This is a genomic window from Flavobacterium sp. C3NV, assembly GCF_046825355.2.
Classification (GTDB): Bacteria; Bacteroidota; Bacteroidia; order Flavobacteriales; family Flavobacteriaceae; genus Flavobacterium.
This window is the reverse complement of record NZ_JBKQBJ020000005.1, coordinates 1-57,671: the sequence shown is the minus strand read 5'-3', so window position 1 is coordinate 57,671 and position 57,671 is coordinate 1. Positions and strand designations below refer to the sequence as shown.

Here is a 57,671-nt window from a genome sequence, read left to right as displayed (position 1 = left end):
TGTTATTACAGTATTTATTGATGACATAATTTTTTCTTTTGCTAAATCATTAGCTTCGATTTTCAATTGAATTTCTGTAAGCTCTTTTCTATTAGCAGGATCCATCTTTTGAAGTTCTGCTTTTTTTGCCTCTAATTCTTTTTGAAGCTGCACGATATTCGATTCTAAATCGGTTATACTTTTAGAAAGGTTGTATTTGTCTTTTGCAATATTATTATCAAGCTCTTGCTTTTTTGCTTTCCCAACTACATTATACTTTTCATACACTTTCTCAATTTCTGCGATATAGAAATTTGCTTTTTGCAGCAGAAAATCTTTGGTTAAATCTGAGTTTATAGATTTACCCATTGTAAAAGCCATTTGATAACTCTGCGGATTTGTAACACCAACTACTAATACCGATTTATATAATTCAAAAAAATCAAAGCCGGGCTCATTTAATGATTCAAAGCCTTTGTCATACACTTCAAAAATTTCTTTTAAAAATGGATTTGCTGAGGAGTCTGTAGTATATGTCTGTTCAATTTGTTGAGGGAATTTATTTTCCGGATTTAATGAAACCGGTTCTTCTGTACGAATGACTGATGAAGTACTATGGCTATCATTATCGTTTACGAAAAGACTCTTCCAGTTAAAATTTTCTTTTGCCATTGTCTTTTGATTACTAGTTCATGTCATTCTTACAACTAAAAATGACATTATTATATGAAAGGCAAAAATATACTTTTAAATCAAATTATAAAGTTTTTCTTTCAAATAAAATAAATGTTTAACAATTTATACTACAAAAAAAGACTGTGAGAAATAAGTAGATAAGAAACAGCTCTAAACATCTTAATAGCTGCGGTTTACAATAAAGAAGAAAAATAATACAATAATAAAATAGAGGGCAAGTAAATAATTCTAGTTGCAATCCCTTAAAAAATAGGATTGCAAAATTAGAATTACTTTATTTAGGAAAATTAAAAGGAAAAATTAGTTGAAAATATTATACAAAAAAAGAGCCGACAATTACTTGTCGGCTCTTTTTTATATGTCTTGAATAAATTATCCGTTCAAAGCTTCTGCTCCACCAACGATCTCAAGGATTTCGTTTGTAATAGATGCCTGACGTGCTTTATTGTAAGTCAATTTCAATTGGTTTCTTAATTCAGTTGCGTTGTCAGTTGCTTTGTGCATTGCTGTCATACGCGCTCCGTGTTCTGAAGCAAATGAATCACGAATACCTTTGTACAATTGTGTTTTTAATGATTTAGGAATCAATGTTAACACAATTTCTTCTTTTGAAGGTTCAAAAATATAATCTCCTGTAGAAACCGGTACATCAGATTTAATTGGTGCCAACGGTAAAAATTGTTCTGTTTGAACGATTTGTGTTGCAGCATTTTTAAACTGATTGTAAATCAATTCGATTCTGTCGTATTCTCCAGATAAAAATTTCTGAGTTAAGTTATCAGCAATTCCGGCAACATTTTCAAAAGTTAAATGATCGAAAATTGCATTATGGTGACCGTGAACTTTATGAGATTTACTTAATACATCATTTCCTTTTTTACCAATAGGAAAAACATCAACTTGTTTTCCGGCATAAAAAGCAGAACGATTTTTAACCTCTTTAATAATATTTGAATTGAATGCACCACATAAACCTCTATTTGAAGTTATAGCTACAAGCAATACTTTTTTTACTTCACGTTGTGTTGTATAATCTCCTCCAACTTCACCATCAAGTGTAGCAGAAAGGTTTTGCAACAACTCCGTTAATTTCTCGGCATAAGGGCGCATTGCAGTGATTGCATCTTGTGCTTTCTTAAGCTTTGCAGCAGAAACCATTTTCATTGCCGATGTAATTTGCATCGTCGATGAAACGGAAGTAATTCTATTACGGATTTCCTTTAAATTTGCCATCTATTAATTAGAAAATGTGACAATTTGAAAATTAGATAATTAGAAGAATGTTGAAACACTTTCTAATTATCTAATTGACCAATTATCTTATTAGTTATATTTTGCTGAAATTTCTTTTGCTGCTTTTTCGATAACATCAGTAATGTTGTCATCTAATTTACCAGCTTTCAAAGCGTTAAGCGTATCTTTATGTTTACTGTTTAAGTAAGCTAAGAAATCAGCTTCAAACTCTTTTACTTTATTTACAGGAACGTTTCTTAATAAGTTTTTAGAACCTGCATAAATAATAGCTACTTGATTTTCTACAGTATAAGGATCATTTAAACCTTGTTTCAAGATCTCAACGTTTCTTTTACCTTTTTCAATTACGTTTAAAGTAACTGAATCCAAGTCAGAACCAAATTTAGCGAAAGCTTCTAATTCACGGAATTGAGCCTGGTCTAATTTTAAAGTTCCTGAAACTTTTTTCATTGATTTAATCTGAGCATTACCTCCAACACGAGATACAGAGATACCTACGTTGATAGCAGGACGAACTCCAGAGTTGAACAAATCTCCATCAAGGAAAATCTGACCATCTGTAATCGAAATTACGTTTGTTGGGATATATGCAGAAACGTCACCAGCCTGAGTTTCGATAATTGGTAAAGCAGTCAATGAACCACCACCTTTTACGATAGACTTGATAGAATCTGGTAAATCGTTCATGTTTTTAGCAATTCCGTCATCAGCAATTACTTTACAAGCACGCTCTAATAAACGAGAGTGTAAGTAGAAAACGTCTCCAGGATATGCCTCACGTCCCGGTGGTCTTCTTAATAAAAGAGAAACCTCACGGTAAGCAACAGCTTGTTTAGATAAATCATCATACACAATAAGTGCTGGACGACCTGAATCTCTAAAGTACTCTCCAATTGCAGCACCTGCGAAAGGAGCATAAACTTGCATTGGAGCTGGGTCAGAAGCATTAGCTGCAACAATAACTGTATAAGCCATTGCACCTTTTTCTTCTAACATTTTAGCGATTCCTGCTACAGTTGAAGCTTTTTGCCCAATTGCAACATATATACAGAATACAGGTTTTCCTGCATCGTAAAATTCTTTTTGATTTAAGATTGTATCGATACAAACAGTTGATTTACCTGTTTGACGGTCACCAATAACAAGCTCACGTTGTCCACGACCAACCGGGATCATAGCATCTACTGCTTTTACTCCTGTTTGTAATGGCTCAGTAACTGGCTGACGGAAGATAACTCCAGGAGCTTTTCTTTCTAGAGGCATTTCGTATAAGTCTCCACCAATTGGTCCTTTTCCATCAATTGGAAAACCAAGAGTGTTTACTACACGTCCTACCATTTGCTCACCTACTTTAAGAGAAGCGATACGTTGTGTTCTTTTTGCTGTTGATCCTTCTTTGATTCCAGTTGATGGTCCTAAAAGTACCACACCAACATTGTCTTCTTCAAGGTTCAATACAATAGCTTCAAGTCCGTTGTCAAATTCAACTAACTCACCATATTGTACATTCGATAGCCCGTAAATACGAGCAATACCGTCTCCAACTTGAAGTACTGTTCCTACTTCTTCTAGCGTAGCACCAGATTCAAAACCTTCTACTTGCTTTCTTAATATTGCTGAAATTTCAGCAGGTTTGATTTCCGCCATCTTAATTTATAATTTAGACACTTTTATGTGTAATAAAACTAATTACTTAACTCTCTTTTTAATACCTGCAATCTGTTTGCAACAGAAGCATTGTATTGTTGATCACCTATTCTTAAAATAAATCCTCCAATGATTGATGGATCTACTGTATTTTCTATTGTTATTTTCTTATCTGATAATGTAGCAACTTTTTCCAGAACTTTAGCTTCTAAAGCTGCATCCATAGGAACCGCTGTTGTAACTTTTGCTACTTCAACTCCATTACCTTCATCAAATAATTTTTTATATTCTAAAGCAATTGCTTCCAGAATTTCAAATCTTTTGTTTTCAAACAATAAATGAAACAAACCTTTGGTTACTTCATTTACATCTGCAAAAACTTCTAAAAGAGCACTTTCTTTAACTTCAACTTTTGTAGTTGGGTTTTGGATAAATGTACTCAATTCCAGATTTGTATCAATTGCTGTTGCAATCGACTTCATATCGTTATTGACAGCTTCGGCAACACCTTTAGAGTTTGCTAAGTCTAGAATTGCTTTTGCATAACGAATTGCTGCTCTTGTACTTGCCATAATCTTAGTTTAACTTTACGTCACCTAACATTTTCTCAACTAATTTAGTTTGAGATTCTTTGTTAGATAGTTCTTCTTTCAATATTTTTTCAGCAATGCTTAATGATAAAGTAGAAACTTGTAATTTCAATTCAGCCATAGCAGCATTTTTTTCACTTTCGATAGCCGCTTTCGCCTGAGCGATCATTTTTTGACCTGCTTCTTGTGCTTCGTTTTTAGAATCAGCAATCATTTTCTCTTTCATCTCACGAGCTTCTTTTAGCATCGCGTCACGTTCAGCACGAGCTTCATTCAAAATTCTTTGATTGTCAGCTTGCAAGTTTTCCATTTCTCTCTTTGCATTTTCAGCAGAAAGTAATGCATTTTTAATACCTTCTTCTCTTGCGGTAATAGATTCCATAATTGGTTTCCAGGCAAATTTTACTAAAAGTAAAATTAAAACCAACAAGATTAAAGCTTGCCAAAAGAATAAACCGAATGAAAAATCGTTAATTAACTTATCCATTTTATAACTATATTAAATATTTAATTTCTTTTTTTAAAAGTAACAACACCTTTAACCAACCGTTAAAGATGTTGCTAATTTTTTCTTTATTAGTTTTTTCCTAAGATTAAAGCAGCAAATGCTAAACCTTCTAATAAAGCCGCGATAATAATCATCGCAGTTTGAATTTTACCAGCAGCTTCTGGCTGACGAGCAATAGCGTCCATAGCAGATCCACCGATTTTACCTAAACCTAAACCTGCTCCGATTACTACTAATCCAGCACCTACTAAAGTTGGAATTGTTCCCATAACTATTTATATATATAAAATTAAACTTCTAAATTAAATGATTGCAGTTTCATCTTCGTGATGATGTGCGTGATCATGATCCTGAACAGCCATACCAATAAACAATGATGATAACATGGTGAAAATGAATGCCTGTAAAAATGCAACTAAAATTTCGATAACAGAAATAAATAATGTTAATCCCATAGAGATTGGCAAATCTGCAGCTAAATTTTTACCTACAAAGATCATTGCGATCAAACTCATAATTACTACGTGACCTGCAGTAATATTTGCATACAAACGAATTAATAATGCAAATGGTTTTGTTAATGTTCCTAACACCTCGATTGGTGCAAGAATAATTTTCATTGGTACAGGAACGCCCGGCATCCAGAAAATGTGTCCCCAATAATCTTTGTTTGCACTAAATTGGGTAATGATAAAAGTAAACATTGCCAAACAAACTGTGATTGCAATATTTCCTGTAACGTTAATTCCTAGTGGAGTCATACCTAATAAGTTTAACACCCACACAAAGAAAAATACGGTTAACAGGTAACCCATATATTTTCTGTATTTTTTCTCTCCGATATTAGGAATCGCAATTTCGTCTCTAATGAAAATGATAAGCGGTTCTAATACTCTGCCAAATCCAGTTGGGATTGGTCCTTTTTTATATGATTTTGCTAAACCAGTAAACATTATAAATAATAGTACTGCAACAAAAAGCATTGACACTACATTTTTTGTAATAGAAAAATCTAATGGCTTTTCGTTTTCAGGATGTCCGTGCTCATTAAAAGTAATGGTACCGGCAGCATCTGTTTTGTAGATTTTACCGTGAACTAGTTTGTAGAAGTTTCCATCAACTTCTGCAACTTCTTCACCGTGGTGTAATTTTGAAGAAGAGAAAATTTTCAATCCTCCGTCAATAAGAATAACTGGTAATGAGAAACCATAATGTTTATTTTCTTTTTCATCTGAAAAGAAAACAAAATCATGAGAATCTTGTAAGTGATGATCAATAAAAGCGTCTACTTTAGCTTTTGGATCCAGAGCTTCATGCTCACCTTCTACAGGAGCGTTATGCGAAATTACTTTCTCTTCATGAGCAGTTTCAGTCTGTACATGCGTTGAGTCATTCTCTGAATTTGCAAAACTCATTACTGGAGAACAAGCTACTAAAGCTGCAAGAATAAATTTGAGCGGTTTGTTTGAAATCACCATATCTGTTAAAAATCTTATTTTTTACGTTTCTAAAATTTGGTGCAAAGGTACATTTTTTATTAATATTCAAAAGGATATGAAAAATTATTTTTGAACCCTTTTTTACAGAATCCCCATTTTAACGCTTTTCATTTAATAATCGGGCAGTTAAAAGCGTCTCAAATAACAAAAACAAAATAAATGTTATAAAAAAACTGATTTTTTCAACCATAACCTCTGCACTATGGTTTTCTAAAATTGGTCTTAAAATTAAATATCCTATTAACATTTGAGTAAAAGTCCCGAACAGGAAAGCCATCCCGACAATCTCAAAATTCTTCTTTTTTACTATTAATAATATAAGGTATAATAATCCTGATAATCCGAAAAAAATCAAATACAAAAATTCTATACTATAATAAAAGGTTTGCGTATTTAAATCTAACATTAAAAAAGCTGCTCTATGCAAAACATAAGCCGCCAGAGCAAAAAAGAATAAATGTAAAATAGATTTGTAATTTTTTGAAAGCATTTGAAAAATAATTTTATGCAAAGATGCACTTTTTTATCAAATGCTTTCAATGACAAAAATCACTTTGTCTTATTAATGTCGTTAACCTGACGAATTACATTATATAAGGCAAGCCCAACACCTAGCATTACAAAGATTGTATTGTAGTACACTTTTGGACTTGGATGATTTTCATCTAACCATGTTCCGAAGTAAGAGAACACGAAAATAATAAGTCCCATTTGAACGGGAATATTAATAAGTGGCATCCATTTATTCCTTCTGTTTTTGTTCGGTTCCTTTTCCATCTTTTAGCGTTACTTCTTTTGGATTATTTGTTAGCATCGTACAAGTAGCCGTAAAATCTGCTCCTGGTTCGATAGACAGTTTTCCTACAGCAACTTCGCCATGAATTTGTGCAGATGCTTTTATATTAAGGACTTCTAAAACTTTGATTTTTCCCTGAAATTCACCTTCGATATCAGCATTATTGCAAACAATTTCTCCTCTTACAACGCCTGAAGCGCCTATAACTAATTTTCCTTGCGAAGTAAAGTTTCCTATCAATTCGCCGTCTAATCTAAAATCGGCTTTAGAAACAATATCACCTATTATAGAGGTGCCTTCTACAATTCTATTTGTTTTACCTAAGAGTTCTGTTCCGTTTTTTTTAACTTTATCAAACATGATTATGGGGATTATGGGGTTTTGGGGGCTAAGTAGGCTTCGAGATTTTTTTTAATTTGAATCAGCTTATAATTATCACTCGAGATAATAATGGGCTGATTTGGTATCAGATATTTTTTATCATCCCTAAAAACTCCCGAAACATCTTTGGCATAAGCCTCTGATTTTAAACCATGAACAACTATAAAACTTTCTGTTTTGTTGTATCTGTCGAAAGAAGTGGTTAATCTCTCATAATTTTCAACTAACAAAAATACTTTAATTGCTTCTTCGATTTTTTTACGGGTTTTTGAATCGTTATTAGGAACTAAATATAAAATTTTCCAGTTTTTATTATCAACTGTTGTAAAATCCATTTTTTCTAAACCAGGAATTTGCTTCTCTAAAATTTCTCTTGCATTTTTACCTTCATCACTATTTGGATAATTATCCGCAACGTTCTCTAAACCGCTTTTGTATGCTGCAAGACCATTTACCTTTCCTAAAGTATTTGCTTTTAATAATTCATATTTAGAAACAATTTCGTCACCAGAATATTGATTGATCAGATTGTCAATATTATCCAAAACGGTATCAAACTGTTCTTCCTGAAATAGTTTGTACCATTTTTGATACTCTTTATCTGCAGATGCTAAATCTTCTGAGTTGGTATTGTTTAAGATTTGTGCATATCTCGAATTTGGATATTTAGAACTAATATCCATTTTTATAGCTTCTGCTTTTGCCGGATTTGTAATTTGGTATATTTTATACAAATTATACATCGATGGCAAAATCAATTTTTCTTCCGGATTGTTTTTTAATAATTGCTCTAATTTGGCACTTGCCAAATTATATTCCTTAAATTTCTCTTTATATATAAGTCCTAATTGGTAATATGCGAAATTACGTTCCACACCAATACTATCTATTGCTAACTGTGTTTTTGGAAGCTGTTTTTCGTAAAAATCTGTTGTATATTTTTCAATAACAATAGAATCTTTTAGTTTATCTGCCGCTTCCTGAGCAATACTTAATGAATCGTTCATTGCAGCATTATTAGCCGATTTTATTCCAGCCAATCTCCAGTTTCCGCCCAAAGTCCTGTTACCCCACAATTTCTTGAATTGCAATTTTCCGTAGGCAACTGTTGTTGGATTATAAAAATAAAAAGTACTTGCAGTATTGTTTCCTGACGGAGGTATAATTCCTTCAGGATCAGAAGGTGGTTTCCCGATAGAGTTTGGATTTACCGCTGTTGGCTCATTACCCAAATTTGTATTACGGTCTATATTGGCCAATCTTTCCTTTTCTTTTTCTTCTAAAATACGTTTTGCTTCATCTTTCTTTTTAAGCTCTGCAATGTAATTTTCAAAATACAATTTTCTGTCGGGTGCCGGTAAACCGTATACCTTAATTATACTATCGTTACGTTTTGCAATTCCTTCGTACTTAATTACGTTATCCAGATTTTTTCTGTTTTTTTGGATGAACGCATATTCCCTGGTTTTAGGATCCAGTTTTACCAATGTACTGTCATAATATTTGGCAGCCATTGTATAATCTGTATTTTTAAAATACATGTTCCCAATATTTCGATAAGTCGAAGCTACTAAATACGGATCTTTAGATTTCCTGAACAATGATTTATTATAAAATATCAGCGCACTATCCTGTATTTTATAGTTATCATAAAAAACACCCATTTGATAAAAAAGAATATCATAATAAGGTCGGTTTTCACGGTCTGTAACTAGATTATTAAATGCCTTAAGAAACAGTTGCTTATTATCCTTATTGTAATCAAACATTTCGGCTTTTTTAGCATAAGCATGCATCATATATTTACGATCGGCTTTTCGATTCATATCGATTACGCCATCATAAAAATAATTTGCACTGTCTTTTTTTCCGGCTTCCTGATACATTTGGCCTAAAATAAAGCGGTAACGCGCTCTGTCTTCGTTTACTTTTGTAAATTCTTCGGCGATTCTAAGTTTGGCAACGGCGCTGTCTTTTTGTTCTAAATTTAAAAAAGCTTCCGATAATAAAGCATTTGCGTCTGAAAAAGTCTGTTTATCTAAATCTGTATTTTTTAATAAAAGTTTAATGTTCTTTAAAACAATAGCGTCATTTCCTAAACGCATATTTGTTTTTTCGCGCCAGATTTTTGCTGTATAAATATTACTGCTATTAGGATATTTATATAAGATATAATTGAATGCTTCCAGAGCCGGAATAAAGCGCTGATCATAATATCGCGCTTTTCCAAGCATTAAATAAGCTTCGTCGATTTGGGAATTTCGCTCTCTTCCTCCAATATTCATGGAGTGTTTCTGGATGGCTTTTGTTGCCTTGGTTTCTGCCCTTTCAAAATCAGGATTCTTAGCTTTTTCTTCTTCAGAAAAATTTTCATCAACCTGCATTTTTTCGATAGGCAAAGTCTTCCAGAAATTATCCTGATCATTGGCCTGTATGGATTTTAATCCTTTATCAAGGCCAATACCGCCGTTGTACAAAATATTATATTTTGTACTTAAGGCATGTGAGTTTCTGGCCAGAAAAGTGTTTTTCTTGGTAGAACAGGCTATCAAAAGAAACAAAAAGACCAGAAAAAAACTATATTTAAGAGTATTCTTTTTCAATAGAAAAGAGTTTAAATCAATTAACTTCTAAAATGTACTTTTAGTATATTGACTTGTAAAAATACGCTTCTTTTTGAAATATAGAATATTTAAACCGCAAAAAACGATTCCAGTTCTTGTAAGGTTTCTTTTGAAGTTTGAATATCCTTCACCACTTCGCCTTTATTGAGAGCCACAATTCTATCGCAAACCTCTACTGTATGCTGCAAATCATGACTGGAAACCAGCACTGTAACATTTGGATTATCGGCTAAATCTTTTATTATCTTTTTTAATCGGCTTACCGTTGTTGGATCTAAATTTGCAAAAGGTTCGTCTAAGATTACCACTTCAGGATTTCCTATAAGTGTGGCAATAATCCCCACTTTTTTCTGATTCCCTTTTGATAAATCTCTTAAATATTTTTTATTGTTCAGAATCTCTCCATTAAAAAATTCTTCATGTTGCTTTAATAAAGCATCAATATCGGCTTTATTTTGATGACGTAAATCTCCAATAAAATAAAAGTATTCCTCTGGTGTTAAGTAACCTATCAGGAAACTTTCATCAAGAAAAGATCCTGTAAAAGATTTCCAGTTTTCGCTCGTATTTACCTGAATAGAATTACTTGTAATATTTCCCGTCGAAGGCTGAATAAGATCTAATAACAAACTAAAGAAAGTTGTTTTTCCTGCACCGTTATTACCCACTAAGCCAAAGCTTTGTCCTTTTGGAATTTCAAGGTTGTTAATATTTAAAACTGTGGTTCCGTTATATTGTTTTGAAAGTTGATTAACTTGTATCATGGTGATTTTAGATTTTAGATGATTGATTTTAGATTAAAAAATCTCTTGCTTGTTGTTTAAGTTTGATGTCAATTGGATAAAATTTTCATTATCAAATTGGCACATTCTCTAATTAGTTCTTTTGTTTATAAGCACTTATGGTACTGTATTTTTCGATTTTATATCTTTTTTCGATTAATGAAAATACCTTGTCTTTTAAGATAAAACCTAAAACTCCGGCTCCTGCAACTAACACTAATCCGATGGTTTTATTTCCTAAATAAAGACCAATTGCATAAAGTCCTAATGGCAATAATAGTTTTGGTAAAGTCAATAACATCGCACTAACATTAAAGGCTTTTTTATCTCCAAAAGCACCACCCGCCGAACTTAAATCGATAGGCGTTTTTGTAAATGCTCCGCCTAAAAGTACTAAGTGCGAGTTTACGCCAATATTATAAATAGCTCCAATAACAATCGTTAAATAAATTTCCCAGCCGAAAAAAAGATAAAACGAAGCGATAATGGTTGAAATAATAGTACCAATAACAATCAGCCACCATTTTGAAGTAATATAACCGCGATACGGAATATTTTGTGTCATCATTAATTGATAATACGAGCTGTCCCAACTTGGTACAAACTGACCAAAGACAAATAAAAATCCTCCCGAAACAAAAATCCCCGCAAAAATGTGCATTACCTCAGGCTGATGTGTGTTTCCGAAAAAGATGAATCCGTAGAACAAAAAGAAAACACTCATAAATATTGTTGTTTTTGATCTTTTGTTCCTCTTAATCAGTTTGATATCATTTTTTAGAAAAGTTCCTAAAGTTCCAAACTGATTGAGCCAGGAAAGATTTTCGGTTGTTGCGATATCTTCTTTTTTAGAAAGTCCGGCATCTAAAAACAGATTGTTTTTGAAATACTTAACCGTAAATACATACAGTCCGGCTAATGCCAAAATTGGAATTATAAACAGTCCTTTTGTTGCATAGAATCCCTGAAAAACAGGCGTTGTAAAACTCGTAATATCAAATACTTTATAATATTGCGCTGCTCCCAAAGCCATAATTATTCCGATAAAAACAACGAACAATTTATCGATGTTACTTAAAATAATATTCAGGAAATTGTTGATATAGACTAAAGAAAATGCCGCTAAAAGCCAAAAAATAATTCCTGTAACATCATAACCTTCCATGGCTAGCACAATCGAAAAAGGAATGAAGAAAAGGGCATGAACCCAATTAAAAAAAGACAAAGCTGTTTTGCCTAAAGAGAAATGAACAATGGTTGGTTTTTTGAAAGGTAAAACCAATAATGGTTTTATATTCAATACCGGAATTGCCTGCATTAACAAGCGCACTACAAGATCAAACAGAAAATAATAAATTAAAAATTGATTGATAGTCGATAAGGGTTCGAGATTCATTTTTCGTAATACATAAAATGCTCCAACGCCCATCCCGATAAAAAGTACCGAGAAATAGACCATCAAAAAACCTATTAAAATTTTCATTGCCACATTTGCACCAAAGGATGCAGATCTGGTAAAGGCCTTCCATTCGAGATAAATAAACTTTTTAATCATGGTTATTTGGTTTTCAGTTTTGTAGTAAGAGATCAAATGTAGGGAAACGTTACAAAAAAAGTTAAAAATAATTATTTCGTGCCTGACATTTAATCTCCGTTTGCTACTTTTGCATAAAATATACAATCATGCCTTCATTCTTAAAACTTATAATTAAAGAGGTAAAACGCGAAACAAACGACGCGGTTTCTGTACTTTTTAATGTTCCCGAAGAACTAAAACCAGACTATAAATTTATAGCCGGGCAATACATAAATTTAAAATTAACTCTTGATAATCAAGAAATTCGTCGTGCATATTCTATTTGTTCTGCACCAGAAAGCGGCGAATTGCGAATTGCAGTAAAAGCAGTAAAAAACGGTTTGTTTTCTCAGTTTGCAAACACAAGGCTTAAAGCAGGCGATGTTCTTGAAGTTGGTCATCCTGAAGGAGTATTTACTTTTGAACCAGATGCTGAAAGACAAAAAAACTACGCAGCTTTTGTTGCCGGAAGCGGAATTACTCCTGTGCTTTCGATCATAAAATCGGTTTTGAAAAGTGAGCCAAAAAGTTCATTTGTATTGGTTTATGGAAATAAAACTCCTGAAGAAACTATTTTTTACCAGGAATTGCATGATTTGCAATTGCAATATGTAGGTCGTTTTTTCGTGCATTATGTTTTTAGTCAGGCTAAAGCCGAAAACGCTTTGTTTGGAAGAATCGAGAAATCTTCAGTAAATTTTGTGCTCAACAACAAACACAAAGAATTGCAATTTGATAAATTTTTCTTGTGCGGACCAGAAGAAATGATCAATACGGTTTCTGCTATTTTAAAGGAGAAAAACGTAAAAGAATCCGCTATTAAGTTTGAACTTTTTACTTCATCATCTCAGGAAAATGAAATAAAAGCTTCATTAGAAGGACATACAAAAATCACTGTTTTAGTAGATGATGACGAAGTTTCGTTCGAAATGTCTCAAAAACAAACCATATTAGATGCGGCTTTAAAACAAGGAATTGATGCTCCATATTCTTGCCAGGGCGGAATTTGCAGCAGCTGTCTTGCTCGTGTAACTTCTGGAAGTGCCGAAATGACTAAAAATTCCATTTTAACAGATAAAGAAATCGCTTCAGGTTTAATTTTAACTTGTCAGGCACACCCAACATCAGAATCTATTTATGTAGATTATGATGATGTTTAGTCGTTAAATTCCAAAAATATTCAAATTCCAAATTCCAAACTTACAATTGGGATTTGGAATTTTTTTTGTTTGATAATTAGTAGCAATCTTTGCAAAATTGGAATTGGACCCGAGCGCTAGCGAACAGGCGAAGCAATTTTTAAAATTGTAATTTATTTTTTATGAAATCAGTACGAGAAATTTTTAAAAGCAAAGAATATCTTTTAGACGAACCTGAAGTTGAGAAACTTGTAGAATATTGCGAAGAACTTCAGGATGAAATTGTTGAGTTTAAATATCAGAAAACCAACAATAAAGAACTCGCGATGCTGGACATGCTCAAAGAAGTTATAAAAGGTTGCAATGCCATCGAAAAAGAACAAATGGAGCACGAACGATTTGGTTTTGAAGCTCCTAATTATGAAGCTACGATTTCGAATCTTAAAAATTATATTTATAGCCGATGTCGTGATGAAAAGATATGGCTTTGATAAATTCCAATAAAAAATCCAAATCCTAATTGTAAGTTTGGAATTTGGATTTTTTTATATTGGAATTTTACGAAAATTATAGTTTTCAATTTAAAAAATACCGTTGAGTAATGCATAAATAAATACATAAGTTTTTGTCGATTTTTCAAAAAAAGTGCCTGAAATTTAGTATATTAGTACTTTACTAAAGCTGATCATTCTTCTTTTTCCTAAGGTAGATTTGTAAAGCTATATCTGATTGTCAACCTAAAATTTAAATATTATGGCAATGCATCATTATCTCCGCCTCTCTTTTATTCTGCTTTTTGTAATAACATCCTGCTTTTGTATCTATTTTATAATTAAAAAAAGAAGAAATAGAAAAGCTCCTAAATTACTTTCGGCAGAAAAATATCGTTCATCAATGACTGATGGAATGAAAGAAATATCATCTAATGACAGTTTTTTTAATATTTGGCCTTACGTGAGTGAATTAAAAGCGGCTAAAATTTTATCGAAAAAAATTAAAGAATCTGAATTAGTTCATAAAGTTTACAGAAACTCAACTGAAGATTTTGAACATATTTTACTCGCTACTGAAAAAGAAAATCATTTTGTTGAAATTGTAGTTGATAGAAACAAAAAGAAAGCAATGGGATATCTTTTTCTTGAGTTATGAAAAATTAAATTTCAATAAAAAAAATTCCAAATCCCAATTGTAAAAGTTGGGATTTGGAATTTTTTTTATTGAATTTAATGTTCGTAAAACTTACAGAAGACTCTTAATTTTATTTACAATTTCTTGTGGAAGTATCGTTCTCATCGCATCTTCGTAACCTTCTACAATTTTGTTTCCATAAACCGATGTTGGTAATTGCGGATATTGATTTCTGTCTGAAGTTAAGGCGTTTTCTAACGTTTGATTGAAAGGCAAAAATCCTGCGTAAGGATGTGTTGCACCCCAAAGTGTAACAACTTTCACTCCTAACATTGCTGCAATATGAGCGTTTCCGGAATCCATAGAAAGCATTACATCTAGATTACTTATTAGTTGTAATTCTTGCTGGAATTTTATTTTCCCAGCCATATTGATTACATTTTCAAATGGTTGAGAAAGCGAATCCAAAATTTCGATTTCTTTCTTTCCTCCTCCAAAAAGTAATATTTTATACGACTTATTCTCAGCTAATTTTGTAATTACTTCCTGCATTAAATCCTGCGGATAAACCTTAGAATCGTATTGTGCAAAAGGTGCAATACCTATCAGCTTTTGATTATTGTCGCCAATAATTTCTAGTATTTCTGAACTTAAAGTTGCCTTTTCAGGGAAACCAGAATTCGATAAATTTAAAGGAAAACCAAGTTCCCGGAACACTTTTGCGTGCCTTTCGAACATTGTTGGCAATTGCTTAAAAATCTTGTTTTCTGATCTTGTCAATTCTTTTTTGCCTTCACGCCCTTTGTCAACCGTGGCTCTTTTTTTTCCGCATAAAGCGAAAAGTAAACTCACGATTTTGGATCTTAAAACATTATGAAGATCTGCAAAAGCATCGATTTTAAGTTTTTTGACATCGCGGAATAATCTCAAAAGCCCTGAAAAACCTTTATGACGTTCTTTTTCATCAAAAGCAAAAAAATCAAGATTTGGGATTCCGTCAAAAAATGGCTTGAAAAACGGACGTGAAATGACGGTGATTTTTACCTCTGGATACTGTTTTACAAAGGCGCGTAAAACAGGAACCGTCATGGCGACATCTCCCATTGCAGAAAGTCTCATGACGGCTATATGTTTAATTTTATTGGGCAATTTTTGACTTTTAAAAATTAAATTCTGCTCTTTTCTGGTCTGTTTTTTAGCCCAGATTGAAATGAAAATCCCGGAGCAAAAAAAATAAAGTTTCTTGTTTAAAAAAAGCGACCAACGGAAGCTCTTTTTTGAACATTAGAAACTCTATTTTTTTGTGTCCCGATAGCTATCGGGATGAAATGGAAAGCTGGAAATAGCTCCAGAAATTATTTCTTATTTTGGTATAAAACAGGATTCAATTCATCGTCATTGTACATTTTCATTTGTTTGTACACTTTCATGAATTTATCTCCGTTTTCGATATCAGTAAGTAAATCATCAATTGCTGTTGATAAGTCGCTTCTTTGTTCTAAAAGGATGTTTAGTTTTTCCTGACATTTATCTCTGTGCTCTTGCGAAGCCTCTCCACGAGTAGCTTCTTCATGCATATGATAAATTTTTAGAGCCAGGATAGACAATCTGTCAAAAGCCCAGGCTGGACTCTCAGAGTTGATTTTTGCTCCGTCTTTTACTTTTACATCGCTGTATTTTTGCAAAAAGTAGCTATCGATATATTCTACCATATCAGTACGTTCCTGATTTGATGCATCGATTCTTCTTTTTAAGGTAAGAGCTGCTACCGGATCAATTTGCGGATCACGAATAATATCTTCAAAATGCCATTGAACAGTGTCAATCCAGTTTTTTAGATATAATAAATGTTCGAATTTATCTTTAGGATAAGGATTATTTATCGGTTGATCAACATTATCAAACTGGTGATAATCTTTGATGCTTTGTTCGAAAACAGAATATGCTAATTTTGAAAACATGTCTTTATTTGTTAGAGTTACAAAGATACTTTTTATACTTTTATCGTGCGAATAAAACGATGAAATTTTCGTTATCGTACTGTAACCCATTGATAATTCTAAATTTTTATTATGAAAATCCATTATATTTCTGAAAATAATAGCGTTTTAAATCACTTTTTAGGTCAAATCAGAAACATAAACGTTCAGAACGACAGTATGCGTTTTCGAAGAAATATTGAGCGAATTGGCGAAATTATGGCTTATGAACTGAGTAAAGATTTATCGTATAAAGAGGTTGAAATTGAGACTCCGCTTGGCATAAAAAAAACAACCGAAATCGAAAGTGATTTGGTTTTATGTTCGATTTTAAGAGCCGGATTACCGCTTCATAACGGTTTTTTGAACTATTTTGATCATGCTGAAAACAGCTTTGTTTCGGCTTGCAGATATCATCCTAATAATGATCATGAGTTCGAAATTCGGGTTGAATATCAGGCTGTTTCAAATATTAATGATAAAACGGTTTTATTGCTTGACCCCATGTTAGCAACCGGTCAGTCTATTGTGGCGGTGCATGAAAAATTAATTCAAAATGCAACTCCCAAAGAAATTCATATTGTGGTCGTTATCGCTGCGCCGGAAGGAATTGCTTTTCTTGAAAAAAGCCTTCCTGAAAACTGCCATTTATGGGTAGCTTCTCTCGACGAGAAACTAAATGATAAAAATTACATTATTCCGGGTCTTGGTGACGCAGGTGATCTTGCTTACGGAAGCAAATTATAGTTGAGAGAAAAACGTAAATAAACTACACAAAATCAAGACATAAAATACAATTTCGTTGTTTAGTTTTTGCTGCATGTACTCTACGTGGCTTGCTGCCATAATGGTCAGAGGAGCAATGCTAAGCAACAGTAAATCGTTGCTTTTATCTGGCGAAACAATGTAAACAAGTGCGGCTATAAAAAAACAGGCTACAACTTTTTTGTACGAAGAATGCACGATTTGAGGTCTGTTTGACAACGTTGTTAACATTGATGTTACAAAAAACAAAGCGACTGCAACATATATGGAAAGTGCTCCATTTTCGTAATTATTTTTGAAATAAGTAATATCAAAATCGATTACGGCACGTTTCTGAAAAAATTCTATTATATCTATATGAAAGATCAGGGAGATCAATAAAAAGATTATTGATACTGCAAAAAGCGCTATAAAAGGTAAAATCCAGTTTCTATAATCTCTCGAAGCATGAAAAACAATCGATATAAATACTACTATTAGGAAAAGAATACACCAAAATTGAAATAAAGCGGCTATTAAAATCCAAAAGGAGGCATCGAATATTTTTTCTTTTGATGCTTTTAAGGATTGTAGCGAAATTAATCTTCGAAGTGCTAACAGAATAAAAAAGTTAGCATATATGACATTCGCATTATTAAAAATCGTGGGGAAGAATAATATAAACAATAAATAGAAAAGTATCGCGTAACCGTTGTCTTTACTGAGTCCGTTCTTTTTTACGATAAAATTAACCAGGAAAAAAGAGGCCAAAATAAACAGTAGTAAACTTACTTTTTGGAACGCCAAAAAATAAGAACTCACCCATGATGGATCTTTGATTTGAAAAATAAAAAAGAAAACCAGTATTAAAATTACGACCAATGAATAATTTAATGGCGTAGATTTTTTAAAAACACTTGTTATCATAAGGATATTTTATACTTTTGTGATTGTAAATATAATACTTGTTTAAAAAGGAAAACCCAACAAGTTGAAAAAAGATTCTATTATCTGAATTTTAACTTCAATGCGTTACACAACTATAAATAACATATAATTTTATAAATTATGACAGCTTTTTTCGAAGGAATACAATACTTATTCGTTAACATTTTATTTGCTCCACTTGACGGTTTACGTCATTTAGAACTTATTACATGGTTTGGTGCTAATACTATTAACTGGATTTTTATGATTATCTGTTCTGCAGCAATCGTATATTGGATTAAACAATTACGTATTTTTGATGCTGCAGGAACTGAAAACCAAGATACAACGGCTCACTCTTTCTTAAAGTAAGTCGAAGCCAATATCTTTTCTAAAATACATCTTATCAAAATTTAGTTTATCTATATTTTGGTAAGATTTTTTTATGGCCTGTTGAAAATCGTCTCCGTATGATGTTACTGTCAATACACGTCCTCCATTACTAACGACATTATCGCCATCTAATTTTGTTCCTGCGTGAAAAACTATCGAATCGGTAATATTTTCTAAACCTGTAATTACTTTTCCTTTTTCGAAATCTTCAGGATATCCTCCGGAAACTACCATAATTGTAGTCGCACTTCTTGGATCTACATCTAACTCGAAAGTATCTAATTTTTGATCTGCTACCGATTGGAACAACGCAACTAAATCAGATTTTAATCTTGGCACTACAACTTCAGTTTCAGGATCACCCATTCTCACGTTGTATTCAATAACGATTGGCTCGTTTTTCACATTGATTAAACCAATAAATACAAAACCTTTATATTCGATTCCGTCTTTTTGGAAACCTTCGATTGTTGGTTTTACAATACGAGTTTCGATTTTTTCCATCAAAACAGCGTCAACGTAAGGAACCGGAGAAACTGCTCCCATTCCGCCTGTATTTAGTCCTGTATCTCCTTCTCCAATTCGTTTGTAATCTTTTGCTGTTGGAAGAATTTTATAGCTTTTTCCGTCAGTTAAAACAAAACAGCTTAATTCGATTCCGTCCAGGAATTCTTCGATAACTACTTTTGAACTTGCTGCTCCAAATTTTTCGTGAACCAACATGTTTCTCAATTCGGTTTTCGCTTCTTCAAGATCCTGAATGATTAAAACTCCCTTTCCGGCAGCTAAACCGTCTGCTTTTAAAACGTACGGAGGTTGTAATGTTTCTAAGAAATCACATCCTTTTTCAACCGTTTCGGCAGTAAAACTGTCGTAAGCAGCTGTCGGGATGTTGTGTTTCATCAGGAATTCTTTAGCAAACTCTTTACTTCCTTCAAGTTGAGCTCCTAATTTTGATGGTCCGATAACCGGAATATGCTGTAAACTTTCGTCGTTTTTAAAATAATCGTAAATCCCTTTTACCAAAGGATCTTCTGGCCCTACGACCACCATTTTTACATTTTCCTGAATTACAAATGCTTTTATGGCATCAAAATCGGTTGGAGACATTGCCACGTTTGTAGCAATTGCTGCCGTTCCCGCATTTCCTGGTGCAACAAAAAGTTTTTCGCAAAGCGGACTCTGAATCATTTTCCACGCAAAAGCATGTTCTCTTCCGCCTGATCCCAATAGTAAAATTGTCATGTGTTGTTGTATTTAGTTGTGGTGCAAAAATAGTGGGTTTTAACCTTAAATAATAATTTTTTTTACTTACTTTTGACGTTAGTAATGCGAAAGGTATGATAATCTCATTTGGATCTAAAGAAACTGAAAAAATTTGGAATGGTATTGTGGTCAAAAAACCTTCGATTGAGATACAGCAAATTGGCAGAAGAAAACTCAGAATGCTGCATAACTCTCAAAATTTAACCGATTTGAGAATTCCGCCTTCTAATCGTTTAGAAAAATTAGCAGGCAATTTAAACGATTTTTACAGCATTAGAATTAATAATCAATGGCGAATAATTTTTATTTGGGAAAATGGAAATGCGTTAAATGTAGAAATTGTTGATTATCATTAAAATATTTAAAATGGAAAAATTAAAAAACATACATCCCGGAGAAATTTTATCGGAAGAATTTTTAATTCCGTTACATATTACACCTTATCGTTTATCTAAAGATTTAAAAATTCCGCAAACCAGAATTTCTGAAATCATTAAGGGAAACCGCAGAATTACTGCTGATACCGCTTTGCGATTAAGCCAATATTTTGGAAATTCAGCTAAATTTTGGTTAGGACTTCAGGACGATTTTGATATCGAAGAAGAAGAATCAAATAAAAGCGACGAACTAAAATCGATTAAACGTTACGATTTAAAAGAAGCTGTTTAATGGTTTCTATTTTTGATATTTCGCTTCAATTAAACGCTTTTCCGATAAAGAAAGCCAAAGCTGAAATGGATAAAATCGTGAATTTATCTGAAGAAGAATACACTCTTTTTCTTGAGAATAAAAAACAAGAAATTGTTGATTTTCATCTTCAAAACAACTCATTTTATGCCAATTTAGTTGGGAATAAAAAAAGTGAAAAATGGGAAGACTTACCTATTCTGAACAAACAAAATCTACAAAAACCTCTTGAAGAAAGACTGTCAAAAGGCTACTCGCGAAAAAATATTTACCTCAACAAAACATCAGGATCCAGCGGAACTCCGTTTGTTTTTGCCAAAGATAAGTATTGTCATGCTTTAACCTGGACGTCTATTTTCATGCGTTTCGGATGGTACAAAATCAATTTTAATCATTCGTATCAGGCTCGTTTTTACGGCATTCCTATGGATTTTTTTGGATACAAAAAAGAACGTTTTAAAGATTTTCTGACGCATCGTTTTCGTTTTCCGGTTTTCGATTTATCTGATGAAATTCTGGAAAAATTTCTACAAAAATTCAAAACGAAAAAATTTGATTATATCAACGGTTATACGAGTTCTATTGTTTTATTTGCTAAATATTTAGAAAAGAAAAATATTGTTTTAAATGAAATTTGTCCCACTTTGAAAGCTTGTTTTGTGACATCTGAAATGCTTTTTCAATCGGATAAAAAACTGTTGGAAAAGCAATTCGGAATTCCGATTATAAATGAATACGGCGCTTCGGAACTCGATTTAATAGCTTTTGAAAATCCAAACGGAGAATGGCAAATCAATGCTGAAACGCTATTCGTCGAAATTTTAGATGAGAATAATAAAGTGCTCCCTTACGGGGAAGAAGGCCGGATTGTGATTACTTCTCTTTTTAATAAAGCGCACCCTTTTATAAGATACGACATTGGTGATATTGGAATTTTAGACGAAAAAAGTACGCCTCAAAAGCCAATCTTAAAAAAACTAATTGGCAGAAATAATGATATTGCAATTCTCCCAAGTGGAAAAAAATCGCCTGGATTAACCTTTTATTACGTGACCAAAAGCATCGTTGAAGATGACGGAAATGTAAAAGAATTTATCATTAAACAAACGCAAATAGATTGCTTTGAAATTGAATATGTTTCTGATAAAGCATTAGATAAAGATCAAATTCAAAAAATAAAAAAGGCTATTTCTTTATATTTAGAACCTAATTTACACTTTACTTTTTCGCGAAAAACAGTTTTGGAAAGAAGCAAAAGTGGAAAGCTAAAACAATTTAAATCGTATTTATAAATATAAATAAAATCTTACATTTGTTTTTTTTTAATTAAAAACTTATGGACGACCAATCTTTACTTTCTGAAGAAACTATTTCAGACAAAATATATTTTATACGTGGCCAAAAAGTAATGCTTGATCGAGATCTGGCGTTGCTTTATGGAATAGAAACTAAAAGATTAAAAGAGCAAGTAAAAAGAAACAGGAATCGTTTTCCTGAAGACTTTATGTTTGAACTTACTAAAATAGAATTTGAAAATTGGAGGTCGCAATTTGCGACCTCCAATTCTGAAAAGATGGGTTTGCGTTATTTACCCATGGCATTTACAGAGCATGGCGTTTTAATGTTATCAAGTGTTTTGAATAGTAACAAAGCAATTCAAACCAATATTCAAATTATGCGTATTTTTACGAAAGTGAGACAAATGCTTCTGGATACAACAGAAATTAAAGTTGATATTCTGCAGATTCAGAAGAAGTTAGAAAATCATGATAAGAATATTGAATTGGTTTTTTCTTATTTAGATGAATTAACGGAGAAAAAAGAAGACGAAAGTGAACGAGTAAAAATTGGCTATAAAAAATAACAATTCTCTAAGGTCGCAAACTGCGACCTTAAAAAATTAATGAATAATTGGAGATCACAAATTGTGACCTCCAATTCTAAATAGTTTTAAGATTTGCCTCAAAAAATCCATTAAACCTCGAAGAAAACACCTCAATCTCTCCAGATTCCAATTTAAACTTTACTTTTGCCAGAAGAAAGTTTTTAGACCGAATCCAATCTACTTATGAAAATCACCATAATCGCGGGTGCGAGACCTAATTTTATAAAAATTGCGCCCATTATTAATGCTATAAAAAACAAGCAAAATCACGGTTTTGATGTTTCATTTCGATTGGTTCACACGGGTCAGCATTATGATAAAAACCTCAGCGATACTTTTTTTGAAGAATTAAATATTCCGAAGCCAAACGTAAATCTCGAAGTAAAAAGTGGTTCTCAAGCCGAACAAACTGCTGCGATCATGATTGCCTTTGAGAAAGAACTGATTCAAAATCCTTGTGATTTGGTTTTGGTTGTTGGCGATGTCAATTCGACTATGGCGTGTTCGATAGTGGCTAAAAAATGTAATACAAAAGTAACGCATGTCGAAGCCGGAATACGTTCAGGCGATTTGTCAATGCCTGAAGAAATCAACAGGATGTTGACGGATAGTATTACAGATTACTTTTTTACAACCTCAACTTCTGCCTCAGAAAATTTACTGAAATTAGGATCTGATCCTGAACATATTCACTTTGTGGGAAATGTGATGATCGATACTTTATACCAAAATATCGATAGAATTGCTGCGCCAGATTTTTGGCAAGAACATCAATTAAACGAAAAAAATTATATTATTCTAACCTTACATCGTCCCGGAAATGTTGACGAAGTTTCTTCTTTGATCGAGCTTCTGCACGGAATCGATACTTTGGTTAACAACAAAAAAATACTGTTTCCGATTCATCCCAGAACTCAGGCAATTTTAGGAGAAAGCGAAATTAAATTCAAAAATATCATTTTTGTAGCTCCACAAGGTTATTTGAATTTCATGTATTTAATAAAAAATAGTTTTGCTGTTATTACCGATAGTGGGGGAATATCTGAAGAAACGACTGTTCTTGGAATTCCTTGTTTTACCATGCGAAATAATACCGAACGCCCTGAAACAGAAACTATAGGATCTAATACTATTGTGGGAACCTCTTTAGAAAATTTACAAAAAGTATTTGGTGAGTTCCTGAAAAATGGTGCGAGAAAAAGTGGTATTCCGGAATTATGGGACGGAAAAGCATCTGAAAGAATTATTTCAATTTTATTGGATAAAAAATAATGAAGGACATTTTAATCATATCCAATTATTATCCGCCGGAAAAAGGTGCTGCAGCCAATAGAATTGAACAACTGGCCTTGAAATTAAATCAAAACGGATATGAAGTTTCGGTGATTTCTCCGTTGCCCAATTATCCAAAAGGCGAGTTATTTCCGGAATATAAAGGCAAATTCTCTGTTACTGAAAAGGTTCAGAATATTACAATAAAACGTCTTTGGATTTATCCTAGTAATAGTTCGAATATTTTTAAACGAATTGTTTCGACGCTTTCGTTTTCATCCACTTTGTTTTTCTATTTATTATTTGTCAAAACGACTAAAAAAGTAATTGTACAATCGCCGCCCTTATTGCTATCTTTTGTTTCTGTTTTTACACTTTGGCTCAAACGAAAAACAATAATTCTGAATGTTTCTGATCTTTGGCCAACAGCTGCCATTGAACTTGAAGTGTTGAAGAAAAATAGTATTTCGCATAAAATTTTACTTTTCATAGAACGTTTTATCTATAAAAAAGCAACGCATATTTTTGGTCAGTCTAATGAAATTATTGCACATATTCATTCGATTTTTCCTGAAAAGAAATGCTTTTTGTATCGCAATTATCCGGATCATTTTGTGGAAGATTCTCCTGAAGAAATAGAAAATTCCAGCGAACCAATAAAACTATTTTACGCAGGATTATTGGGCGTTGCGCAAGGCGTTTTCGAACTTATTCAGCAACTGAATTTAGAGAATACCAATATCGAACTGCATATTTTTGGTGATGGTGCCGAGAAAACTCAAATTGTGAATTATCTCAATCAAAACCCAAACAAAAAAATAATTTTCCATGGAATGTTGGAACGAAATGATTTGCATGAGAAATTGAAGGATTTAGATATTGCTCTTGTTCCGCTTAAGACGAGAATTTACGGTTCTGTGCCTTCAAAAATATTCGAATATAGTGCTTTGGGATTTCCTGTTTTTTATTTTGGAGGAGGCGAAGGTGAAAATATTGTCGAGGAAAATAATCTGGGATGGGTTGTTCCAGTAGAAGATTTTAAACAATTAAATTCAACTTTAATACAAATTTCAAAATTAGGTAAAGGTGAAATTCAAAAAATGAAAAAAGATATTTTTCTTCATGCAAAAGAAAATTTTAACCTTGATCGACAAATGAAAGAATTAATCGAAAATAATGCTTTCTAAGCAACTTCAATAAAATGAAAACGGGCAAATATCTAATTGAATATTTGCCCGTTTTTTTATTTTATATAACTCGAAAAATCTTTGTGTTCTTCTTTTGAAAGTTCTTCTTTTGAAAGTGACCTGAAATAATCGTATGTAATTTTCATTCCTTCAGAACGACTCACTTTTGCTTCCCAACCTAATAGCTCTTTTGCTTTTGTGGTGTCTGGCTGGCGTTGTAAAGGATCGTTTATCGGTAATGGATGATAGACTACCTTTTGGTTCGTTCCTGTTAGTTTAATGATCTCTTCTGCAAAATCTTTAATCGTGATTTCATCCGGATTTCCAATATTTACCGGATATACATAATCTGAATGTAATAACCTGAAAATACCTTCGACCTGATCATCTACGTAACAAAAAGAACGTGTTTGCATTCCGTCACCAAAAATTGTTAAATCTTCTCCGCGTAAAGCCTGGCCAATAAAAGCCGGAATTACACGTCCGTCGTTTAAGCGCATTCTTGGTCCGTAAGTATTAAAAATACGTACGATTCTGGTTTCTACTCCATGAAAAGTATGATACGCCATTGTTATGGATTCCTGAAAACGTTTTGCTTCGTCATAAACCCCGCGTGGCCCTATGGTGTTTACGTTTCCGTAATATTCTTCGGTTTGTGGGTGAACCAATGGATCTCCATAAACCTCTGATGTTGAAGCAATCAAAATTCTGGCATTTTTAACTCTCGCTAATCCTAACAAATTATGTGTTCCTAAAGATCCTACTTTCAAGGTCTGAATTGGAATTTTCAAATAATCGATAGGACTTGCAGGCGAAGCAAAATGTAAAATATAATCTAAATCACCAGGAACATGAACAAACTTGGTGATATCATGATGGTAAAATTCGAAATGTTCTAACTTAAATAAATGTTCTATGTTTTTAAGATCTCCCGTAATCAGATTATCCATCCCGATAACATAATATCCTTCTTTGATAAAACGATCACACAAATGCGATCCTAAAAATCCTGCAGCTCCGGTAATAAGTATTCTTTTCATAGTAATTATTTATACATAGCAAATGTAACTTATTTGAAAATTATAAAAATATATTTGAGTTGATCTTTTCGAAATTATAATACTTTAAAAATTTTAAATTTTTCTTCCACAAAAGCTTTCATTTCATTTTCAAAACGTTGGTTCGAAAATTTCATTGCATGTTCCTGAATTGTTTTTGGATCAAATTGTATCTTTTCGAATCTTATTACAGCTTCTTTTATATTTTGAGAGGTTTGTTCCTGAAAAAAAATGCCGGTCTTGTTTTCAACAATGGTTTCCAGCGTTCCTCCTTTTCCAAAAGCAATTACCGGTGTTCCGCAAGCTTGTGCTTCGACAGGAATAATTCCGAAATCTTCTTCGGCAGCAAAGACAAATGCTTTGGCTTTTTGCATATATGATTTTAATTTTGAAGCCTCTACAAAACCAACAAATTCTATATTGCTTTTGGCTATTTTTTGAAGCTTTTCAAACTCAGGTCCGTCACCTGCAACAATCAGTTTTAAATGAGACAATTCATTAAAAGCCTCAACAATTAATTGTGTTTTTTTATATGAAACTAATCTTGAAGCCGTAAAATAGTAATCTTCTTTTTGTTCTTCTAAAGTAAAAAAATCTACATCAACGGGAGGATAAATGACCGTTGATTCACGATTGTAAATTTTCTTGATTCTTTGGGCGATATGACTAGAATTGGCAATAAAATAATCGACATTTCCTGAATTTCTAACATCCCATTTTCTGATTTTATTTAAAACATATTTTGCGTAAAATCCCTTTAAGCCTTTATCTAATCCCGAATCTTTTAGATATTGATCCTGCAAATCCCAGGCATATCGCATTGGAGAATGACAGTAACAAATATGTAATTGATCTTTTCGGGTTTTAACTCCTTTTGCTACTGCAGATGAAGAACTAATAATTAATTCGTAATTGCTTAGATCAAATTGTTCAATTGCAATTGGAAATAATTGCAAAAACTTTCTATGATTTTTCCTTGCGGTTGGTAGTTTTTGAATGAAACTTGTATTAGCTTTTTTGCCTTTTAAAATATAGGCCCGATCTTCATCATTCAAAAAATCGATTAATGCAAAATGATCAAAATCATCCCAAATAGAATTTATAGAATGAATGACTTTCTCAGCACCTCCGTTTACATAATACCAATCGGTAATTAGGGCTTTTTTCATTGTTTATTGGGCAAATTTAGAATTTTACCAAATCCTTCTAAATGATTTTTAATAGATTTTTCCCAAGTAAATTTATCCAGTTGAATTCTTCTTTTTTGTTTTTTTGTTTCATCAATTACTTTACTTTCTAAGCATTCTTTTATTTTTTTAGATAATTCGGCAGCATTTCTTGAATTGAAGTAAATTACAGCATCTCCTCCTATTTCTTGCAAACTTGCAGCATTAGAACTAATCACTAATGTTTTTGCAGCTAATGCTTCTAAAATTGGTAATCCAAAACCTTCATATAGAGACGGAAACACAAACAAAGAAGCTTTTTGATAATAAAAAGGTAAATCAGAATCACTTACATATCCTGAAAATATTAAAAATTTTTCTAAATTATTTTTTTTGATATAAGTATCAATTGAATTATCCTTTGTAATAAAACCTTCTTTTTTACCAACAATTAAAAGTTTAAATTGAGATTTAAATTCGTTCGAAAAAGTATTATATGCTTTTAATAGTACAATTAAATTTTTATGAGGCTTTATATTTCCAACGTATAAAATATAATCTAGGGGAAGTTTCAAATTTTCATTATTTTTTTCTTCCTCGAATAAAGAAGAATTTATACCGCAATAAACTACTTTAATTTTTTCTGACTTCGCAGATGTATATTTTATAAGCTCCGTTTTTGAAAATTCTGAAACTGTAAAAATTATATCTGCTTTTCTAACGGCATTTTTAAACAACAAATAAGCATACTGTTTTTTAATTTTTGAAATAGGAGAAACTCCAGTTAAATGATTTACATCATGAATGGTTACTGTTTTTTTTGTGGCACGAACTGGTAAAATAGGAAAATTAAAATGTGGACACCAAAAAATATCACATTTCGGAATAATAAATGGATATAAAAATTGCTCTTTTATTGAATAAATTTTAGAATTAAATTGAATAATTTTGACTTGTTTACTCCACTCAAATTCTAAAATCTCTTTTTTGTTTCCCATTACAACAACCTCATCAAATGCAATGATTATTTCTGGTAATATATTTTTTAAATATGTACCAATACCAGAAGCATTTATCATACGAACATCAATGACCAATTTCATATATTTCTATATTTTAAACTTTTAAACCTTCTTCAAAAATAGTTTTTTAAAATTTATCTTATTTGATTTTTTTTTTTAGATAATACCAATATATCTTTAACAAAAATTTCAAATTTGAAAAATCATTAACAAATGAAAAAAATCGCTTTTATAATTGCTATTTCTTTATTAATTATCTCTTGTCAAGAGCCTCAAAAAACAACAGAGGAAAAAAACCAAATAGGAAAATACCAAATGACTGTTATTCAAAGAGCTGATACTGGTGAGGTTTGTTTATTTGTATTAGATACCGAAACTGGTTCTGTTACTATGAGAAATGATAAATCAGGTTCTTGGGCACCTCAGGGTAATCCTGAAGATTCTGTTGATAAATCACTCTAAAAACTTGGCTCCAAATGTATGGAGCCTTTATTTTACATAATTGTGATTAAAAATATTTTTTTAAGCTTCGGAATTAATTTTATTAATTTTTTATTTCCTGTAATTTTAATTCCATTTTACATTCAGGTATTTGGAATTACTAACTATGGCTTAATTGCTATTTCCCTAGCTTTAATTAATTACATTTCTGTTATTAATGATTATTCCTGGAATGCTCTTGGACCTATTAAAATAGGCAAGTTACAATATAATTCTACAGCCATTAGTCATTATATTTCTACAGTAATAAACACTAAGTTGTTACTAACTATTCCTTCTTTTTTGCTTCTTTTTTTACTTGTACACTTATACAATGATATTAGTAATAATTCTTTGCTATTCGCTTCTCTTTTTGTTATGCTATTTTCACGTACACAAAATGCACATTGGATTTTTATTGGTTTAAATAAAGTAAATATCTATTTTATTATTAATTCAATATTCAAAATAGCTTGTTTGTTAACAATATTATTGTTTGTAAAAAGCAAAAATTCTTTTCAGATTTTATTTTTTATACTTGGCGTATTTGATAGTCTGATTTTTATTGTTTCCTATTTCTATCTAGCCATAAAAGAAAATTTTACTTATTCACGAACTTCATTCAAAGAGATTTATTCAGAATTACAATATGGTTTTAAAATGTTTCTAACCAATTTAACAATTTGTTCTATATTAAACTCTGGTACTTTGATTTTAGGTGTTTTTTTTGAATCTAAAGTTGTAGGTATGTACAGTGTTGCTGAGAAAGTTATTATGTTAGGAAAACATTGTATAGGTGTTTTATTTCAAGGTGTGTTCCCTAAAATATGCAAAATTGGTGTTTCATCTCTATTAGAATTAAACAAAAATTTACGATTAATTTTCAAATCCTATTTAGTACTTTTTTCTGTCGGGACAATAATTCTAATTCTTTTTTCAGAGCAAATTATCTCAGTCTTAAGTAGCGTTTACATCTTAGAATCAAGTAGATATTTAATTTTACTTTCGCCAATTCCTTTAATTGCTTCTTTAAATCAATCTGCATACATGTCTTTACTTTTACATGAAAAGAAAAACATTTACTTTTCTGGTTATTTTATAGGATTAGTTATAAATATTATACTTTCGTTTCTTTTATCTTTTTTGTTTAAAGTTGAAGGAATGATTGCAACCCTCATAATAACCGAATTATTTATTACTTTGTATCTTAATTATAAAGTTCAAAGTAACAAAGATTTAAATTTCTTTAGTAAATGATTAAAGTTGGATTTCTTGTTTCTTATGATTTTAAGTATTTATACAAATCGATTCCGTTAGTATATGATGCTTCAGATTTGATTGTTCTTGCAGTAGATAAAGATCGTTTGACCTGGAGTGGAAATCCATTATTTATAGATCCTCTTTTTTTTGAGTGGATTAAAGAATTTGATACTTTAAATAAAATTACTATTTACGAAGATACTTTTTACATTGCTGAAAATTCTCCTGCTGAAAATGATACCAGAGAGCGTAATTTACTAGCAAAAGCAATGGGTGATGGAGGCTGGCATATTCAAATTGACAGCGATGAATATTTTAATGATTTTAAAAACTTTACTTCTTTTTTAAAAGAAAAAAATCATTTTTTGATAAATCCAAAAACAAAACCCGTTGAGATTCATGTACAATGGATTACATTATTTAAAAAAGTACAGGGTGGTTTTTTATACATAAAGGATTCATTTGATGCCATAGAAGTTGCTACTAATTACCCTAAATATAAATACATGAGGGCAACAAGGCACTCAAAAAAAATAATAACCAAATTTGTTTTATTACATCAATCCTGGGCAAGAGACGAGGATGAAATCTACACTAAAATAACCAATTGGTCTCATAGAGATGATTCTGATAATATCGCTTTTTATCAATTTTGGAAAAATATAAATTTAAATAATTATACTGAGTTTAAAAATTTTCATGAAAATGACCCAACAAAATGGAAATCTTTGGGTTTTATCTCCGAAAATGAAATTGATTCTCTAAAAATAGATATTAGTAATTTTCAGTTATTTAAATTAAAAAGCAAAAAAAAAATAATTCAATTTATAAGAGAAAAATTACCTGCCTCTTTACAGGATAAAATTAAATTTGCTTTTAAAAAGCTTACTAAATGATAATAGAAACTAAAAAAAATAAAGCAACAATCGTTTCATTATATCTTTTAGCTTTTGCTTCAGCTTTATATATGTTTGAAGCAGTCCAAGTTATTATAATGGCTATAGCTAGTTTATTTTTACTATTTCAATATCGTTCTGCGAAAAGTTTTTTTTCAATAAAAAAAGTTCCGTTTCTACTTTCATTTTTTGTTTTACTTTGCTTTAATCTTTTTTATTTTAATAATAAGAGCATTCAGGTTATTGCTAATAGTTTTCTTTTGTTTATTGTGCCTTTGTTTAGCTCATTTTTATACGAATCAGATTTTTTTATAAAAAACAAGCAACGAATACTTTTGACCTATTGTTTTTCTATTACTTTAATAAGTATTTTTATTATTTGCTTCTATATCAACGACATTCCTAACCACCATTTTAACTGGTATTTTGCCCGATTTAATCTAGAGAATACCATACATATTCACGGTACTTATATTAGCCTTTGGGTAGGAATAGCGATCCTTTTAGTTTCTGATTTTTTAATTCATAATAAGACATTAAATACTAAAATTAAAACCTGCCTTATAATTGTAATCGTACTATTACTGATGAGTTTAATAGTAATAAATACGCGAATCATTCTTTATTCTATTATTTTTTTAAGTGCTTTAAACTATTATTTTTTTGCTTTTAAAAGCAAAAAAATGAACTCAAAAGTTGTTGTAATTATGTTACTTTTAATATCTTTTGTAGTGCTTTTTTTATCACAGCGTTTTCAGGATGACATTCAATTTTTGAATAAAAACAACATTAAAAATTCATCTCGTTATACGATTTGTTATTGTTCTTTACAAACCATAGCTGAATCAAATTTTTTAGGAATGGACAATCATTTAATCCAATCTAAACTAAATAATTGTTATGATAAATATGGTTTTAGTGACCTTTCTAAAGATAATTTAAATGCACATAATCAATATTTGGATTTTTTTTTAAAAGGCGGATTTGTTCTCTTTATTCTATTTGTTTTTATGCTATTTATAAAACTAAAAACTGCTCTAAAGAGTAAAAATTACCTCTATTTTTTAATAACCTTATTATTTACTTTTTCTTTTTTAACTGAAAATATTCTAGTACGTCAGTATGGAATCTATATTTATATGTTTTGTGACATTCTATTTTTAGGTTCTGTCCTGCCTAATAAAAGTCATTGTACAAATAAAATAGAAAAAAGCTAAAGTAGGTATTAGCAACATACAACCATCGCTAAAGCATACAAACAAATAAGTTATGACTCCTAGAAAATAGATAAAGTTGTTGTTTTTGGTTTGAAGAAATAAATAAACTGGTGCAAAAAAAGAAATACAAAATAGTACTAAACCTATGACTCCAAACTGTCTAAAAATTGATAAATAAACTATTTCATCAATTATAGTGTACGCTTTACTCCCAAAAAATGTTATTTCGTTTACTTTTCTAATTTGTAAAATTCTGCCTCCTAAATTAGAATCAAGAATAAATCCTTGTAAGGATCCATATTGAAAATAGCGCGTCATAACTATCGATCCGATAATAAATAACAATAAAGCTCCTAATAAATATACTTTCGCAAGTTGTAATAACTTGTTTCTGTAAAGGATTAAAAAATAAAAAATTAATCCTATCCAAACTGTTCGGGATAAAGTAAGAATTAAAGCTAAAATTACAATGAAGATCTTAAATTTTGATGTAGTTTTATTATAAAAAACGGGAAATAACATTAGGATGCAAACTCCAAAAATATTACCATTATTGTAGGTAGATATTAATTTAGCAACAGATCCTCTTTGATTAAATTTAGATCTCGCTAACTCTCCTAAATCTGCAGCGTTTACTGTAATATAAGGTATTTCTAAAAAATGTCCTGTTATTTGTTTGTAAATAAATAAGAAGATCCCGTAAATAGCAATCCAAAAAACTGATTTAGCAATTAAATTCTGAATATAATCACCATTTATCTTAGTTAAAAAATTACCTAAAATAATGTAAAATAAAAAGGGCAAAAAAACAAAACTAATATAAAAAGCAATTAGATTTCCCAGGCTGCCTTCATATCCAAAAATTAAAAGGTGAATTGTAAAAAAAAGCACAAAAGGCAATGTAGCTAGATAACACATGTAATGCTTACTATTAACGGTAAATTTGTATTTATTAACAATTATAATTATTGATAAAATAAATAATAATCCTAAATACAAATAGCCCCATGTGATAGGCACGCCAGCAATTTTAAAACCTCCTTTGGGTATGATAACCAATAAAAGAACAGCTATAAAAAAAAGAATTTCTCTTAGTCTTTCATTGTTTAATTTAAGCAGTAAAATATTCTTCATCTTAAAATAAGAAATGACTAATGAATTAAAAAAACAATTTTATTATACTTGTAATGCTTGCTGTTTTTTATAAAATCGTTTGATAAAAACAATGAAAATAAAGACAAACACCAACAATATTGGCAATATAATTTTAAGTTTTCCTTTAACAGATTCCGTATTCTCCATATTAGTTGTAACAGAACTCTCTTTTACAATTTTATCAGACGTTATAAGGTCTATTTTATAATTTGCATTTTCTCTTATTAAACCGTCTTTCGTTTTAACCAAATCATTTAATTGTGTGTTTTCATTGTAATAAACCAATTTATCATGGCTTGAACTACCCGAAACTGGAACTTTGTTTAAAACAGCGTCTATCTGCCAAATAATCTCTTCATTCTTTTTTATTTTTTCTTTGATGTTTAATACCGAAACTTTTTGAATATCTATATAATATTTACTTGAATTGATATAATTCAATAATGCATTTGCATAAATTCCGTCTTTTGATAGGCCTTTTGTTGAAAAATTAATAACATAAAATGGATAATTTTTACTTGTAGTTGTCTCCTTAATAACAGATTTTAAATCGCCATTATTGGTTATTAACTTTAATACTTCGAGATTTTGCTCGTTGTTATTAACAAACTTAAATACATCTACTATGGGTTCAATCGAAATCTTGCTTAGTGTCGGTTTTTGTGAAATACCAATTGAATTAAAAAATGCTGTATCATTCGTTAGTATCTTAGATTGAATTAAATCGACCTTAGCATACAAATAATCAACACTTCCAAAATTAGGTTGAACAATTATCTGATTGTCATATGTTTTTTGAGTCTTATCTAAAAACCACCCCAAACCAAATCCGGCCAAAATTAAGATCAAAACAATGATCCAGTTTCGAATAAAAAACTGAATTGCTCTAAAAATAGAAGTATTAATTCCGTGGAAAAAATTACTTATTTTTTTAGAAATCACGACTAAATCAATTTCTTGATCTTCATTGTTTTGGGGTACTTTTGTACTCATTTATCCTTTTATTTTACGTTGAAAATTTGCTCCAGAATTTTAATAGTAATCAAATACGTTGGTTTTACACCTGTTGTTCCTAATCCGCCTGAAGCTAATGTACTTCCGGTTTCAAGAGGATTATCTGAGGCATAATACGCATAACGAACTTTGATATCGTGAGGAACACTTTTTCTGATTTTTGATGCCGATTGAATGGCTTTCTGATAATATGATCCTTCCATTTCAAGACCAATTACTCCCCAGGTCGATTCGTGAAAGAATTTCAGTAAATCTCTATTTTGTAATGATGTTCCTAAAACGGTAACCATTGCACCTTCAAAAACTGCAATGTCATTTCCTTCGAACATAGCGCCAGTTAATTCATTTTCGAAGAAATAATTATCTGCCGTTCCTTCGTTTATATGCGCTGTAGGAATCATGATATCACCTTTTCCGCCTTCCAGAATTCCGGCTTTTCCCATTATCGAAACGGATCTTACATTTAGTAACGTTTCTTTTTTGTACGGTTTTAAAAGTTCGTCGATCGTTTCGTAAGCTTGTTCTCCAAAAGCATAATCCATTACAATAATAACCGGAGCTGCTTGATCAACAACTGTTTTTGGAAATGCAGTTTTTGCCCAGTCAATTTTGGCAGTATCAAAAATTTGAACGTCGATATTCGTTCCTGAACTATCAGGCAGCGAAATCATACCATTTTTTAAGGCTAATTCTTCGACAATACTTCTGGTTTCTTTTGCGCCTGATTTACTTAATTCTTCATAAATATAAAAATCAGACTTGTCCTTGAATTTTGTTTTCAACAACGGAGTTGCAAAAATAGAATTCATCACGCTATGCATATTAGCACTTATTACGTGTATAGGACGCTTTAAAAGATTGTTTGCCTTAAGCACTTCCTTGATATTAGTCGCCCAGATTTCACCGTGAATATGGTGTCCTAAACGTTCTCTCAATACAGGACTAAAAGTTATCGTTCTTTTATTATTTTCGATTACTTCTTCGATTGCTAATTTTCCTAACCAATAAATAACGTGTAGGAAGCGATCCGGAGCATTTTCTGATCCAAAAGCGTCATAAATATCCAAAACCTCTTCGAAAGTTCTTGCTAAAATATTGGCAACATGCGAAATTGCTTTTTCTTTTTCTATTTGAGAAAGCTTTTTGGTTTGTAAAACGGCTTGCTCTAATTTTAACCAATCGCGCGAAACTTCGCCTCCATCGTCTAATAAAACTCTGTTTTTGATTTTATGAGATTCTATGAAAATAAAAGTCAAATGAGTCAGGATATCATAAATGTCTGATCTCCCTCGAGTTATTTCAACATTCATTTGTTCTTCGTCGATTCTGTAACAATTCCTTCTTCTTTTTGGAGGAACGATTGCCTGAAAATGCGATTTAGAATATCCTTCGTCTGAAGTTAAATTGATAAATCTACATTGCTCAATACCTATTGGTAAACGCTCAATAACGTACAAAAGTCCGTTTAGTTCTACTTTTTCTTCGCCTATGTTTCCGTAAATTTCAGGACGTAATGCCAGTAATGATTCACGTAAACTATCGCCGGAAACTCCCATTGGTTTATAAAACCCACGGTTGAATAAGTGGCGCATTGTAATGTACATTTTTTCGATTGCTGCAGATGATTCCTGCGCTCTTGATCTTGATATATGTTTGGTTTCTTTCATGCTATTTTATTTTAAAAAATCTTCTGTTTGAGAAGATGTAATATGTGTATTTATCAAACGAAATTAGGAATTTAAAATCAAAACTGTATTAAAGCTTTATTATCTTAAAACTAAATTCAAATTGTTTTTTATTTATAATGATCAAAATTAACTTCTACTTTCTGAAAATTTTGATCTTTTAATAATATTAAATTTATTTTATTCAGGCATTCCTGATTCTCCTCTGACATTATAAATGCAAAGCCCCAAATGTCTTTTGAAATAGAGAAAGAACCAATGTCTGAATTAACATCTACCAGGTATTCATCATTTATCCAAAGGTCATTGATTGTTTCCACTTTTGGATTTATTTCTATTATTGAATCAAAAAAGTCTGTGAAAAAATCCTCATTTTCAGCACCATTAAAAATTTCAATCAATAATTTTTGAGATTTATATCCTGGTCTTAAATGATATTTATATTTCATAAAAATTTTCTACTTCAAATTATCAGCAATATCACGATTATTCGACAATCTCGGAATTTTATTCTGTCCGCCTAATTTTCCCTGAGATTTCATATAATCCTGAAAACCGTTTTTCGAAACTTTGGTTACAACCACTTTCCTTAAAACATTTCCGGTGATTAAATCGTCGTAATAAATGTTTTGTTTTCGCATCGAATCGTCAATTGTTTCGGCGAAAGCTTCTATATTTTCAGGTTCATTTTCGAATTCTATCAGCCATTCATGATACGGTAATCCGCTTGACGGGTTTATTTGTGGTGCAACGGTAAATTCGTTAATTACGACTTTGGTTCCTGCTGTGGCTTCTTTCATGGCGCTTTCGACTTCGTTGGCAATAACGTGTTCTCCAAAAGCAGAAATATAATGTTTGATTCGGCCGGAAACGATAACTCTGTGCGGAAACAACGAAGTAAACTGCACCGTATCTCCAATATTATAACGCCAAAGTCCTGCATTTGTAGAAACTATCAAAGCATAATTTACACCCATTTCGACTTCGCCAATGGTGTAGCTTTTTGGATTTTCTGTAAAGAATTCATCTGCTTTTATAAATTCATAGAAAATTCCTGAATTCAGCAACAATAGCATTCCTTTTGATTTTTGAGAATCCTGATAGGCAAAAAAACCTTCTGAAGCTGGAAACAACTCAATGCTGTCTACTTTTCGGCCAATCATTTTTTCGAACTTGGCGCGATATGGTTCATAATTGACTCCTCCGTAAATAAACAGATTGAAGTTTTTAAACAAATCTCCAATTTTCTTCCCTCCGCTTTTTTCCTGTAAACGCTCAAAATACATTTGAACCCAGGACGGAATTCCCGAAATTATGGTCATATCCTGCTCGATTGTTTCCTCTACAATGGCATTTACTTTGGTATCCCAATCTTCGATACAATTGGTTTCCCACGAAGGCATTCTGTTTTTTTGAAGATATTTGGGTACAAAATGCGCTCCGATTCCGGATAATCTTCCAAATTTGATTCCGTATTTTTCAATTAAAATTGGGCTTCCCTGCAGGAAAATCATTTTTCCATCAACAAAATCAGCATTTCCGGTTTCGTATATATAATGAAGAATTGCATTTCGCGAAGCTTCAATATGATATGGCATTGATTCTTTGGTCAGCGGAATATATTTTGCACCAGAGGTTGTTCCTGAGGTTTTAGCAAAATAGAGCGGTTTCCCTTTCCAGAGAATATTTTTTTCGCCCATTCGAACTTTGTCGATATAGGGTTTTAAATCTTCGTAGTCACGAATCGGGACACGCTTCCTGAAATCATGAACCGTTTTTATTTTATCAAAATGATGATCTGTACCAAACTGGGTTTCCTTGGCACTATTTATTAAATTCTTAAATACCGCTTGTTGAGTTTCGACCGGTTTATTGGCCCAAGCCTGTGTTTTATAGTATATTTTGGTGGCAAATAATTTTGCTGCTACTGATTTAATAGACATTTCTTATGGTATTATTTCTTGTCACTTTTGTTTTTACTTCGAGTTTTTTCGCCCGGCTCCTTCTCCATCTTTGCCACTTCTTCTCTTAATTTAATTTCTTCTTCAGAGGCTTTCATATTTACTTCTGAATGTTCATCAGTTTCTGCTATAATAGAATCTTTATTGAATTTAGCGTACTCTAATTCGCCTCTCAAAACTTTCTGAATTCCTTTTATATAGGCTTCATTTTTCTTTAAAGCGGTTTCTAAAGAATCTGATTTGATCGCCAGTTCAGTTGCATTCTTTTTTAATTCTGTCGAAGAATAGCCTGGAATTAATTCACGCAAAGGCGTAAATGCAATGATGAAAGTAGTAATTAAAATTAAAAATATTCCTCCTAATGTGAACGTTACGAACACATTCATTAAGTTCAGTTTGAACGAAAAAATTTCTTCGAAAGTATCTTCATTCAAAATTACCAATCGGTTTTTGATGAATAAATTTTTTCTGAAATTGAATTTTTTTCTGGTCATTATGGTTGTTTATACGAGCAAATATAATAATTAATCGTCTTGTTGATGCCCGACAAAAAGGAACGAATACAGTTATTTCAGGATTTTATAAAATATTTAACGCTACAATAAACAAATATTTTAAACCAAATCCTGTTGTTCTTCGTATATTCTATATACATTTGCGGTTCAATTAGAAAACAATTTGCTTAGGCATTAAATATACAAACCATGGGAAGATTAGGTCTTACAGAAATCCTCGTAATAGTAGGTATCGTGATATTACTTTTTGGAGGTAAAAAAATACCGGAATTAATGAAAGGTTTAGGAAGCGGAATTAAGGAATTTAAAAACGCTGCTAAAGACGATCAAACTCCTCCTGCACCTTCTGTTAAAAAAGAAGAGGAAGAAATTAAATAAGAATTTAAACCCTTATTATAAACCCCAAATTACAATTGTAGTTTGGGGTTTTTATTTTATCTAAAAAAACTTACTTTTAGAGTCCCTAAATCAAATAACAATAATTATGAAAAACCTACTTCTGATTACTGTTGCTTTTTTGTGTCTCAAAAGTTACGCACAAAAGCAGCCGTTTCCTGCCAATGTTGTATTTGCAAATGGTTTAATGCCAACGAATAAAAACAGTCAGGATGCTAAAAACAACTACGATATCTGGAAGGCCAATTTTGTTGAAGCCTGCTCGAATGAAAGATATCGTGTAAAATTCGACAATTCCTGGGAAACCGTTTCTGAAGGAATTGGTTACGGAATGCTCCTAAGCGTTTATATGGCCGATAAAACATTATTTGATGGCCTCTGGCTGTATTATAAAGACAATGTAAACGGCAACAAAGTAATGAACTGGAAAATAAACGGCTGTTCCGGTACTATTGGTCAAAACGGAGCAACCGATGCTGAACTTGATGCTGCCATAGCGCTTATCGTTGCCGATTATCAATGGGGAAGCACTGGAAATATCAATTATAAAAGTGATGCAACTGCTTTAATTTCTGCCATTAAAAATTATGAAATCGAAGCCAATACTTTTGTTTTAAAACCCGGAGATCAATTCGGCGGAAGCCAAATTACAAATCCGTCTTACTTCTCTCCTGCTTATTACAGAGTTTTTGGCGTTTTTACAAATGATGCTGCTTTTTGGAACAATGTTGCAGCAAAATCGTATACCATTATCAACAACAATTTAATACAAAATAATGCCGTTGGCGGATTAGTTTCTGACTGGTGCGAAGCTTCTGGAGCTTATTCTTCTCAAGCCGGTGGCTACAATAATGGAGGAAAAACATATACTTACGACGCTGCAAGAACACCATGGAGAATCGCGGTTGACTATTTATGGTACGGCAATGCAGATGCGAAGGCTTACACAAAAAAATCCTCAGATTTTGTTCGCGTAAATCTAGGCGGATCTTCTAACATTAAAGATGGTTATAACCAAAACGGAACTGCAATAGGTCAATGGCACAACGGAACTTTTGTTGGTGCATTTGCTTGTGCGGCCATGGGAGGCGATAACCAAATGCATCTTGATACTTCTTACGCCGACTTAAAAAATCTGAGTGAACCCGGCAGTTATTTCAATCATACCTTAAAAACATTATATTCTTTTTTGTTAACAGGTAATTTTTATCTCCCTCCAACTGCCACTTTATCTACCGGTGATTTTGATATCGAGAAATCTACTGTTACGCTTTTTCCAAACCCAAGTGCCGATCGATTTACTGTGAATGCACCTCAACAATCTACAATTTCAGTAATTTCTCCTTCCGGGATTGTTATTCATCAACAAAAAACAACTGCGGAAAATACTGATATTAATTTAGCAAATCAATCGTCTGGAGTTTATTTGATAAAGATTTCGAATGATGATTTTAAAAGTATTACTAAAAAAGTGATTTTGAAATAAGCTTAAAACTAAAAACTCCCAAATTACGATTGTAATTTGGGAGTTTTTTATTTCTACTTTCTATTTTTGGAATTTGGAATTTATTTTTTGGAATTTACTAAAGTACCATCGTTAACTGAATTCTCTTTCTATCTTCATCAACTTCTGTAACCTTCACATCAACATGTTGGTGAAGCTTAACCACTTCATTTACATCGCTTACAAATCCAGCTTTTAACTGCGAAATATGAACCAATCCGCTTTCTTTGATTCCGATGTCAACAAAACAACCGAAATTAGTAATGTTGTTAACAATTCCTGGTAAGATCATTCCGGTTTTCAAATCCTTGATTGATTTTACATTGGCATCAAATTCAAAAACCTTAGCTGACTTTCTTGGGTCTAATCCGGGTTTTTCAAGCTCTTTTATGATATCTTTTAGTGTTAGCAAACCAATTTCAGGTGTAATATAGTTTTCGGCCTTAATAAGGGCTGTTTTCTCTTTGTTTGCAATTAAGTCGTTTACCGAAAGTTTTAAATCTTTCGCCATTTTCTCTACAACCGGATAAGCTTCCGGATGCACGGCCGAATTATCCAGCGGATTTTTAGCATTCGAAATTCTAATAAAAGCCGCACCTTGCTGATACGCTTTCTCGCCTAAGCGAGGCACTTTTTTTAGCTGTTTTCTGTCTTCAAACGGACCATTTTCTGAGCGATATTGTACAATGTTTTCAGCAAGCTTCTCTCCTATTCCACTCACATAACTTAGTAAATGTTTACTCGCCGTGTTGATATTGATTCCTACCGAGTTCACGCAACGAATTACAGTGTTATCTAATTCTTCTTTTAGCTTGGTTTGGTCAACATCGTGTTGATATTGGCCTACGCCAATGGCTTTCGGGTCGATTTTTACCAATTCGGCCAAAGGATCTGAAAGTCGTCTGCCAATAGAAACCGATCCACGAACCGTAACATCATAATTAGGGAATTCTTCTCTCGCAATTTTTGATGCTGAATATACCGAAGCTCCAGCCTCAGAAACAATAAAAACCTGCAAAGGTTTGTCGAACGCAATTTTTTTGATGAAAAATTCAGTTTCTCTCGAAGCCGTTCCGTTACCGATAGAAATGGCATCGATTTGATAGGCATTTACCATCGAACGGATTTTCTTGATCGCCATTGTTTCCTCATTTTGAGGGGCGTGCGGATAAATGGTTTCATTATATAATAAATCACCTTTTTCATCCAGACAAACTACTTTACAACCACTTCTAAATCCTGGATCGATTGCCAGAATACGTTTTTCGCCCAAAGGCGGCGCCAATAAAAGCTGTCCTAAATTATTAGCAAAAACCTGAATCGAATTGGCATCTGCCTTAGCTTTTGCTTCTTGCAATGTTTCATTTCCAATTGCCGGATTCAACAATCTTTTATAACTATCTTCTATCGCTAATTGCAAATGAGCTGTTGTACTATTTTGTTTTTTAATGACAATTTCATCAATAATATCATAAGCTTCGTCGATATCAACATCTACTTTCATTTTGACAAAACCTTCATTTTCTGCACGAAGCATGGCCAATAATCTGTGCGAAGGTGCTTTTGTCAAAGGTTCTTCCCAATCAAAATACTGACTGAATTTTTGCGCTCCTTCTTCTTCAGCTTTCTTTTTTACGACTTTGGTTCCAATCGTTGCTTTTCTATTAAATAATCTTCGCAATTGCTTACGAACATAAATATTCTCGTTGATCCATTCGGCTACAATATCTCTGGCGCCTTGCATCGCAGCTTCTTCATTAATCACATTTTCATTCAGGTATTGTGTCGAAATAAAATCGATATCAACATCATTTTCAGACATGATTATTTTTGCCAATGGTTCAAGACCAAACTCGCGCGCAACATCTGCCTTTGTTTTTTTCTTCTTTTTGTACGGAAGGTAAAAATCTTCAATTTCTTGTAAGTCAAAACTTTGCTCAATTTTTTGTTTCAATTCCGGTGTAAGCGCTTTTTGTTCTTCGATCGATTTTAAAACCGCTTCTTTACGTTTTACAATTGCTTCATAATCTTTCTGAAGTTTTGCAATTTGCTCGATCTGAACTTCATCAAGATTTCCGGTTGTATCTTTTCGGTAACGCGAAATAAACGGAATCGTACAATCTTCCTCTAATAATTTTACCGTGTTTTGAATGTTAATTGCTGCTGTTTGAACAGTCTTGGCAATGAATTGAATATTAGTCATTCTTATTTATTTTAACCGCAAAGATTGCAAAGTGTTTCGCAAAGTTCGCAATGGTTTTTTATTTTATTGTTTTAAAAATATCAAAATTAATACAAATCCGGGAATCGTTTTAATTCTATTTTACTCAAGTTTGTTTTTTGTTGGAGGTAAAAAATTTTCTCCAGTTACAACACTTTTTCCCGTTTTATCTTCCAGAGCTATTCGGGCATTTTTTGCAATTGCTCCACCTTTTTTACTTGCTTTTGCATTTTCTAACAGACCTTTTGCTTCATCACTTTCGGCAATTTGTCGGGTCGAAAGTTCGGCTAAAGCAGTAAAAATTAGTTCCGCTTCAGACATATGATCTCTTAAGTTTTGAGATTTTAATCCCTTTACTTCTTTATGCTTTTTTACAGATAATCCCGTCCATTCCTGATGAATAATATTGGTAAGCATTGCAAATTCATCCTTTTTTTCTACTCCGGATTCTTTCCAATAATCAGTCAGTTTATTACGAGTTTCCTGGCCTGTCATTCGCTGCTGAATCCATTTTTCGCTTCGACCTAAGTTTTGCCAATTTTCACGAGCGCGATCTAAACTTTGAGAAGGATCTCCCAATTCTTGGATTCTTTCATAACCAACTTTAGCTAGCCATTGTTTAAAAGGTTCTGCTTTGGGAGATGGAATAGATTGAATTAAACGTAACAAAGTTTCAGTATCCGCAGTGTCAGTCAATCTGTTTTTTCCATCATCAGCAAGCATTTTGAACTGTCGACAAACTGTCGACAGTTCAAATCCATCATCAGTTTTAACTCTAATTTTCATTTTATACCAATAATCTCTTGGATTAAGACTATCTGTTAAAATCTCAATCACATCAATTACCGAGAAATACCAAATTTCTTTTTCAGCATCATAGTGACTTCTTACTTTTTTTTGCTCAAATAATTGTATTGGACTCATTTCGATATCTGTGAGAGTATTTATTAATTGTATTTTTATTTCTTCTTAATTGGCTTTAACACAATGCTTGCTTTGCTAAAATCTGCAGATGCATTATATACTTTTCTATATTCCTGATAAATCTCTTTTGGATAATTTATTGCTTTGTATTTTTCATCAATTGTGATGATAACCTGATTTCCATCTACTTTTAAAGTCGATTTAAACGAACAGTTTTTGCTTTCATCAAATTTCATTTCTTTGTCTATCACTAAATCATTGTAATGATCTACCTGATATCCTTTCGGGATGTTAAAGACAATACTATGATGGTATTCTTTTGTGTATTTTAAATCAATATCTGTTTTTCTGGTGTTTTCCTGATAAAGATTAGCCTGTTTTCCGATGATCTTTCCCAGATTCACCAAAAGTAAATTTCCGGCTTTTTCAGTAAATGATTCTACAGATTCCAGTTTTGAATTAATAATAAACGGCGTATTTGTATAATTATTTTTAAACTCTAAATTTTCGGCTTTTTGTTCTAAAACCTTTACATCAACTTCATCAAGTAAAACATCTTTTACAAAATCTGTAAGTTCCTTTTTTTCTTCGTTATTAGATAAATCATTATACGAATAACGCAGCATTTGACCTGTATAACCAGTGCTTGACATTCTTTTATCTATCGTTACTTTTGATAAATCAGGGCTCAAAGTTACAACTGATTCTGTTGCTATTTTAGTAAAATCTGATGAAACTACCGGAGCATAAATATAACTTTCCTGTTTCTTTTGTACATTATAACCTTTTGCCTTTGTGTCCTGATATTCGTAGCTTGGATTTCCGTAAGCAAGATAGACCACATTTGGTGAGATAAATTTATTTAGATCTCTAAAATAGAAATTAATATCTGTAAACTCATAAAACGTTACAATCTCATCGTCAAGATCTCCTATAAAACGATCTTCGGTAGCAATGATTTCGTATGGAATTTTAAGAATATCAAAAGCATATTTATACAGAAAAATAAAATCCCTACTTGCTAATTTCGAATTTCCTTCTGTTATCTTAATTTTAGTATTAATTGTTTCTCCTTCGGCATAAGGTTCAAAATGAGTTCTGATGTATTCGTCCAGAATGGTTAATTTTTCATCGTTAGATTTATCTTTTATATCCAATTTCTGAACAAGCTTTTTAACATCGCCATTCGAAAAAGCATAAGGTTTGTTTCTAATGTAATTTTTAAAATATGTTTCCCATTTTTTATTACTCATTTCGGCAGGAGATCCGGTAATTAAATACAATACCTTAACCAGATTTCTAAATTTCTTTGAACTTTTTTCGTTTACAAGCGGCTGGATATTATCTGCAGTAAAAAAAGTCTTGCCTTTTACTTTATTATAATGAAATTCACCCGAAGTATATACTCTCGACATAGCCGATCCGGATTCTGTAAGTGTGAACTCAGCATGCAATACCGGCGCATCTTTTTGATAAATTTCGATTCCGTTTGATGTTGGATTTTCTTTTACAATAAAATAATACTCCAGAATATCTCCTTTTTCAACTCCTTCAAAAACAATTGATTTTACATTTTTTAAATCCGAATTTACAATCTGACTTTCAGATAAAACCCTTACATCTCCATTAGGTTTAATAACTCTGGCGTGAAAATCTTTTGTATCACGAATCGTTGTATTATCGTCTGCAGTAACTTTATTGTATTTACTGATTTCTGAAGACTCATTTATTTTTACTGCAAAATGTTCCATTTTAAATTTTGCAAAACCATACAAATTGGGATTAATTCTGGTATGAACCCATCTTTTATCAAATAAAATTACAGCGGGTTCTTTTTTATATTCTTCAGGAATGGCCTGAAATGCCGGAACTGCATCCCAGGAGTAACTTTTAATTTCTTGTGCGTGTGCTTTTATTAAAAAAGTGAATAGTAGGATTAGTAATGTTTTTTTCATTATTTTTTTATTAATATGATAGATTGGTTGTATTGGTTGTTTAATTCGTTTACTAATGCATTCCAGTTGTCAAAATCTTTGGTTTCGATAATTAATTTTTTAAGTGCAATTTTTTGAGATACGATCAGGCTTTTTTTATCTTTTTTATACGATATATCATAACTTAAAACTTCATTTTCTTTCTTACTATTCTCCGGAATAAAGTCAAGCTGATAATTTTCGGGAATTTCATAGACATAAGTAAAGTCATTTGTAAACAAATTGTCGTTTTCTATCGAAAGTTTTCTTTCTTTAGTATCAATGATATATCCTTTAAAAGGAGCTAATAAAATAGGCTTTACAATCATCTTATCTCCTATTTTCTTCGTCCAGGATTCCAGTTTAAAATTGTACAAAAGCTCTGCATCTTTGTTGTCATACTCATTCTTTTTAACTTCGGTGCTTTCTATTTCGAGTTTTTGATTGTATCGGGTCAGACCACTTTTTAAAATTTCGTCCTGCTTTTGTTTATTAGAAGCTAAAACATTTAAAAAGTCACTTTTCTCATAACCGGAAAGCAATAATTTTGCTGCGCCCTGAACTCCATCATCATTGATTTTCAACTTCATATCAACTTTTAGATGGTTCTCTTTTTTATCTATTACAGGAACTTTTTCAATAACAAATTCAGTTTCAGATATTCCTATAAGTCCTTCTTTGCCCTGAATCATTGCAGACGGAAATGTAAACGGACAAAAAGAATCGGTTCCGTCAACAAAATAGCGCTGTTTATCTATTTTTACAGACGCGATCATGTGATTGCTTACCAAAGGCGTTGGAACATCTACAAAACTATACGGCTTATCTCTTGTACCAATCCAGACTAGATTTGACTCTAATCCGGCAGTTTTAAACATTTCATTTAGTAAGTTCGAAATGTCTTTACAATCCCCGTATTTTTTATCAAAAACAGATGCCGCATCACGCGGAATAAAACCTCCCATTTCGTACTCAAAAGCTACATAATGAATGTTTTCCTGAACCCAATTGTAAATTGCTTTTGCTTTGTCTTTAGGATTTGTTTTGTCTTTTACTAATTCTGAAGTTTTAGTTTTAAGAGCCGTTTGGTCTAATTTGTTAATATCTTTTACCAACGAATAATACCATTTGTACAAATGCTCTACATCCGGAAAAAGCGCTTCTTTCTTGTTATCTTTAGTATAACTTTTGATGTAATAAACAATATGAGGCAGGAAATAAGTAAAATTTGGTGCCCTGTTTTCCTCTTCAAAAGCGGGCATATCTGTAACTTTCCAGGTATAAACATCCAGGTTTCCTTCTTTCGTTTTTTCGAAAACAATTTTATCCTGATGATCTCCAAAAAGTTTATAACCAATTTCGATAGATGGATCTGATTTTATCTGAAATTGTGAAGCAACAGTTTGTAGTTCGTGCTGAAAAGCAAAAAAAGATAATAATCGTGGTTCATTTTGCTTTACTTTATACGAGAATTCAACCTTCGATTTATCTTCAACATTATTAAAATCAAAGTGTTTGTATTTATTATCGCTATAAAAAATATCCCTTTGTTTCAACTCATTTGTACTAATATCGTACTGCGAAAGTTTACTTTTCTTGTTGGTTTTCGCATTTATTGCAGCACCTTTTATACTCGAAATTTCACTAAAATTATCGTACGGAATGTTTATAGAGTATTCATTTACATTTTTACTTTTGGCAATTTCTCTTTGTTCTTCGATAAAAGATTCAATTTCTAATTTGCTTTTATTCGATAAATAAATAATTTCATTACGATAAAGTACTTTTGATTTTTCTTGCGCGCACAAAAAATGACACGCGAAAAATGCCAGATAAAATATTCTTTTCATTAGGTTTTTGATATAATATTTGGGGAGTTAAATTTTAACAAAAATAAACTTATTTGCGAAAATAACCAGATTTACTGCATTAGCTTCTTAAAATAATATCTTTGCTCTTTATTTTTAAGCTAATGAACATTCTGTTATTTTATTTTCTACTTATAAATAGTGCTGCCTTTATCTTTTCTGGATACGATAAGTATTTAGCAATCAATCATAAAAGAAGAATTCCCGAAAATACACTTTTTGCACTTGCAGCTTTTGGAGGTTCTGTAGGTTTGTTATTGGCAATGATCATCTTTAGACATAAAACCAGTAAAGCTTCTTTTATTTTAAAATTTTCGGCAATTGTTTTTATTCAGATCTTGATTGCTGTTCTTTTGTTTGTTTACAATGTAGATGTTTTTAATATTGCTTTATTTTTGACTAATGATAGATAATTAACAATGTTAATAACCTTATAATTATCTGAATTTAAGTTCTTTGAATACAAAAAAAGCCGGATGAATTTTAAAAATCCGCCCGGCTTGATATTTATATTAGTGCGAAGCACCCAATTTTTTTTGACCTTTTATTGACAAGCAATTTTGTTCACTCTGTTTTGGTGTCTTCCACCCTCAAAAGCAGTTGCCAGGAACGTTTCAACAATTTCTACCGCCTGAGGGATAGATGTAAAACGTGCCGGAATACTCACAATATTAGCATCATTATGCAAGCGCGTTAAATAAGCAATTTCTTTAGTCCAGCACAAGCCAGCTCTTACTTTAGGGTGTTTATTAACAGTCATTGCAATTCCGTTTCCGCTTCCGCAGATAACGATTCCAAAATCAGCTTTTCCTTCAGATACATCATTGGCAACCGGGTGTCCAAAATCAGGATAATCAACAGAATCTTCAGAATCTGTACCATAATTGGTTACTTCATATCCTTTTGCTTTAAGCATTGCAACGATTGCTTTTTTATAATCTGGTCCTGCGTGGTCGTTTCCTATCGAAATTTTCATTTTAAATACTATTAAGTTGTGTTTTGCAAATTTACTTAAAGTATATGATATATACTTTACTATAGATTTGTTTATTTTTTACTTAAAATTAAAAATAATGAGAATTGATAATTACAATGTATAAATCTTTTTTTACCACTTATATATAAGTTTTTTACTATTTTTAAAAAATATAATATTTTGATTTTCAAAAACATATCATAAGTATAACCCTATTTTAAAAACATTAAAAATGAAATATATCATCTTTATTCTATTTAGTTTAAATTGTTTTTCACAAGAGAATTCTAAACCTCAGTTTCTATTTGATGAAAATGATCAATCAATAACGCAAGACCAATTCAATAATAAATTAAAAGATAAAAAATTAGAAATAATTACTTACCAGGTTGATACTGCTTATATAGGAAGATTTTTAAGAAAAGATGATTTTGGTGTTTTATCGCCATCTGAAAAAGTAAAAATTCAAATAGAGCTGGAAAAACTAACGGGTAAAAAAATTGATACTTCAAAAACTATAATCATTAATTTTTTTTACAAAGATAATACGGAACCAAACGGAAGTTGTATTGACTATTATGTTAATGATAAAGCCTACAAAAAATTCTTAGACAAAAATAATACTATAAATCAGTTTTTTATCACCCAGAAAGATTATAAATATAAAGACAAACAGGTTTACCAGGATACAAATGATTTAATAAGAAAGACTCTTTTTAAATATCACTTTGATTGTGGAAATTACATTATTATAAAACCTAATGGAAAATTTTATCGAAAACTAGGAGAGTATAAGCAAAATGAAATTCCTCAAAATTTAAATAGAATCGAATAAAAAATAAACTCAATCAGAACTTACATAATATCAGAAACTTAACACTTATCAACATTATTAACAACTATGTAAGTATCTCATAATCAATAAATAATATTCATGAATTTTGTTAATTTTTTATAATGTTAATAGTAAAAGCTAATTCGTTGATATTCAGTTAACTTTAAATTAACATTATTTGTTAATAAGTTCGGATAGAAAATTAGAAGTTTTTTTTGGTTGTGTCGAAAAAAAACCTAATCCAAAACTGCAATGAAATAACCTAATAAAGTTTGATGAATTTTTAGAAAAGTTATCAATATCAAAAATGCCATTTTCAACAAATATCAACATGTGAACTTATCTACAAAATGAATCTATTTTAGGTTGTCAACCATTGTTAATTAAAATACAAAAAGTCTTATAAATGAATCCTTTAACGAAATATAAGTATGTTGATAACTCAAGATAACTAAGAGAAACTTCATTTCAATGCTTTTAAAAATAAATTTATAGCACATATTAACAAGCTATAATAACAAACAAAAATTAATTTAATTTAAATTTTTCTTTTTGTTGTATTTAATATATGTTGACAACTTTGAAAATTTTGAAAGAAAAAAAAATCTGAAATTGAAAAATTAGATGAGTTTAAACAATTTTAAGTGGGTTATTAAGATTGTCAAGAATTTGCTGAACTTCGTCGAAATCGTTGGGATGAACTTTAAGTTTGATTCCGCCCAACGCTGTGGTGTACATTGGGACGACAGATAAGGTCATTTCGTTCTCAAAGTAATACGGAATCTGTTCTTGCTCTAATAAGTGCTTTAGAACGATTGTTTCGTGCTGATAATTGAATATGGCAATGGTTTTAAAGCTTTCCATAAAGGGTCTTTTTGTAAATATACGAAATGAGCATTACTAAAAATTTGTCGTTCGCCATAATTTTGAATATTCGAATTACAAATGACCTTTAAAAATCAATATAAGATCTCCCTTTGAAAGTTATATTTTTAATAATTTATTTGTTAAAATCTATAATCTGATATCTTATTTGTAATTTTAACTTTTTAAGAAAAGATATATGAGTAAGAAAATTAGAAAGCCGATAAAAAATGAGAAAGATTTCTCTAGTAAAATAATAAAAATTTTATCGCAAAGTCCTAATAAAGCATTTAATTACAAACAGATAGGAGCAAAGCTCGAACTTGATGATACAAAAAGCAGAAACCAGATTATAAAAGATTTAAAAATTCTGGCCGCTTCAAAAAAAATTATAGAATCTGAACCTGGTAAATATTTAGTAAAAGCAGAGAGTCAGGATTATTACGAAGGAACAATAGACATGACCAGCAGAAAAACTGCTTATTTTGTTTGTCCTGATTTTAGTGAAGATGTTTTTATCCCAACCAATAATTTGAATCGTGCTTTAGACAAAGACAAAGTAAAAGTTTATGTTTATAATCGAAGAAAAGGGAAAAGACCTGAAGGTGAAGTAATTGAAGTTGTAGAAAGAAATAAAACAGAGTTTGTTGGAGTTATTGATATTCAGGCCAATTTTGCCTTTGTATCTACTGCAAACCCTAAAATGTATACCGATATTTTTATTCCAAAAGATAAAATTGGAGAAGCAGAAAACGGTGATGTTGTTTTGGTTACGATTGAAGACTGGCCAAAAAGAGCCGATAGTCCGTTTGGATCTGTGATTAGAGTTTTAGGAAAACCTGGAGAACACAATACTGAGATTCATGCTATTTTGGCTGAATATGGTTTACCATCAGATTTTCCGGTAGAAGTAGAGGTTTATGCACAAAAAATAGATACATCCATTCAGGAATCTGAAATTGCAAAACGTCGTGATATGCGTGATACTCTTACGTTTACGATTGACCCGAAAGATGCAAAAGATTTTGATGATGCCTTGTCTTTCAAAAAGTTAGAAAACGGAAATTTCGAAATTGGTATTCACATTGCCGATGTTTCGTATTATCTTGAAGAAGGAACAATCCTGGATGATGAAGCGTATCAAAGAGCAACTTCGGTTTATTTGGTCGATAGAGTAGTGCCAATGCTTCCGGAAGTTTTATCTAATTTTGCGTGTTCGTTGAGACCGAATGAAGAGAAATATACATTTTCGGCAATATTCGAAGTTTCTCCAAATGCACAAGTTATCAACCAATGGTTTGGAAGAACTGTAATTTATTCAGATCAGCGATTTGCTTACGAAGAAGCACAATATATCATTGAAACAAAAGACAATACAATTCCTGTTGATATTTCGATCACTGGAGAATCTTATGTTGTTTCTGATGAAATTACCGAAGCTACTTTAAAATTAGATGAATTAGCTAAGATTTTAAGAAAGAAAAGAATGCAAAATGGTGCTATTTCTTTTGATAAAGTCGAAGTAAAATTCAACTTAGATGAGCAAGGAGAACCAGAAGGAGTTTACTTCAAAGTTTCTAAAGATGCCAATCATCTGATTGAAGAATTTATGCTTTTGGCCAACAGAAAAGTGGCGGAATACATTGGTAAACAGAAGAAAACATTTATTTACAGAATTCACGATGAACCAAATGAAGACAAGCTTATTGCGATGCAAACCGTAATTGCTAAATTTGGTTATAAAATTGATTTCCGTAACAAAGGAGATATTTCGAAGTCTTTGAATGCTTTGATGGAAGAAGTAAACGGTAAAAAAGAACAAAACTTAATTGATACTCTTGCTATTAGAAGTATGAGTAAAGCCAAATATTCGACAGAAAATATTGGTCACTATGGTTTAGCTTTTGATTATTACAGTCACTTTACTTCGCCAATTCGTCGTTATCCTGACGTTATGGTACACCGTTTGCTGCAATATTATCTGGATAATGGAGCATCTGTAGACGAAGAAGTTTACGAAACAAAGTGTTTACATTGTTCGAATATGGAAAGTTTGGCAACTAATGCTGAACGTGATAGTATCAAATACATGCAGGTTAAATACATGCAGGATCACCAGGACGAAGAATTTCTTGGAGTTATTTCCGGTGTTACCGAGTGGGGAATTTATGTTGAAATTGTGTCTAACAAATGCGAAGGAATGGTAAGAATCAGAGAAATAAAAGATGATTATTATACTTTTGATGAAAAGCAATATGCTTTGGTAGGAGCGACTTCAAACAGTATTTTACAACTTGGAGATGAAATATATGTAAAAGTTAAAAATGCCGATTTGGTTAAAAAACAACTGGATTTTCATTTTTTGAGAAGAGCAGAATAGAGGTTTAATTAAAAAAATTAAAGTATGAAAAAGTTAATTATAGGAGCGGCAATTTTATTTGTTCAAATGTCTTTTGGTCAGGTTACCAAAGAATTAGGTGAATTCGATACTGTAAAAGTTTACGATAAACTAAGTGTAAAAGTAGTTCAGTCATCTGAAAATAAAGTTGTTATAAAAGGAGCGAGAGAAGCAGAACTGGAAGCTGTTAATAAAAACGGAATCTTAAAATTAAGAATGCCTTTTCCTAAACTTTTATCAGGAAATGATCTTCAGGTAACGCTGTATTATAAACATATAGAATTGATTGATGCTAATGAGGGTGCAGCTGTAACAAGTGACGGAACAATAAAAGCGACTTCGTTTAAAGTAAGTGCACAAGAAGGCGCTAAAATTAATGTAGATTTGGATGTTGATAAACTTAAAGTAAGTTCAGTTTCTGGAGGAGAAATCACTGCAACAGGTAAAGCAGCCAACCTTGATGCAAGTTTAGGAGCCGGCGGATATTTCCTTGGAAGTAAATTAGCCACGTCTCAGACTAAAGTAAGCGTTTCTGCGGGCGGAAAAGCAGATGTTAATGCATCAACCCTTGTCGACGCAAAAGTAAGCGCAGGAGGCTCTATTTACATTTATGGAAAACCGAAACAAATTAATCAAAAAACGGTTTTTGGAGGTAAAATAGAAGAAGTAAAATAAGAAATCGTATTTGAATGATAAATGATATTTTGGCTGGACTGCCATGGGGACTTTTTTTAAGTTTTATGGTAGGTCCAGTATTTTTTATACTACTGGAAACCAGTATTACAAAAGGATTTAGAGCTGCTATAGTTTTTGATCTTGGTGTAGTATTAGGTGATATTTTTTTTATAGGAATTGCGTATTTAGGAAGTTACAGATTGATTCAGAGTTTAAAAGATAAACCGGCACTCTTTATTTTTGGCGGAATCATTATGCTGGCTTACGGCATAATCTCTTTCATAAGATTAAAAAATGAAGAAAAAATTGATGATGAAGAAATCGATCGTGATATCATCAAAAGAAACTACGGTAGTTTGTTTGTAAAAGGCTTTTTACTCAACGTTATCAACATTGGAGTATTAGGTTTCTGGTTGGCAGTAATCATTTCTGTAGGACCAAAATTAGAAATGCAAAACTCACGAATGTTTACTTTTTTTACTTCGGTAATTATCACTTATTTGGCAGTTGATTGTCTTAAAATATTATTAGCCAAACAATTAAAATCAAAAATGACTCCAACCAATATTCTTAAAATCAAAAAAGCGATTAGTATTGTTTTAATGGTTTTCGGATTGGTGTTAATAACTCAGGGTTGGTTTCCAAAAGAAAAAGAAATGGTTCGAAATGCTTTTGAGAAGATAGAGAAGTAGTTGTTAATAACTCAAAAATATAAAATTAAACCTCTGAATTTCAGAGGTTTTTTTATATTTATAAGTCTCAGTTTGTATTTGGCAAAAAAGAAGTAATCTGATAAAGTTACATCAAGTTTGTCAATTCTGAGGAACGAAGAATCACACTCGTAAATCGATAAAGATTGGCTATTTACTTTGTGGAATTTCTAGTGTGATTCTTCGTTCCTCAGAATGACAAGATTGTGGAAAATTAAGCACAAAAAAAGAGATACAGAAATGTATCTCTTTTAAGTCATCGTTTGGATTCGAACGTAATTCTTTATCTAATTTTTTCTACAAATTAATCACAAAAAAAAACTCTAAATTGCTTTGAAGGTTTAGAGGCATCGTTCGGATTCGAACATAAATCTTTATCTAATTTTTTCTAAAAATTAAACATAAAAAAAACCTTCAAATTGCTTTGAAGGTTTTAGAGTCATCATCCGGATTCGAACGTAATTCTTTATCTAATTTTTTCTAAAAATTAAACATAAAAAAAAAACTTCAAATTGCTTTGAAGGTTTTGAGGTATCGTCTGGATTCGAACGTAATTCTTTATCTAATTTTTTCTAAAAATTAATCATAAAAAAACCTTCAAATTGCTTTGAAGGTTTAGAGGTATCGTTCGGATTCGAACATAAATCTTTATCTAATTTTTTCTAAAAATTAAACATAAAAAAACCTTCAAATTGCTTTGAAGGTTTTAGAGGTATCGTTCGGATTCGAACATAAATCTTTATCTAATTTTTTCTAAAAATTAAAACATAAAAAAAACCTTCAAATTGCTTTGAAGGTTTTAGGGGTATTGTCCGGATTCGAACATAAACTTTATTTAATTTTTTCTAAAAATTAAGCACAAAAAAAAGAGACACATTTCTGTATCTCTTTTGAGGCATCGTCCGGATTCGAACCGGAGTAGGAGCTTTTGCAGAGCCCAGCCTAGCCGCTCGGCCACGACGCCGTAGTTGAACGGATGGCAAAAGTAACTAAAATCTTTAAATTTCAAAAGTTTAAAATGAAGTATTTTAAAAAATTACTTTTTTTCTTAAAAGAATTACTTTCTAATTTCCGTCATTTTTATAGTAACTGATTCAACATCACCACCAATAGGAGGATTTATTTTAGAAACCCAAACTGTTGTTTTTTTTGCAGTTTCTATTTCAGCAAGTACTCGAATATTGATTCTTTTGGCTACATGCTCTAATAAATGCGAACGAATGGCCATTTCTTCGGTAACAATTTTGTTCAAATGTACATAATCAACAGTGTCGGCAAGGTGATCTGTGTCGGCTGATTGCTGTAAATTAGTTTTAATTTTTAGATCAACAGTATAGTCAGATCCAATTTTTCCTTCTTCAATCATGCATCCGTGGTACGAAAAAGTACGAATGTTTTTTAATTTTATAACTCCCATTTTCTTGTTGTTTCAAGTTTAAAGTTTCAGGTTTTCCGCCACTTAAATAACTTTAAACCTGAAACCTGAAACCTTTTTTTTATCTTTGCTAAAATTACTATAAAATAATGGCATCAGAAGATAAATCACTCAATTTTATTGAACAAATCATAGAAGAAGATCTTAAATCAGGTCTTTCGCAAAGTAAACTTCATTTTCGTTTTCCACCAGAACCAAATGGTTATTTACATATTGGTCATGCAAGTTCTATTGCATTAAATTTTGGTTTAGGAATTGATTATCAGTCACCTGTAAATTTACGTTTTGACGATACGAATCCTGAAAAAGAAGAACAGGAATTTGTTGACGCCATTAAAAAAGATGTTGAATGGCTAGGATATACCTGGGCAGAAGAACGTTATGCTTCAGATTATTTTCAACAATTATATGATTGGGCTGTTTTATTAATCAAGAAAGATAAAGCATATGTTGATAGTCAGTCTTCTGAAGATATGGCCATTCAAAAAGGAACTCCGTCTACGATTGGAACAGATAGTCCGTACAGAAATCGTTCTGTTGAAGAAAATTTAGGTTTATTCGAAAGAATGAAAAACGGTGAATTTGAGGCTGGAACTCATATTCTTCGTGCAAAAATAGACATGAAATCTACCAACATGCTGATGCGTGATCCTATCATGTACAGGATTTTACATAAAGATCATCACAGAACAGGAGATGCCTGGAAAATATATCCAATGTATGATTGGGCACACGGGCAAAGTGATTATCTGGAAGAAATTTCACACTCATTTTGTACACTCGAATTCTTGCCTCACCGCGAATTATACGATTGGTTTTTAGACCAGATTATTGATGAAAATCAAATTCGTCCTAAGCAAAGAGAATTTGCAAGGCGTAATTTATCACATACCGTTGTTAGTAAAAGAAAATTACAGCAACTAGTTAAGGAAAAGCATGTTAACGGTTGGGATGATCCAAGAATGTCTACTATTTCAGGATTAAGAAGACGTGGTTATACCGCTGCTTCCTTACGTAATTTTGCCAATACAACCGGAATTGCAAAACGCGATAATTTAATAAATGTATCCGTTTTAGAATTTTGTATTCGTGAAGATTTAAACAAAATTGCACCTCGTGTAATGGCTGTTTTAGATCCTGTAAAATTGGTGATTACAAATTATCCTGAAGGAAAAGAAGAGTGGCTTGAAGCCGAAAATAATCAGGAAGATGAAAGTGCAGGTTTTAGAAAAGTACCTTTTTCTCGTGAATTATACATCGAAAGAGAAGACTTTCTTGAAGAAGCTCCGGCGAAGTTTTTCCGTTTGACTTTAGGAAAAGAAGTGCGTCTTAAAAATGCTTATATCATTAAAGGTGAAAGTGTTATAAAAGATTCAGAAGGCAATATTACAGAGATTCATGTAACTTATGATACCGATTCTTTGAGTGGAAGCGGGACAGAAGCAAGCCAAAGAAAAGTATCCGGAACATTGCATTGGGTTTCTATTTCTCATGCTGTTAAAGCAGAAGTTCGTATGTACGATCGTTTGTTTACAGATGAAGCTCCGGACAGTTATAAAGACAAAAACTTCTTAGATTTTGTGAATCCAAAATCATTAGAAATTATCACAGGATTTGTTGAACCAAGTTTATCAACAGCTCAAAATGAAGATAAATTTCAGTTTCAACGTTTGGGTTATTTTACTGTTGATAAAGATTCAACTGCTTCAAAATTAGTATTTAACAAGACTGTTGGATTGAAAGATGCCTGGGAAGAAAAAGGTAAAAAAGAAGAAAACAGCATCAATAATTCTTTAAAAGATATAAACAAATATTTTAAAGTTGAGACTAAACCGGAACGTATTGCAATCGAAAGTGCAATAGGGGAGAGCATTAAAAATGTTTCAAGTTTCTCTTTATTGCAAAATTCATTAAAGAAAAACATCAACAATAATAAAGGTTCATTGTTGTTTGCTCAGTTTATTTTGGAATATTCAATTTTGAAATCTAAGGATTTTGAAGAGGAAGATATTAAAAAATTATATACAATGTCTCTAAGAAGTGAGTCAACTTATGTTCGATCTAAAGCACTTTTGAATTTAAGAGATATTGAAGATTCAAGTTTAAGAAATCAGTTTCAAGACGAAATTTTGAAATCTTTTTCAAATCCTCCAAAAAATGCTTCTGAGAGAGAAATTGAAATTCTTAAGGAAATGGTGAAGATATAATATCATTATAATCTATTGAAAAGCGCTTTTTATAAGCGCTTTTTTTATTATTTATATTTTCTATTAAAAAGTAAAAAATAATAGTTTTAGTAGATTAGAAACAGCTTTCATAAATTGATTTTAAGCGAATTATTTAATTCTTTCACCTCATTAATCATCTTTTAAAAAATAATTAAATACAAGCCTTTATTTTAATTTTGGAGCTAGTTTTACCTTGTTTTTCGGGTTGTTAACATCTAATTGTTTATAAAGTTGAAGGTGATTATAATTTAGTCCCATCTTATATCTTTTTAAATTTCATTTGTTAATCTTCTTCT

Annotated in this window: 56 protein-coding genes and 1 tRNA gene (1 of these 57 running past the window's edge); 23 read left to right on the top strand and 34 right to left on the bottom strand. The window is 31.6% G+C overall.

The window, feature by feature from the left end; all coding sequences use genetic code 11:
- The 13 genes from ACIDC4_RS08880 to ACIDC4_RS08820 form a co-directional block, all read right to left on the bottom strand.
- Positions 1-651, bottom strand: the 5' portion of a protein-coding gene (locus ACIDC4_RS08880) for a hypothetical protein (protein WP_412042827.1). The gene continues 21 nt to the left of window position 1, outside the view; the window shows 651 of its 672 coding nt (coding positions 1-651); it begins with the start codon at positions 649-651; its stop codon lies beyond the left edge, outside the window.
- 396 nt (positions 652-1,047) lie between these two features.
- Positions 1,048-1,908 carry an ATP synthase F1 subunit gamma gene (gene atpG, locus ACIDC4_RS08875; protein WP_078006589.1) on the bottom strand — a complete coding sequence of 287 codons (861 nt, stop codon included), beginning with the start codon at positions 1,906-1,908 and terminating at the stop codon, positions 1,048-1,050.
- A gap of 90 nt (positions 1,909-1,998) precedes the next feature.
- On the bottom strand, positions 1,999-3,576 hold the full coding sequence (gene atpA / locus ACIDC4_RS08870; RefSeq protein WP_053472983.1) for a F0F1 ATP synthase subunit alpha: 1,578 nt from the start codon (positions 3,574-3,576) through the stop codon (positions 1,999-2,001).
- A 38-nt stretch (positions 3,577-3,614) separates the two neighbouring features.
- Positions 3,615-4,148 carry an ATP synthase F1 subunit delta gene (gene atpH, locus ACIDC4_RS08865; RefSeq protein ID WP_412042828.1) on the bottom strand — a complete coding sequence of 178 codons (534 nt, stop codon included), beginning with the start codon at positions 4,146-4,148 and terminating at the stop codon, positions 3,615-3,617.
- A 4-nt stretch (positions 4,149-4,152) separates the two neighbouring features.
- A complete protein-coding gene (locus ACIDC4_RS08860; protein ID WP_230034128.1) occupies positions 4,153-4,653 on the bottom strand; it encodes a F0F1 ATP synthase subunit B in 501 nt (166 codons plus the stop codon).
- Between the two features lie 89 nt (positions 4,654-4,742).
- Complete coding sequence (gene atpE, locus ACIDC4_RS08855; RefSeq protein WP_026727281.1) at positions 4,743-4,943, bottom strand: ATP synthase F0 subunit C; 201 nt, start codon at positions 4,941-4,943, stop codon at positions 4,743-4,745.
- Between the two features lie 33 nt (positions 4,944-4,976).
- Positions 4,977-6,152: a F0F1 ATP synthase subunit A gene (gene atpB / locus ACIDC4_RS08850; RefSeq protein ID WP_412042829.1), complete on the bottom strand. Its 1,176-nt coding sequence runs from the start codon at positions 6,150-6,152 to the stop codon at positions 4,977-4,979.
- Between the two features lie 118 nt (positions 6,153-6,270).
- The gene (locus tag ACIDC4_RS08845; RefSeq protein ID WP_488381134.1) at positions 6,271-6,684 is read right to left on the bottom strand and encodes a hypothetical protein; all 414 of its coding nucleotides are present in this window, start codon (positions 6,682-6,684) and stop codon (positions 6,271-6,273) included.
- A gap of 38 nt (positions 6,685-6,722) precedes the next feature.
- Positions 6,723-6,950 carry an AtpZ/AtpI family protein gene (locus ACIDC4_RS08840; RefSeq protein WP_230034122.1) on the bottom strand — a complete coding sequence of 76 codons (228 nt, stop codon included), beginning with the start codon at positions 6,948-6,950 and terminating at the stop codon, positions 6,723-6,725.
- Positions 6,916-7,329, bottom strand: coding sequence for a bactofilin family protein (locus tag ACIDC4_RS08835; RefSeq protein ID WP_194615035.1), 414 nt, complete (start codon positions 7,327-7,329; stop codon positions 6,916-6,918). The genes ACIDC4_RS08840 and ACIDC4_RS08835 overlap by 35 nt, the downstream gene beginning before the upstream one ends.
- An 11-nt stretch (positions 7,330-7,340) precedes the next feature.
- Complete coding sequence (gene porW / locus ACIDC4_RS08830) at positions 7,341-9,953, bottom strand: type IX secretion system periplasmic lipoprotein PorW/SprE (protein ID WP_412042831.1); 2,613 nt, start codon at positions 9,951-9,953, stop codon at positions 7,341-7,343.
- Between the two features lie 89 nt (positions 9,954-10,042).
- Positions 10,043-10,738: an ABC transporter ATP-binding protein gene (locus tag ACIDC4_RS08825; protein ID WP_065451766.1), complete on the bottom strand. Its 696-nt coding sequence runs from the start codon at positions 10,736-10,738 to the stop codon at positions 10,043-10,045.
- Between the two features lie 112 nt (positions 10,739-10,850).
- Positions 10,851-12,311 carry a DUF5687 family protein gene (locus ACIDC4_RS08820; protein ID WP_412042832.1) on the bottom strand — a complete coding sequence of 487 codons (1,461 nt, stop codon included), beginning with the start codon at positions 12,309-12,311 and terminating at the stop codon, positions 10,851-10,853.
- Between the two features lie 128 nt (positions 12,312-12,439).
- On the opposite strand from ACIDC4_RS08820, the gene ACIDC4_RS08815 reads away from it, so the two are divergent.
- From ACIDC4_RS08815 to ACIDC4_RS08805, 3 genes are all read left to right on the top strand, one after another.
- Positions 12,440-13,492 carry a ferredoxin--NADP reductase gene (locus ACIDC4_RS08815; protein WP_230034118.1) on the top strand — a complete coding sequence of 351 codons (1,053 nt, stop codon included), beginning with the start codon at positions 12,440-12,442 and terminating at the stop codon, positions 13,490-13,492.
- Positions 13,493-13,653: 161 nt separating this feature from the next.
- Positions 13,654-13,962, top strand: a complete 309-nt coding sequence (locus ACIDC4_RS08810; protein ID WP_412042833.1) for a hypothetical protein — start codon at positions 13,654-13,656, stop codon at positions 13,960-13,962.
- Positions 13,963-14,377: 415 nt separating this feature from the next.
- The gene (locus ACIDC4_RS08805) at positions 14,378-14,620 is read left to right on the top strand and encodes a hypothetical protein (RefSeq protein ID WP_412042834.1); all 243 of its coding nucleotides are present in this window, start codon (positions 14,378-14,380) and stop codon (positions 14,618-14,620) included.
- A 90-nt stretch (positions 14,621-14,710) separates the two neighbouring features.
- Here ACIDC4_RS08805 and ACIDC4_RS08800 read toward each other — a convergent pair whose 3' ends face one another.
- Together ACIDC4_RS08800 and ACIDC4_RS08795 are read right to left on the bottom strand one after the other, a co-directional pair.
- Positions 14,711-15,718 (bottom strand): glycosyltransferase family 9 protein, encoded by a 1,008-nt coding sequence (locus ACIDC4_RS08800; protein ID WP_412042835.1) that lies wholly within the window; start codon positions 15,716-15,718, stop codon positions 14,711-14,713.
- 236 nt (positions 15,719-15,954) lie between these two features.
- Positions 15,955-16,560 (bottom strand): DUF4254 domain-containing protein, encoded by a 606-nt coding sequence (locus tag ACIDC4_RS08795; RefSeq protein WP_412042836.1) that lies wholly within the window; start codon positions 16,558-16,560, stop codon positions 15,955-15,957.
- Positions 16,561-16,671: 111 nt separating this feature from the next.
- On the opposite strand from ACIDC4_RS08795, the gene upp reads away from it, so the two are divergent.
- Complete coding sequence (gene upp, locus ACIDC4_RS08790; protein ID WP_230034112.1) at positions 16,672-17,325, top strand: uracil phosphoribosyltransferase; 654 nt, start codon at positions 16,672-16,674, stop codon at positions 17,323-17,325.
- Here upp and ACIDC4_RS08785 read toward each other — a convergent pair.
- A complete protein-coding gene (locus tag ACIDC4_RS08785; RefSeq protein ID WP_412042837.1) occupies positions 17,320-18,249 on the bottom strand; it encodes a DUF6427 family protein in 930 nt (309 codons plus the stop codon). The two genes, upp and ACIDC4_RS08785, sit on opposite strands and share 6 nt — an antisense overlap.
- A gap of 141 nt (positions 18,250-18,390) precedes the next feature.
- On the opposite strand from ACIDC4_RS08785, the gene ACIDC4_RS08780 reads away from it, so the two are divergent.
- Positions 18,391-18,621 (top strand): DUF6341 family protein, encoded by a 231-nt coding sequence (locus ACIDC4_RS08780; protein WP_412042838.1) that lies wholly within the window; start codon positions 18,391-18,393, stop codon positions 18,619-18,621.
- On the opposite strand, the gene purD is transcribed toward ACIDC4_RS08780, so the two are convergent.
- Entirely contained in the window at positions 18,613-19,887 is a 1,275-nt protein-coding gene (gene purD, locus ACIDC4_RS08775) for a phosphoribosylamine--glycine ligase (protein ID WP_412042839.1), read from the bottom strand. The two genes, ACIDC4_RS08780 and purD, sit on opposite strands and share 9 nt — an antisense overlap.
- 95 nt (positions 19,888-19,982) lie before the next feature.
- On the opposite strand from purD, the gene ACIDC4_RS08770 reads away from it, so the two are divergent.
- From ACIDC4_RS08770 to ACIDC4_RS08745, 6 genes are all read left to right on the top strand, one after another.
- Positions 19,983-20,264 (top strand): type II toxin-antitoxin system RelE/ParE family toxin, encoded by a 282-nt coding sequence (locus tag ACIDC4_RS08770; RefSeq protein WP_412042840.1) that lies wholly within the window; start codon positions 19,983-19,985, stop codon positions 20,262-20,264.
- A gap of 10 nt (positions 20,265-20,274) precedes the next feature.
- Positions 20,275-20,577, top strand: coding sequence for a HigA family addiction module antitoxin (locus tag ACIDC4_RS08765; protein ID WP_412042841.1), 303 nt, complete (start codon positions 20,275-20,277; stop codon positions 20,575-20,577).
- A complete protein-coding gene (locus ACIDC4_RS08760; protein WP_412042842.1) occupies positions 20,577-21,887 on the top strand; it encodes a phenylacetate--CoA ligase family protein in 1,311 nt (436 codons plus the stop codon). The genes ACIDC4_RS08765 and ACIDC4_RS08760 overlap by 1 nt, the downstream gene beginning before the upstream one ends.
- Positions 21,888-21,931: 44 nt before the next feature.
- Positions 21,932-22,459: an ORF6N domain-containing protein gene (locus ACIDC4_RS08755; protein ID WP_412042843.1), complete on the top strand. Its 528-nt coding sequence runs from the start codon at positions 21,932-21,934 to the stop codon at positions 22,457-22,459.
- Positions 22,460-22,663: 204 nt separating this feature from the next.
- Complete coding sequence (wecB, locus tag ACIDC4_RS08750; protein WP_412042844.1) at positions 22,664-23,752, top strand: non-hydrolyzing UDP-N-acetylglucosamine 2-epimerase; 1,089 nt, start codon at positions 22,664-22,666, stop codon at positions 23,750-23,752.
- The gene (locus ACIDC4_RS08745) at positions 23,752-24,939 is read left to right on the top strand and encodes a glycosyltransferase family 4 protein (protein ID WP_412042845.1); all 1,188 of its coding nucleotides are present in this window, start codon (positions 23,752-23,754) and stop codon (positions 24,937-24,939) included. Before wecB ends, ACIDC4_RS08745 begins: the two co-directional genes overlap by 1 nt.
- A gap of 56 nt (positions 24,940-24,995) precedes the next feature.
- Here the strand turns inward: ACIDC4_RS08745 and ACIDC4_RS08740 are convergent, their stop codons facing one another.
- From ACIDC4_RS08740 to ACIDC4_RS08730, 3 genes are all read right to left on the bottom strand, one after another.
- The gene (locus ACIDC4_RS08740) at positions 24,996-25,979 is read right to left on the bottom strand and encodes a UDP-glucuronic acid decarboxylase family protein (RefSeq protein WP_230034098.1); all 984 of its coding nucleotides are present in this window, start codon (positions 25,977-25,979) and stop codon (positions 24,996-24,998) included.
- 74 nt (positions 25,980-26,053) lie between these two features.
- Positions 26,054-27,166: a glycosyltransferase gene (locus tag ACIDC4_RS08735; RefSeq protein ID WP_412042846.1), complete on the bottom strand. Its 1,113-nt coding sequence runs from the start codon at positions 27,164-27,166 to the stop codon at positions 26,054-26,056.
- Positions 27,163-28,266 carry a glycosyltransferase family 4 protein gene (locus tag ACIDC4_RS08730; RefSeq protein ID WP_412042847.1) on the bottom strand — a complete coding sequence of 368 codons (1,104 nt, stop codon included), beginning with the start codon at positions 28,264-28,266 and terminating at the stop codon, positions 27,163-27,165. Before ACIDC4_RS08730 ends, ACIDC4_RS08735 begins: the two co-directional genes overlap by 4 nt.
- 132 nt (positions 28,267-28,398) lie before the next feature.
- Between ACIDC4_RS08730 and ACIDC4_RS08725 the strand changes: the two genes are divergently transcribed.
- From ACIDC4_RS08725 to ACIDC4_RS08710, 4 genes are read left to right on the top strand one after another with little or no spacing between them, the layout of a single operon-like run.
- The gene (locus ACIDC4_RS08725; protein ID WP_230034095.1) at positions 28,399-28,647 is read left to right on the top strand and encodes a hypothetical protein; all 249 of its coding nucleotides are present in this window, start codon (positions 28,399-28,401) and stop codon (positions 28,645-28,647) included.
- Between the two features lie 18 nt (positions 28,648-28,665).
- Positions 28,666-29,922 carry an oligosaccharide flippase family protein gene (locus ACIDC4_RS08720; protein ID WP_230034094.1) on the top strand — a complete coding sequence of 419 codons (1,257 nt, stop codon included), beginning with the start codon at positions 28,666-28,668 and terminating at the stop codon, positions 29,920-29,922.
- Positions 29,919-30,821 carry a hypothetical protein gene (locus tag ACIDC4_RS08715; protein WP_412042848.1) on the top strand — a complete coding sequence of 301 codons (903 nt, stop codon included), beginning with the start codon at positions 29,919-29,921 and terminating at the stop codon, positions 30,819-30,821. The genes ACIDC4_RS08720 and ACIDC4_RS08715 overlap by 4 nt, the downstream gene beginning before the upstream one ends.
- Entirely contained in the window at positions 30,818-32,038 is a 1,221-nt protein-coding gene (locus ACIDC4_RS08710; RefSeq protein WP_412042849.1) for an O-antigen ligase family protein, read from the top strand. Before ACIDC4_RS08715 ends, ACIDC4_RS08710 begins: the two co-directional genes overlap by 4 nt.
- Here the strand turns inward: ACIDC4_RS08710 and ACIDC4_RS08705 are convergent.
- From ACIDC4_RS08705 to ACIDC4_RS08680, 6 genes are all read right to left on the bottom strand, one after another.
- A complete protein-coding gene (locus tag ACIDC4_RS08705) occupies positions 31,982-33,172 on the bottom strand; it encodes a hypothetical protein (protein WP_412042850.1) in 1,191 nt (396 codons plus the stop codon). The genes ACIDC4_RS08710 and ACIDC4_RS08705 overlap by 57 nt on opposite strands.
- Positions 33,173-33,214: 42 nt before the next feature.
- Complete coding sequence (locus tag ACIDC4_RS08700; protein ID WP_412042851.1) at positions 33,215-34,186, bottom strand: hypothetical protein; 972 nt, start codon at positions 34,184-34,186, stop codon at positions 33,215-33,217.
- 8 nt (positions 34,187-34,194) lie between these two features.
- A complete protein-coding gene (locus ACIDC4_RS08695; RefSeq protein WP_412042852.1) occupies positions 34,195-35,874 on the bottom strand; it encodes a DUF6909 family protein in 1,680 nt (559 codons plus the stop codon).
- A gap of 128 nt (positions 35,875-36,002) precedes the next feature.
- Positions 36,003-36,341, bottom strand: a complete 339-nt coding sequence (locus ACIDC4_RS08690; protein ID WP_412042853.1) for a hypothetical protein — start codon at positions 36,339-36,341, stop codon at positions 36,003-36,005.
- Between the two features lie 9 nt (positions 36,342-36,350).
- Positions 36,351-37,835, bottom strand: a complete 1,485-nt coding sequence (locus ACIDC4_RS08685; RefSeq protein WP_412042854.1) for a GH3 auxin-responsive promoter family protein — start codon at positions 37,833-37,835, stop codon at positions 36,351-36,353.
- Positions 37,836-37,846: 11 nt separating this feature from the next.
- A complete protein-coding gene (locus ACIDC4_RS08680) occupies positions 37,847-38,347 on the bottom strand; it encodes a peptidase (RefSeq protein WP_412042855.1) in 501 nt (166 codons plus the stop codon).
- 210 nt (positions 38,348-38,557) lie between these two features.
- On the opposite strand from ACIDC4_RS08680, the gene ACIDC4_RS08675 reads away from it, so the two are divergent.
- Together ACIDC4_RS08675 and ACIDC4_RS08670 are read left to right on the top strand one after the other, a co-directional pair.
- Complete coding sequence (locus tag ACIDC4_RS08675; protein WP_055096778.1) at positions 38,558-38,746, top strand: Sec-independent protein translocase subunit TatA/TatB; 189 nt, start codon at positions 38,558-38,560, stop codon at positions 38,744-38,746.
- Positions 38,747-38,852: 106 nt separating this feature from the next.
- Positions 38,853-40,250 carry a glycosyl hydrolase family 8 gene (locus ACIDC4_RS08670; protein ID WP_412042856.1) on the top strand — a complete coding sequence of 466 codons (1,398 nt, stop codon included), beginning with the start codon at positions 38,853-38,855 and terminating at the stop codon, positions 40,248-40,250.
- A 97-nt stretch (positions 40,251-40,347) separates the two neighbouring features.
- Here the strand turns inward: ACIDC4_RS08670 and ACIDC4_RS08665 are convergent, their stop codons facing one another.
- From ACIDC4_RS08665 to ACIDC4_RS08650, 4 genes are all read right to left on the bottom strand, one after another.
- On the bottom strand, positions 40,348-42,471 hold the full coding sequence (locus ACIDC4_RS08665) for a Tex family protein (RefSeq protein WP_412042857.1): 2,124 nt from the start codon (positions 42,469-42,471) through the stop codon (positions 40,348-40,350).
- Between the two features lie 120 nt (positions 42,472-42,591).
- Positions 42,592-43,413, bottom strand: a complete 822-nt coding sequence (locus ACIDC4_RS08660) for a BRO family protein (RefSeq protein WP_412042858.1) — start codon at positions 43,411-43,413, stop codon at positions 42,592-42,594.
- A gap of 35 nt (positions 43,414-43,448) precedes the next feature.
- Positions 43,449-45,368 (bottom strand): DUF3858 domain-containing protein, encoded by a 1,920-nt coding sequence (locus ACIDC4_RS08655; RefSeq protein ID WP_412042859.1) that lies wholly within the window; start codon positions 45,366-45,368, stop codon positions 43,449-43,451.
- Positions 45,368-47,236, bottom strand: a complete 1,869-nt coding sequence (locus ACIDC4_RS08650; RefSeq protein ID WP_412042860.1) for a DUF3858 domain-containing protein — start codon at positions 47,234-47,236, stop codon at positions 45,368-45,370. The genes ACIDC4_RS08655 and ACIDC4_RS08650 overlap by 1 nt, the downstream gene beginning before the upstream one ends.
- A 122-nt stretch (positions 47,237-47,358) precedes the next feature.
- Between ACIDC4_RS08650 and ACIDC4_RS08645 the strand changes: the two genes are divergently transcribed.
- Positions 47,359-47,667, top strand: a complete 309-nt coding sequence (locus tag ACIDC4_RS08645; protein WP_412042861.1) for a DUF1294 domain-containing protein — start codon at positions 47,359-47,361, stop codon at positions 47,665-47,667.
- A 131-nt stretch (positions 47,668-47,798) separates the two neighbouring features.
- Here ACIDC4_RS08645 and rpiB read toward each other — a convergent pair whose 3' ends face one another.
- A complete protein-coding gene (gene rpiB, locus ACIDC4_RS08640) occupies positions 47,799-48,230 on the bottom strand; it encodes a ribose 5-phosphate isomerase B (protein ID WP_065451793.1) in 432 nt (143 codons plus the stop codon).
- A 232-nt stretch (positions 48,231-48,462) separates the two neighbouring features.
- Here rpiB and ACIDC4_RS08635 point away from each other — a divergent pair, with 232 nt between their 5' ends.
- Entirely contained in the window at positions 48,463-49,065 is a 603-nt protein-coding gene (locus ACIDC4_RS08635; RefSeq protein WP_412042862.1) for a hypothetical protein, read from the top strand.
- A gap of 630 nt (positions 49,066-49,695) precedes the next feature.
- On the opposite strand, the gene ACIDC4_RS08630 is transcribed toward ACIDC4_RS08635, so the two are convergent.
- On the bottom strand, positions 49,696-49,929 hold the full coding sequence (locus tag ACIDC4_RS08630; RefSeq protein WP_072957625.1) for a DUF2007 domain-containing protein: 234 nt from the start codon (positions 49,927-49,929) through the stop codon (positions 49,696-49,698).
- Positions 49,930-50,128: 199 nt separating this feature from the next.
- Here ACIDC4_RS08630 and rnr point away from each other — a divergent pair, with 199 nt between their 5' ends.
- Genes rnr through ACIDC4_RS08615 form a run of 3 tightly spaced genes read left to right on the top strand, consistent with a single transcriptional unit; the run spans position 50,129 to position 53,694 of the window.
- Entirely contained in the window at positions 50,129-52,309 is a 2,181-nt protein-coding gene (gene rnr, locus ACIDC4_RS08625) for a ribonuclease R (RefSeq protein WP_412042863.1), read from the top strand.
- 24 nt (positions 52,310-52,333) lie between these two features.
- On the top strand, positions 52,334-53,002 hold the full coding sequence (locus ACIDC4_RS08620; protein WP_412042864.1) for a head GIN domain-containing protein: 669 nt from the start codon (positions 52,334-52,336) through the stop codon (positions 53,000-53,002).
- 14 nt (positions 53,003-53,016) lie between these two features.
- Positions 53,017-53,694, top strand: a complete 678-nt coding sequence (locus ACIDC4_RS08615) for a LysE family translocator (protein WP_412042865.1) — start codon at positions 53,017-53,019, stop codon at positions 53,692-53,694.
- A gap of 911 nt (positions 53,695-54,605) precedes the next feature.
- On the opposite strand, the gene ACIDC4_RS08610 is transcribed toward ACIDC4_RS08615, so the two are convergent.
- Both ACIDC4_RS08610 and folB read right to left on the bottom strand, forming a co-directional pair.
- Positions 54,606-54,676: transfer RNA gene (locus ACIDC4_RS08610), tRNA-Cys, on the bottom strand.
- A gap of 93 nt (positions 54,677-54,769) precedes the next feature.
- Complete coding sequence (gene folB, locus ACIDC4_RS08605; protein ID WP_121317977.1) at positions 54,770-55,129, bottom strand: dihydroneopterin aldolase; 360 nt, start codon at positions 55,127-55,129, stop codon at positions 54,770-54,772.
- 107 nt (positions 55,130-55,236) lie between these two features.
- Between folB and ACIDC4_RS08600 the strand changes: the two genes are divergently transcribed.
- On the top strand, positions 55,237-57,354 hold the full coding sequence (locus ACIDC4_RS08600) for a glutamine--tRNA ligase/YqeY domain fusion protein (protein WP_412042866.1): 2,118 nt from the start codon (positions 55,237-55,239) through the stop codon (positions 57,352-57,354).
- The last annotated feature ends 317 nt before the right edge of the window (positions 57,355-57,671 follow it).

Bases quoted from the DNA above. Each gene is read 5' to 3' on its own strand.
- atpG (WP_078006589.1), bottom strand. From the start codon at position 1,908: ATGGCAAATTTAAAGGAAATCCGTAATAGAATTACTTCCGTTTCATCG.
- atpA (WP_053472983.1), bottom strand. From the start codon at position 3,576: ATGGCGGAAATCAAACCTGCTGAAATTTCAGCAATATTAAGAAAGCAA.
- atpH (WP_412042828.1), bottom strand. From the start codon at position 4,148: ATGGCAAGTACAAGAGCAGCAATTCGTTATGCAAAAGCAATTCTAGAC.
- ACIDC4_RS08860 (WP_230034128.1), bottom strand. From the start codon at position 4,653: ATGGATAAGTTAATTAACGATTTTTCATTCGGTTTATTCTTTTGGCAA.
- atpE (WP_026727281.1), bottom strand. From the start codon at position 4,943: ATGGGAACAATTCCAACTTTAGTAGGTGCTGGATTAGTAGTAATCGGA.
- atpB (WP_412042829.1), bottom strand. From the start codon at position 6,152: ATGGTGATTTCAAACAAACCGCTCAAATTTATTCTTGCAGCTTTAGTA.
- ACIDC4_RS08840 (WP_230034122.1), bottom strand. From the start codon at position 6,950: ATGGAAAAGGAACCGAACAAAAACAGAAGGAATAAATGGATGCCACTT.
- ACIDC4_RS08835 (WP_194615035.1), bottom strand. From the start codon at position 7,329: ATGTTTGATAAAGTTAAAAAAAACGGAACAGAACTCTTAGGTAAAACA.
- ACIDC4_RS08825 (WP_065451766.1), bottom strand. From the start codon at position 10,738: ATGATACAAGTTAATCAACTTTCAAAACAATATAACGGAACCACAGTT.
- ACIDC4_RS08820 (WP_412042832.1), bottom strand. From the start codon at position 12,311: ATGATTAAAAAGTTTATTTATCTCGAATGGAAGGCCTTTACCAGATCT.
- ACIDC4_RS08815 (WP_230034118.1), top strand. From the start codon at position 12,440: ATGCCTTCATTCTTAAAACTTATAATTAAAGAGGTAAAACGCGAAACA.
- ACIDC4_RS08810 (WP_412042833.1), top strand. From the start codon at position 13,654: ATGAAATCAGTACGAGAAATTTTTAAAAGCAAAGAATATCTTTTAGAC.
- ACIDC4_RS08805 (WP_412042834.1), top strand. From the start codon at position 14,378: ATGAAAGAAATATCATCTAATGACAGTTTTTTTAATATTTGGCCTTAC.
- ACIDC4_RS08800 (WP_412042835.1), bottom strand. From the start codon at position 15,718: ATGAGACTTTCTGCAATGGGAGATGTCGCCATGACGGTTCCTGTTTTA.
- ACIDC4_RS08795 (WP_412042836.1), bottom strand. From the start codon at position 16,560: ATGTTTTCAAAATTAGCATATTCTGTTTTCGAACAAAGCATCAAAGAT.
- upp (WP_230034112.1), top strand. From the start codon at position 16,672: ATGAAAATCCATTATATTTCTGAAAATAATAGCGTTTTAAATCACTTT.
- ACIDC4_RS08785 (WP_412042837.1), bottom strand. From the start codon at position 18,249: ATGATAACAAGTGTTTTTAAAAAATCTACGCCATTAAATTATTCATTG.
- ACIDC4_RS08780 (WP_412042838.1), top strand. From the start codon at position 18,391: ATGACAGCTTTTTTCGAAGGAATACAATACTTATTCGTTAACATTTTA.
- purD (WP_412042839.1), bottom strand. From the start codon at position 19,887: ATGACAATTTTACTATTGGGATCAGGCGGAAGAGAACATGCTTTTGCG.
- ACIDC4_RS08770 (WP_412042840.1), top strand. From the start codon at position 19,983: ATGATAATCTCATTTGGATCTAAAGAAACTGAAAAAATTTGGAATGGT.
- ACIDC4_RS08765 (WP_412042841.1), top strand. From the start codon at position 20,275: ATGGAAAAATTAAAAAACATACATCCCGGAGAAATTTTATCGGAAGAA.
- ACIDC4_RS08760 (WP_412042842.1), top strand. From the start codon at position 20,577: ATGGTTTCTATTTTTGATATTTCGCTTCAATTAAACGCTTTTCCGATA.
- ACIDC4_RS08755 (WP_412042843.1), top strand. From the start codon at position 21,932: ATGGACGACCAATCTTTACTTTCTGAAGAAACTATTTCAGACAAAATA.
- wecB (WP_412042844.1), top strand. From the start codon at position 22,664: ATGAAAATCACCATAATCGCGGGTGCGAGACCTAATTTTATAAAAATT.
- ACIDC4_RS08745 (WP_412042845.1), top strand. From the start codon at position 23,752: ATGAAGGACATTTTAATCATATCCAATTATTATCCGCCGGAAAAAGGT.
- ACIDC4_RS08740 (WP_230034098.1), bottom strand. From the start codon at position 25,979: ATGAAAAGAATACTTATTACCGGAGCTGCAGGATTTTTAGGATCGCAT.
- ACIDC4_RS08735 (WP_412042846.1), bottom strand. From the start codon at position 27,166: ATGAAAAAAGCCCTAATTACCGATTGGTATTATGTAAACGGAGGTGCT.
- ACIDC4_RS08730 (WP_412042847.1), bottom strand. From the start codon at position 28,266: ATGAAATTGGTCATTGATGTTCGTATGATAAATGCTTCTGGTATTGGT.
- ACIDC4_RS08725 (WP_230034095.1), top strand. From the start codon at position 28,399: ATGAAAAAAATCGCTTTTATAATTGCTATTTCTTTATTAATTATCTCT.
- ACIDC4_RS08720 (WP_230034094.1), top strand. From the start codon at position 28,666: ATGGAGCCTTTATTTTACATAATTGTGATTAAAAATATTTTTTTAAGC.
- ACIDC4_RS08715 (WP_412042848.1), top strand. From the start codon at position 29,919: ATGATTAAAGTTGGATTTCTTGTTTCTTATGATTTTAAGTATTTATAC.
- ACIDC4_RS08710 (WP_412042849.1), top strand. From the start codon at position 30,818: ATGATAATAGAAACTAAAAAAAATAAAGCAACAATCGTTTCATTATAT.
- ACIDC4_RS08705 (WP_412042850.1), bottom strand. From the start codon at position 33,172: ATGAAGAATATTTTACTGCTTAAATTAAACAATGAAAGACTAAGAGAA.
- ACIDC4_RS08700 (WP_412042851.1), bottom strand. From the start codon at position 34,186: ATGAGTACAAAAGTACCCCAAAACAATGAAGATCAAGAAATTGATTTA.
- ACIDC4_RS08695 (WP_412042852.1), bottom strand. From the start codon at position 35,874: ATGAAAGAAACCAAACATATATCAAGATCAAGAGCGCAGGAATCATCT.
- ACIDC4_RS08690 (WP_412042853.1), bottom strand. From the start codon at position 36,341: ATGAAATATAAATATCATTTAAGACCAGGATATAAATCTCAAAAATTA.
- ACIDC4_RS08685 (WP_412042854.1), bottom strand. From the start codon at position 37,835: ATGTCTATTAAATCAGTAGCAGCAAAATTATTTGCCACCAAAATATAC.
- ACIDC4_RS08680 (WP_412042855.1), bottom strand. From the start codon at position 38,347: ATGACCAGAAAAAAATTCAATTTCAGAAAAAATTTATTCATCAAAAAC.
- ACIDC4_RS08675 (WP_055096778.1), top strand. From the start codon at position 38,558: ATGGGAAGATTAGGTCTTACAGAAATCCTCGTAATAGTAGGTATCGTG.
- ACIDC4_RS08670 (WP_412042856.1), top strand. From the start codon at position 38,853: ATGAAAAACCTACTTCTGATTACTGTTGCTTTTTTGTGTCTCAAAAGT.
- ACIDC4_RS08665 (WP_412042857.1), bottom strand. From the start codon at position 42,471: ATGACTAATATTCAATTCATTGCCAAGACTGTTCAAACAGCAGCAATT.
- ACIDC4_RS08660 (WP_412042858.1), bottom strand. From the start codon at position 43,413: ATGAGTCCAATACAATTATTTGAGCAAAAAAAAGTAAGAAGTCACTAT.
- ACIDC4_RS08655 (WP_412042859.1), bottom strand. From the start codon at position 45,368: ATGAAAAAAACATTACTAATCCTACTATTCACTTTTTTAATAAAAGCA.
- ACIDC4_RS08650 (WP_412042860.1), bottom strand. From the start codon at position 47,236: ATGAAAAGAATATTTTATCTGGCATTTTTCGCGTGTCATTTTTTGTGC.
- ACIDC4_RS08645 (WP_412042861.1), top strand. From the start codon at position 47,359: ATGAACATTCTGTTATTTTATTTTCTACTTATAAATAGTGCTGCCTTT.
- rpiB (WP_065451793.1), bottom strand. From the start codon at position 48,230: ATGAAAATTTCGATAGGAAACGACCACGCAGGACCAGATTATAAAAAA.
- ACIDC4_RS08635 (WP_412042862.1), top strand. From the start codon at position 48,463: ATGAAATATATCATCTTTATTCTATTTAGTTTAAATTGTTTTTCACAA.
- ACIDC4_RS08630 (WP_072957625.1), bottom strand. From the start codon at position 49,929: ATGGAAAGCTTTAAAACCATTGCCATATTCAATTATCAGCACGAAACA.
- rnr (WP_412042863.1), top strand. From the start codon at position 50,129: ATGAGTAAGAAAATTAGAAAGCCGATAAAAAATGAGAAAGATTTCTCT.
- ACIDC4_RS08620 (WP_412042864.1), top strand. From the start codon at position 52,334: ATGAAAAAGTTAATTATAGGAGCGGCAATTTTATTTGTTCAAATGTCT.
- ACIDC4_RS08615 (WP_412042865.1), top strand. From the start codon at position 53,017: ATGATAAATGATATTTTGGCTGGACTGCCATGGGGACTTTTTTTAAGT.
- folB (WP_121317977.1), bottom strand. From the start codon at position 55,129: ATGGGAGTTATAAAATTAAAAAACATTCGTACTTTTTCGTACCACGGA.
- ACIDC4_RS08600 (WP_412042866.1), top strand. From the start codon at position 55,237: ATGGCATCAGAAGATAAATCACTCAATTTTATTGAACAAATCATAGAA.